56 protein-coding genes, 1 tRNA gene and 3 pseudogenes (2 of these 60 only partly in view) are annotated in these 57,671 nt (G+C 35.1%); 46 read left to right on the plus strand and 14 right to left on the minus strand.

All coding sequences use genetic code 11. The annotated features are described in order from the left end of the window. The 8 genes and pseudogenes from QM017_RS02985 to QM017_RS03020 form a co-directional block, all read left to right on the plus strand. Positions 1-1,171: the 3' portion of an amino acid permease gene (locus tag QM017_RS02985; RefSeq protein ID WP_282708814.1), read on the plus strand. The gene continues 188 nt to the left of window position 1, outside the view; 1,171 of the gene's 1,359 nt are visible here — the last part of the coding sequence; the start codon falls outside the window, past its left edge; it ends in the stop codon at positions 1,169-1,171. Between the two features lie 163 nt (positions 1,172-1,334). Beyond that, the gene (locus tag QM017_RS02990; protein ID WP_282708815.1) at positions 1,335-1,940 is read left to right on the plus strand and encodes a metallophosphoesterase family protein; all 606 of its coding nucleotides are present in this window, start codon (positions 1,335-1,337) and stop codon (positions 1,938-1,940) included. 11 nt (positions 1,941-1,951) lie between these two features. Then, positions 1,952-3,331, plus strand: a complete 1,380-nt coding sequence (locus tag QM017_RS02995; RefSeq protein WP_282708817.1) for a bifunctional metallophosphatase/5'-nucleotidase — start codon at positions 1,952-1,954, stop codon at positions 3,329-3,331. A 40-nt stretch (positions 3,332-3,371) separates the two neighbouring features. Next, positions 3,372-3,941: a YutD family protein gene (locus QM017_RS03000; protein WP_282708818.1), complete on the plus strand. Its 570-nt coding sequence runs from the start codon at positions 3,372-3,374 to the stop codon at positions 3,939-3,941. 8 nt (positions 3,942-3,949) lie between these two features. Next, entirely contained in the window at positions 3,950-4,729 is a 780-nt protein-coding gene (locus QM017_RS03005; RefSeq protein ID WP_178198332.1) for a TIGR01457 family HAD-type hydrolase, read from the plus strand. After that, entirely contained in the window at positions 4,722-5,348 is a 627-nt protein-coding gene (locus tag QM017_RS03010; protein WP_282708819.1) for a TIGR01906 family membrane protein, read from the plus strand. The genes QM017_RS03005 and QM017_RS03010 overlap by 8 nt, the downstream gene beginning before the upstream one ends. Positions 5,349-5,525: 177 nt before the next feature. Next, positions 5,526-6,137, plus strand: a pseudogene (locus QM017_RS03015) (ABC transporter ATP-binding protein). Continuing rightward, the gene (locus QM017_RS03020) at positions 6,130-6,804 is read left to right on the plus strand and encodes a hypothetical protein (RefSeq protein ID WP_282708820.1); all 675 of its coding nucleotides are present in this window, start codon (positions 6,130-6,132) and stop codon (positions 6,802-6,804) included. Before QM017_RS03015 ends, QM017_RS03020 begins: the two are co-directional and overlap by 8 nt. 353 nt (positions 6,805-7,157) lie before the next feature. On the opposite strand, the gene QM017_RS09210 is transcribed toward QM017_RS03020, so the two are convergent. Next, positions 7,158-7,697: a transposase gene (locus QM017_RS09210; RefSeq protein WP_349238461.1), complete on the minus strand. Its 540-nt coding sequence runs from the start codon at positions 7,695-7,697 to the stop codon at positions 7,158-7,160. 17 nt (positions 7,698-7,714) lie between these two features. Continuing rightward, positions 7,715-8,416, minus strand: coding sequence for a transposase (locus QM017_RS09215; protein WP_349238463.1), 702 nt, complete (start codon positions 8,414-8,416; stop codon positions 7,715-7,717). A 256-nt stretch (positions 8,417-8,672) separates the two neighbouring features. On the opposite strand from QM017_RS09215, the gene QM017_RS03030 reads away from it, so the two are divergent. From QM017_RS03030 to whiA, 15 genes are all read left to right on the plus strand, one after another. Continuing rightward, positions 8,673-9,770 carry a PDZ domain-containing protein gene (locus QM017_RS03030; protein ID WP_282708821.1) on the plus strand — a complete coding sequence of 366 codons (1,098 nt, stop codon included), beginning with the start codon at positions 8,673-8,675 and terminating at the stop codon, positions 9,768-9,770. 31 nt (positions 9,771-9,801) lie between these two features. Further along, a complete protein-coding gene (locus QM017_RS03035; protein ID WP_282708822.1) occupies positions 9,802-10,539 on the plus strand; it encodes a response regulator transcription factor in 738 nt (245 codons plus the stop codon). Further along, positions 10,529-11,887: a two-component system histidine kinase PnpS gene (locus QM017_RS03040; protein WP_178197717.1), complete on the plus strand. Its 1,359-nt coding sequence runs from the start codon at positions 10,529-10,531 to the stop codon at positions 11,885-11,887. The genes QM017_RS03035 and QM017_RS03040 overlap by 11 nt, the downstream gene beginning before the upstream one ends. A 110-nt stretch (positions 11,888-11,997) precedes the next feature. Then, entirely contained in the window at positions 11,998-12,327 is a 330-nt protein-coding gene (locus QM017_RS03045; protein WP_178197715.1) for a PspC domain-containing protein, read from the plus strand. 20 nt (positions 12,328-12,347) lie between these two features. Then, positions 12,348-12,689, plus strand: a complete 342-nt coding sequence (locus QM017_RS03050; RefSeq protein ID WP_178197713.1) for a phage holin family protein — start codon at positions 12,348-12,350, stop codon at positions 12,687-12,689. 78 nt (positions 12,690-12,767) lie between these two features. Next, positions 12,768-13,712 (plus strand): HPr(Ser) kinase/phosphatase, encoded by a 945-nt coding sequence (gene hprK / locus QM017_RS03055; protein ID WP_282708823.1) that lies wholly within the window; start codon positions 12,768-12,770, stop codon positions 13,710-13,712. 15 nt (positions 13,713-13,727) lie between these two features. After that, on the plus strand, positions 13,728-14,555 hold the full coding sequence (gene lgt / locus QM017_RS03060) for a prolipoprotein diacylglyceryl transferase (RefSeq protein WP_282708824.1): 828 nt from the start codon (positions 13,728-13,730) through the stop codon (positions 14,553-14,555). 116 nt (positions 14,556-14,671) lie between these two features. Then, entirely contained in the window at positions 14,672-15,610 is a 939-nt protein-coding gene (gene trxB / locus QM017_RS03065) for a thioredoxin-disulfide reductase (protein WP_282708825.1), read from the plus strand. 155 nt (positions 15,611-15,765) lie between these two features. After that, complete coding sequence (locus tag QM017_RS03070; RefSeq protein ID WP_282708827.1) at positions 15,766-17,490, plus strand: phospho-sugar mutase; 1,725 nt, start codon at positions 15,766-15,768, stop codon at positions 17,488-17,490. A 160-nt stretch (positions 17,491-17,650) separates the two neighbouring features. After that, the gene (uvrB, locus tag QM017_RS03075; RefSeq protein ID WP_282708828.1) at positions 17,651-19,645 is read left to right on the plus strand and encodes an excinuclease ABC subunit UvrB; all 1,995 of its coding nucleotides are present in this window, start codon (positions 17,651-17,653) and stop codon (positions 19,643-19,645) included. An 81-nt stretch (positions 19,646-19,726) separates the two neighbouring features. After that, positions 19,727-22,561, plus strand: coding sequence for an excinuclease ABC subunit UvrA (gene uvrA, locus QM017_RS03080; RefSeq protein WP_282708829.1), 2,835 nt, complete (start codon positions 19,727-19,729; stop codon positions 22,559-22,561). Between the two features lie 17 nt (positions 22,562-22,578). Then, complete coding sequence (locus QM017_RS03085) at positions 22,579-23,052, plus strand: S-ribosylhomocysteine lyase (RefSeq protein WP_178197686.1); 474 nt, start codon at positions 22,579-22,581, stop codon at positions 23,050-23,052. Positions 23,053-23,196: 144 nt separating this feature from the next. Beyond that, complete coding sequence (gene rapZ, locus QM017_RS03090; protein WP_178197684.1) at positions 23,197-24,081, plus strand: RNase adapter RapZ; 885 nt, start codon at positions 23,197-23,199, stop codon at positions 24,079-24,081. Beyond that, positions 24,078-25,094, plus strand: coding sequence for a YvcK family protein (locus QM017_RS03095; RefSeq protein WP_282708831.1), 1,017 nt, complete (start codon positions 24,078-24,080; stop codon positions 25,092-25,094). The genes rapZ and QM017_RS03095 overlap by 4 nt, the downstream gene beginning before the upstream one ends. A gap of 11 nt (positions 25,095-25,105) precedes the next feature. Beyond that, positions 25,106-26,032, plus strand: coding sequence for a DNA-binding protein WhiA (gene whiA / locus QM017_RS03100; RefSeq protein ID WP_178197680.1), 927 nt, complete (start codon positions 25,106-25,108; stop codon positions 26,030-26,032). A gap of 76 nt (positions 26,033-26,108) precedes the next feature. Here whiA and QM017_RS03105 read toward each other — a convergent pair whose 3' ends face one another. The 3 genes from QM017_RS03105 to clpP form a co-directional block, all read right to left on the minus strand. Continuing rightward, positions 26,109-27,050 carry an IS3 family transposase gene (locus tag QM017_RS03105; protein ID WP_349238493.1) on the minus strand — a complete coding sequence of 314 codons (942 nt, stop codon included), beginning with the start codon at positions 27,048-27,050 and terminating at the stop codon, positions 26,109-26,111. Next, positions 27,034-27,762, minus strand: coding sequence for a helix-turn-helix domain-containing protein (locus tag QM017_RS03110; protein ID WP_178197678.1), 729 nt, complete (start codon positions 27,760-27,762; stop codon positions 27,034-27,036). The genes QM017_RS03105 and QM017_RS03110 overlap by 17 nt, the downstream gene beginning before the upstream one ends. 100 nt (positions 27,763-27,862) lie before the next feature. Next, entirely contained in the window at positions 27,863-28,456 is a 594-nt protein-coding gene (gene clpP, locus QM017_RS03115) for an ATP-dependent Clp endopeptidase proteolytic subunit ClpP (RefSeq protein ID WP_178197676.1), read from the minus strand. Between the two features lie 141 nt (positions 28,457-28,597). Between clpP and QM017_RS03120 the strand changes: the two genes are divergently transcribed. Further along, positions 28,598-29,305, plus strand: coding sequence for a phosphoglycerate mutase family protein (locus QM017_RS03120; protein WP_282708833.1), 708 nt, complete (start codon positions 28,598-28,600; stop codon positions 29,303-29,305). 164 nt (positions 29,306-29,469) lie between these two features. Here QM017_RS03120 and QM017_RS03125 read toward each other — a convergent pair. Further along, positions 29,470-29,541 (minus strand) — tRNA-Arg (locus QM017_RS03125). A gap of 71 nt (positions 29,542-29,612) precedes the next feature. Here QM017_RS03125 and rpoN point away from each other — a divergent pair. The 10 genes from rpoN to QM017_RS03175 all read left to right on the plus strand — a co-directional run bounded on the left by rpoN (position 29,613) and on the right by QM017_RS03175 (position 41,644). Continuing rightward, the gene (rpoN, locus tag QM017_RS03130; RefSeq protein ID WP_282708834.1) at positions 29,613-30,929 is read left to right on the plus strand and encodes an RNA polymerase factor sigma-54; all 1,317 of its coding nucleotides are present in this window, start codon (positions 29,613-29,615) and stop codon (positions 30,927-30,929) included. 361 nt (positions 30,930-31,290) lie between these two features. After that, the gene (locus tag QM017_RS03135) at positions 31,291-32,319 is read left to right on the plus strand and encodes a sugar-binding domain-containing protein (RefSeq protein WP_282708836.1); all 1,029 of its coding nucleotides are present in this window, start codon (positions 31,291-31,293) and stop codon (positions 32,317-32,319) included. Between the two features lie 61 nt (positions 32,320-32,380). After that, positions 32,381-33,394, plus strand: a complete 1,014-nt coding sequence (gene gap / locus QM017_RS03140) for a type I glyceraldehyde-3-phosphate dehydrogenase (protein ID WP_178197672.1) — start codon at positions 32,381-32,383, stop codon at positions 33,392-33,394. A gap of 109 nt (positions 33,395-33,503) precedes the next feature. Further along, a complete protein-coding gene (locus QM017_RS03145) occupies positions 33,504-34,697 on the plus strand; it encodes a phosphoglycerate kinase (protein WP_178197670.1) in 1,194 nt (397 codons plus the stop codon). A 62-nt stretch (positions 34,698-34,759) separates the two neighbouring features. After that, positions 34,760-35,518, plus strand: coding sequence for a triose-phosphate isomerase (gene tpiA, locus QM017_RS03150; protein WP_178197723.1), 759 nt, complete (start codon positions 34,760-34,762; stop codon positions 35,516-35,518). 109 nt (positions 35,519-35,627) lie between these two features. Continuing rightward, positions 35,628-36,953 carry a phosphopyruvate hydratase gene (gene eno / locus QM017_RS03155; RefSeq protein ID WP_178197668.1) on the plus strand — a complete coding sequence of 442 codons (1,326 nt, stop codon included), beginning with the start codon at positions 35,628-35,630 and terminating at the stop codon, positions 36,951-36,953. A 342-nt stretch (positions 36,954-37,295) separates the two neighbouring features. Next, a complete protein-coding gene (gene secG / locus QM017_RS03160; protein ID WP_178197666.1) occupies positions 37,296-37,532 on the plus strand; it encodes a preprotein translocase subunit SecG in 237 nt (78 codons plus the stop codon). An 80-nt stretch (positions 37,533-37,612) separates the two neighbouring features. Next, positions 37,613-39,955, plus strand: coding sequence for a ribonuclease R (rnr, locus tag QM017_RS03165; protein WP_282708837.1), 2,343 nt, complete (start codon positions 37,613-37,615; stop codon positions 39,953-39,955). A gap of 23 nt (positions 39,956-39,978) precedes the next feature. Further along, on the plus strand, positions 39,979-40,446 hold the full coding sequence (gene smpB / locus QM017_RS03170) for an SsrA-binding protein SmpB (RefSeq protein ID WP_178197662.1): 468 nt from the start codon (positions 39,979-39,981) through the stop codon (positions 40,444-40,446). A gap of 172 nt (positions 40,447-40,618) precedes the next feature. Further along, positions 40,619-41,644: a 3D domain-containing protein gene (locus tag QM017_RS03175; protein ID WP_282708838.1), complete on the plus strand. Its 1,026-nt coding sequence runs from the start codon at positions 40,619-40,621 to the stop codon at positions 41,642-41,644. Positions 41,645-42,123: 479 nt separating this feature from the next. Here QM017_RS03175 and QM017_RS03180 read toward each other — a convergent pair whose 3' ends face one another. The 5 genes from QM017_RS03180 to QM017_RS03200 form a co-directional block, all read right to left on the minus strand. Next, the gene (locus tag QM017_RS03180) at positions 42,124-42,435 is read right to left on the minus strand and encodes a hypothetical protein (protein ID WP_282708839.1); all 312 of its coding nucleotides are present in this window, start codon (positions 42,433-42,435) and stop codon (positions 42,124-42,126) included. Between the two features lie 3 nt (positions 42,436-42,438). Next, on the minus strand, positions 42,439-43,044 hold the full coding sequence (locus tag QM017_RS03185; RefSeq protein ID WP_349238494.1) for a Mur ligase family protein: 606 nt from the start codon (positions 43,042-43,044) through the stop codon (positions 42,439-42,441). Further along, positions 42,930-43,616 (minus strand): Mur ligase family protein, encoded by a 687-nt coding sequence (locus QM017_RS03190; protein WP_282708840.1) that lies wholly within the window; start codon positions 43,614-43,616, stop codon positions 42,930-42,932. The genes QM017_RS03185 and QM017_RS03190 overlap by 115 nt, the downstream gene beginning before the upstream one ends. Positions 43,617-43,913: 297 nt before the next feature. Then, positions 43,914-44,435: an LURP-one-related family protein gene (locus tag QM017_RS03195; protein WP_282708841.1), complete on the minus strand. Its 522-nt coding sequence runs from the start codon at positions 44,433-44,435 to the stop codon at positions 43,914-43,916. Positions 44,436-44,469: 34 nt separating this feature from the next. Beyond that, a complete protein-coding gene (locus tag QM017_RS03200; RefSeq protein WP_178197653.1) occupies positions 44,470-45,342 on the minus strand; it encodes a Cof-type HAD-IIB family hydrolase in 873 nt (290 codons plus the stop codon). A gap of 200 nt (positions 45,343-45,542) precedes the next feature. On the opposite strand from QM017_RS03200, the gene QM017_RS03205 reads away from it, so the two are divergent. The 5 genes from QM017_RS03205 to QM017_RS03225 all read left to right on the plus strand — a co-directional run bounded on the left by QM017_RS03205 (position 45,543) and on the right by QM017_RS03225 (position 48,874). Further along, positions 45,543-46,235, plus strand: coding sequence for a uracil-DNA glycosylase (locus QM017_RS03205; RefSeq protein ID WP_178197651.1), 693 nt, complete (start codon positions 45,543-45,545; stop codon positions 46,233-46,235). A gap of 18 nt (positions 46,236-46,253) precedes the next feature. Further along, positions 46,254-47,249, plus strand: coding sequence for a phosphate acetyltransferase (gene pta, locus QM017_RS03210; protein ID WP_178197649.1), 996 nt, complete (start codon positions 46,254-46,256; stop codon positions 47,247-47,249). A 22-nt stretch (positions 47,250-47,271) separates the two neighbouring features. Beyond that, positions 47,272-47,733, plus strand: coding sequence for a tRNA (adenosine(37)-N6)-threonylcarbamoyltransferase complex ATPase subunit type 1 TsaE (gene tsaE, locus QM017_RS03215; protein ID WP_178197647.1), 462 nt, complete (start codon positions 47,272-47,274; stop codon positions 47,731-47,733). A gap of 175 nt (positions 47,734-47,908) precedes the next feature. Continuing rightward, positions 47,909-48,199 (plus strand): helix-turn-helix domain-containing protein, encoded by a 291-nt coding sequence (locus tag QM017_RS03220; RefSeq protein ID WP_282708843.1) that lies wholly within the window; start codon positions 47,909-47,911, stop codon positions 48,197-48,199. A gap of 69 nt (positions 48,200-48,268) precedes the next feature. Beyond that, positions 48,269-48,874: an IS3 family transposase gene (locus tag QM017_RS03225; RefSeq protein ID WP_282708844.1), complete on the plus strand. Its 606-nt coding sequence runs from the start codon at positions 48,269-48,271 to the stop codon at positions 48,872-48,874. Positions 48,875-49,302: 428 nt separating this feature from the next. Here QM017_RS03225 and QM017_RS03230 read toward each other — a convergent pair whose 3' ends face one another. Both QM017_RS03230 and QM017_RS03235 read right to left on the minus strand, forming a co-directional pair. Beyond that, entirely contained in the window at positions 49,303-49,836 is a 534-nt protein-coding gene (locus QM017_RS03230; RefSeq protein WP_282708845.1) for a 3'-5' exonuclease, read from the minus strand. Between the two features lie 13 nt (positions 49,837-49,849). Further along, the gene (locus QM017_RS03235; RefSeq protein WP_178198027.1) at positions 49,850-50,611 is read right to left on the minus strand and encodes an exodeoxyribonuclease III; all 762 of its coding nucleotides are present in this window, start codon (positions 50,609-50,611) and stop codon (positions 49,850-49,852) included. A gap of 141 nt (positions 50,612-50,752) precedes the next feature. Between QM017_RS03235 and murB the strand changes: the two genes are divergently transcribed. The 5 genes and pseudogenes from murB (at position 50,753) to QM017_RS03260 (ending at position 55,115) form a co-directional block, all read left to right on the plus strand. Next, the gene (murB, locus tag QM017_RS03240; RefSeq protein ID WP_178198028.1) at positions 50,753-51,646 is read left to right on the plus strand and encodes a UDP-N-acetylmuramate dehydrogenase; all 894 of its coding nucleotides are present in this window, start codon (positions 50,753-50,755) and stop codon (positions 51,644-51,646) included. A gap of 171 nt (positions 51,647-51,817) precedes the next feature. After that, positions 51,818-52,785, plus strand: a pseudogene (locus tag QM017_RS03245) (substrate-binding domain-containing protein). 98 nt (positions 52,786-52,883) lie between these two features. Continuing rightward, positions 52,884-53,792: a ribokinase gene (gene rbsK, locus QM017_RS03250; RefSeq protein ID WP_178198029.1), complete on the plus strand. Its 909-nt coding sequence runs from the start codon at positions 52,884-52,886 to the stop codon at positions 53,790-53,792. An 11-nt stretch (positions 53,793-53,803) separates the two neighbouring features. Next, a pseudogene (gene rbsD, locus QM017_RS03255) lies at positions 53,804-54,200 on the plus strand (D-ribose pyranase). Positions 54,201-54,227: 27 nt separating this feature from the next. Next, positions 54,228-55,115, plus strand: coding sequence for a GRP family sugar transporter (locus QM017_RS03260; RefSeq protein WP_178198030.1), 888 nt, complete (start codon positions 54,228-54,230; stop codon positions 55,113-55,115). Between the two features lie 118 nt (positions 55,116-55,233). On the opposite strand, the gene QM017_RS03265 is transcribed toward QM017_RS03260, so the two are convergent. Next, positions 55,234-55,893, minus strand: a complete 660-nt coding sequence (locus tag QM017_RS03265) for a DUF1361 domain-containing protein (RefSeq protein WP_282708846.1) — start codon at positions 55,891-55,893, stop codon at positions 55,234-55,236. 180 nt (positions 55,894-56,073) lie between these two features. Here QM017_RS03265 and cdaA point away from each other — a divergent pair, with 180 nt between their 5' ends. Together cdaA and QM017_RS03275 are read left to right on the plus strand one after the other, a co-directional pair. Next, positions 56,074-56,913: a diadenylate cyclase CdaA gene (gene cdaA, locus QM017_RS03270; protein WP_178198032.1), complete on the plus strand. Its 840-nt coding sequence runs from the start codon at positions 56,074-56,076 to the stop codon at positions 56,911-56,913. Continuing rightward, positions 56,910-57,671, plus strand: the 5' portion of a protein-coding gene (locus tag QM017_RS03275) for a CdaR family protein (RefSeq protein WP_178198033.1). Its footprint extends 354 nt past the window's final position; the window shows 762 of its 1,116 coding nt (coding positions 1-762); the start codon lies at positions 56,910-56,912; its stop codon lies beyond the right edge, outside the window. The genes cdaA and QM017_RS03275 overlap by 4 nt, the downstream gene beginning before the upstream one ends.

The following is a 57,671-nucleotide window of genomic DNA, read 5'->3' on the forward strand; positions in this document are numbered from 1 at the left end:
AGGCGAATTGTTGTTGTCTGATTTAGGCAAACATTCTTTTATTGAATTTATTAGCGAATATTTAGGTCATGATGTTGGTTATGTTGCTGGATGGACGTATTGGGTATGCTGGATAACGATTGCAATGGCTGATGTTACGGCAACTGGTTTGTATATTCAGTATTGGTTCCCCAATATCCCACAATGGATACCGGGTTTTGTTGCAATCGTTGTGTTGTTGTTGCTTAACTTGATTACAGTTGGTTTGTTTGGTGAAACAGAATTTTGGTTTGCCTTAATTAAAATCATTGCCATTATTGCCTTAATCGTTATTGGGATTGTTTTGGTAGTTATCGGTTATAAGACACCATTGGGTCACGCACAAGTCGCTAATTTATTTAATTATGGCGGTTTATTTCCGATGGGACTTAAAGGATTTGTCTTATCGTTTCAAATGGTGACGTTTGGTTTTATTGGAATCGAGATGATTGGTGTAACTGCTTCAGAAGCGCAAAATCCAACTAAAGTTATTCCTAAGGCAATTAACGAAATTCCACTACGTATTATCATCTTTTATGTTGGAGCGTTATTAGCCTTGATGTGCATTTATCCATGGAATGCAATTTCTGCAAATCAAAGTCCATTCGTGCAAGTTTTTGAAAATATTGGAATTGCTGCAGCTGCTGGGATCATTAATTTTGTTGTTTTGACTGCAGCTTTATCAGCTTGCAACAGTTCACTTTTTAGTACTGGGCGGATGATGTTTTCACTAAATTATAAGCAAGAAGGTAAGTTTGCTAAGAAGATGAGTACCTTGTCAAAACGCCAAGTTCCAGCTAACGGTTTGAAGTTTTCAGCTATAGTCATTGCATTAGCTGTTTTAGCTGATTTAGTGGTACCTAATACTTCATTATTCACGTTTGTTTCAAGTGTAGCAACGACATGTTTCTTATTTATTTGGGGAGCAATTATTTTAGCTCACTTACGTTATAAAAAGACACAGGCCAAACAAAATCCTGTTAGTTTTAAGATGCCACTTTATCCATTGAGTGATTATATTGTATTGATTTTCTTGGTTTTTGTGGGAATCATCATGTGTTTAGATAAGACAACGTTATTTGCCTTAATTGCGGCAATAATCTGGTTTGTGGCGTTGTATTCAATAATTTATTTACGCAAACGTGCTAGATAACTAAAAAAGTCATGGTTTTTGAAGTAACCGGTAAGGGAAGCTTCATTTACCATGGCTTTTTAGGTTGCTTTTTGTGTCATCGAGTAGAATATTTTGATTAAATGTATCTTTCAAAGCATAAGCGGTGTAAAATGAAATTGATTAAGGTAAAGGAGCAATCAGTATGCGTTTTTTTACAGCCGATACACATTTTTTTCATCAAAAGCTATTATATGATCATAATTTCGCACAACGAGATTTTTTATTGCTTGATGATATGCATGAAACGCTTTGTCAAAATTGGAATGCTGTAGTTAGCCCAACAGATACTGTTTATCATCTTGGTGATATTGCTTTAATTGCTGCTAAAAATACACAGTATCAACAAGTCTTTGAGCTTTTAGCCTGCTTAAATGGACAATTAGTATTTGTCAAAGGCAATCATGATACACGCCAACTTTTTAAATATCTTGCTAAACAAGAGCTTACATTGGCTAATCAACAACCTAAGTTTGTTTTTCATGATGTTGGAGTATTGTTAAAAACCAATCATCATCAGTTATTTATGACGCATTATCCATTAGCTTTAGGAAAGAATCACAATGCTCTTAATTTGCATGGGCATATTCATCGAGCAATTGTCAGTTGTGCGACTAATATCAATGTCGGAGTTGATAGTGGCGATGCGCAATATTTGGCAAAAAAACGCCCATTTGGCCAACCTTTTAGTGAAGCAGAAATTTTTGAAATGGCTCAAAATAAGCGTAGTGACTTTCAAAAAATGCGTTAAGGAGAAGTATTATGCAAGAACAAGTAACAATTTTACACACCAACGATATTCACTCTCATTTTGAAAATTGGCCTAAGATTAGGCGGTTTTTACAGCAACAAAAACAACAACTTATACAACAAGGCCAAACGGTATTAACCTTTGATGTGGGAGATGCTGTAGATCGGGTTCATCCGTTAAGTGAAGCTACAGATGGCAAAGCTAATGTAGAAATGCTAAATACAATTGAATATGATGGTGTAACTATTGGTAATAATGAAGGAATTGGCAATTCACATCAACAGCTTGATAACTTGTATACTAACGCAAATTTTTCAGTGATTCTAAGCAATTTTAGTGACCAAACAACAAATTTGATTCCTAAATGGTGCCAAGAATATCGAGTTATTATTACAAAACAACAAACTAAAATTGGAATAATTGCAGCCACCGCGCCTTTTGGTCCTACTTATGCGATGAATTCTTGGCATGCTTGGCAAATTGATGAGTTTATGCCTACTTTATTGGCCCGATTAACGGATAAAGTTGATGTAATCATCTTATTATCACATTTAGGAATTGATGCTGATCGCAAAATTGCGCAAGCTTATCCACAAATAGACGTTATTTTAGGAAGTCATACGCATCATTTATTGGAACATGGTGAAATTTGCGGGCAAACGCTGATTTGTGCGGCTGGTAAATGGGGACAATACGTTGGTAAGGTAACTTTACAGTTAGAAAAAAATAAGATTGTTACTAAAAAAGCAACTGTCCAGGCCACTGCAGATTTACCAAGTGCAGCTGGTGATCAAGTTGAAATTAATAACTATCAAAAGCAAGGCGAATTATTGTTGAACAAGCAAAAAATTGCTCAACTGCCTAAACCTTATCCGGCGGCATTAAATAGTGATTCACCATTGATGCAAGCGCAGTTAAAAGCTTTAGAAGAAGTTTTTGAGGTAGATACAGCGATTTTAAATAGTGGTTTGTTTTTGGATGGCTTGAAAGCTGGGATAGTCACGAAAAATGATTTGCATAAAATTTTGCCACATTCGATGCGCGCAATTAAAGTTAGATTGAATGGTTATAATTTATGGCGTTTGATTCGTGAAATGGAACGAAATCGGTCACGCTTACGCCGAAGTGTTGTTAAAGGCAATGGTTTTAGAGGTAAAATTTTTGGCGAGTTAGTGTATGATAATATCGTTTATTTAGAAAAAGAAAAACAAGTCTTGTGGCATGGAAAGCCACTTGATTTAGGCAAAGATTACGAATTAGCAATGGTTGATAATTTTATTTATGGACCATATTTTCCAACACTTGAGATTGCAGGACATTTTACGTATTTAGGAGATCGTTTTTTACGCGATATTTTAGGAGATTATTTTGCGGCGCGCTTTGGCGTATAGTATAATAAACGATGATTAGTTTGTAAAAGGAGTTGTTTTTTTGAATAGTGAGAAAAAAGAACGCCGTGAAGCCCAGTTAGCTAAAAAAGCCGAGGCTATTAAGGCTTTAGCAAGCGATGTCCAAATGACTGGACCAAACGAACTTTTAATCGATGGACACCCTTATATATTATTGGAAAACTATCGGGATGGATTCCAAATCGATAAGTTAAAGGAACGCTTTAGCCAGGTATTAACCAAGTATGATTACATTGTCGGAGACATTGGATATGATCAATTGCGTCTACATGGTTTTTATGAAGCTGGTAGCAAAAAGGGGTATCCATCACAAAGTATCGAACGCTTGCAAGATTATTTATTTGAATATTGTAATTTTGGTTGTGCGTATTTTGTTTTGAAGAATCTAGATGTGCAAATGCCAGAAGCTGCACCTAAGTTTAAAGAAGACAAAGTAATTCGTAAGTCAAACAAGCAAAGACGTAAAAAGCGGGCATATACCGAAGAAAAAATCTATGAGGTTCGTACAAAGAGGCCGCTTAAATCTAAGTCTAAAGTTACCAAAAACAAGGACACTAAAAAGCGGCATTTTACCATCAGGCAGAAAGGTTAGTTAGAGAAATGAAGAATTACAAAGGTTACATGATTGATTTAGATGGTACAATTTACAAAGGAAAAGAAAAAATACCTGCTGCTAAACGTTTCATCGAGCGTTTACAACAACATAATATTCCCTTTTTGTTTGTGACTAATAATAGCACGCAAGCACCTAGTAAAGTGGTTACTAATTTACGCGATAACTTTGATATTCATGTTAGTGAAGAAAATGTTTACACTACTGCATTAGCGACTGCAGATTATTTAGCAGATTTAGATCAGACTAAGCGTAAACTTTATGTGATTGGTGAATTGGGGTTAAAGCAAGCTTTACTTGATAAAGGATTTGTTTTTGAAGAAACTACCCCAGATTATGTTGTAGTTGGTTTAGATTATGACGTGACTTATCACAAATTTGAGTTGGCAACCTTAGCCATCAAACGTGGGGCGACTTTTATTGGAACCAATGCTGATACAAACCTCCCCAATGAACGCGGCTTAGTTCCAGGAGCAGGTTCTTTAATTGCGTTAGTCGAATGTTCAACGCAACAAAAAGCTTTTTATATTGGTAAACCAGAAGCAATCATCATGCAAAAAGCTTTACAGCGTTTAGGTTTACAAAAAGAAGAAGTTATTATGGTTGGTGATAACTATATGACTGATATTCAAGCTGGGATCAACTGTGGTATCGATACTTTGCTTGTTTATACGGGAGTTTCGACTAAAGAACAAGTTGCTACTAAAGAAATTAAGCCAACTTATGAACTTGATTCTCTAGATGAATGGAAGGTCGGCGATGCTTAGGTTAAAAATCGGCAATTATTTGCAAGGCCTAATCGTTTTTTTGACCCTGATAGCTTTTTGGATTGCGGTAACGATTAATTTTACACCGTTATATTACTGGTTTGTTATTCATGATAAATTAGCACAAGTTGCGGGAATGTCTGTGGCAAAATTGATGCAAAATTATCATGCTTTGTTAGGATATTTAAACTTTCCATGGCAAAAACAACTAGTGACGGATTTTATCATGTCTGCTAATGGAAGACAACATTTCAGTGATGTTAAGCAGTTATTTTTATTAGACTATATCATTTTACTTATTGGTCTTTTTTCAAGCAGCTGGATTATTTATCGTCTTGCACGGAATAAAAATTTATGGTGTTTGCTGAATCCTTTGCGCAATTTAGCAATCTTAATGGTCATCTTATTAGTTTTAATGCTGTGTAATTTTGAGAGCTTTTTCATCCATTTTCACGAGTTATTGTTTACTAATGATGATTGGCTCTTTGATCCATTGACTGATCCGATTATTAATGTTTTACCTAGCGCGTTTTTTATGGCGTGCTTTGGATTGTTTTTTGCTGGTTTTTTAATCAGTTTAGCGGCCTTACTTTGGCGTTTTAAAAAAGATTTACGTTAAACTCTGGAATTTTTTCCTGGGTTTTTTTAATTAGTGATGATATGATATATTAAAAAAACGCTTAAGTTAAGAGGGGGATTATGCAGTTTGTAATTGAACATCTGGCTAAAAGTTTTGAGAAGAAAAGAAGTTTTAAAAGATATCGACTTTACGTTTGAAGCGGGGAAAATTTACGCTTTGCTTGGGAGAAATGGGGCAGGCAAAACAACTTTATTTAATTGTTTAAATCGTGATATTAAAGCCGATGCGGGGTGTTTTTATTTGCAAGAGAACTAAGGCAAACGCCCAGTCAAACCTACCGATATGGGCTATATTTTATCGACACCGACCGTTCCAGAATTTTTGACGGCGCGTGAGTTTTTGAAGTTTTTTGTCGATGTCAATGAAAAATCAATCAAAGACAAGCGGAGTTTAGATGAATATTTCGAAAGTGTGGGAATCGAATCTGCGGACAGAGATCGGCTTTTAAAAGACTACTCTCATGGGATGAAAAACAAGATGCAAATGCTAGTCAATATCATTGCTAAACCCAATGTCTTGTTGTTAGACGAACCGCTGACTTCGCTTGATGTGGTGGCAGCCGAAGAGATGGAGCAGATGTTGCAAAATTTAAAACAAGATCACATCATCATTTTTTCGACGCATATCATGGATTTAGCCTTAAATTTATGTGACGAGATTGTTTTATTGCATCATGGTTGCTTGCAAGTAGTAGAAAAACAGGAGTTAGATAGTCAAGAATTCAGAGAAGAAATTATCGAATTATTGCGGGGGAAAGCCGATGTTTAAAACTTTGCGGATTTCTTTTACATTAAAAAACACTTATCGCGTAAATGCCATTTTATTTGCGTTGAAACGAATTCCACTACTAGGCAAAATCTTACCTGCTAGCCTTTATCGAGTACGAGGCTTAAAAATTGTAGCGTTTATCTTGGCTTTGTTTTGGGAAGTTGTGGTGTTGTTTGGTGGTAAACTCTTATATTTAGCTCTTTTTATTTTGAGTGTACAAGACTTTTTAACACGGGCAGCCGAGACGTCCAACCAAGTTTTTTTGCATATCTTGTTATTTCTTTCGCTAGTTGGGGCTTTGCTTAACACGGGGATTTGTGATCCAAGTAAAGACAAGTATTATGCACTAATCAGTTTACGGATGGATGCTAAACAATATACTTTGATTAATTATTTTTATGACTTGGCGAAAACATTTATTGGGTTTGTGGTCATGTTGATGTTATTTGGTAGAACGCTTAGTCCGGGGCTTTGCATCTTAGTTTTGCTTGGGTTTATTGAGTTAAAACTTTTTATGGCGGGTGATTTTTTAAAGGAATATGCCAGTCAACGTATGATTTTGACGGATAAATCATCTAAAAAAGTGTGGATGCTTAGTGCACTTTTCTTGTTTTTGGCATACAGCTTACCTTTTTTGGGTATGCGTTGCCGCATTGGTTGTCTTTAGCCTTGTTCTTAGTTTTTTTGTCACTTGGTTTATGGGGATTACAGAAAGTTTTGACTTTCGAAGATTATCGCATACTCAACCAGGAATTATTGGCTAAAATGCTGACACAGATGGATGATAGTAAAAAAGTATTGCAAAAGCAAGCACGCCAAAATTCCCCTTCATATCTCCGAAAATTGTTTCAACATCTGTTCGTCTTCTTTGGTAGATAGTTGAACCTTTTTCGCTAGAAAGGTTTTCTTTAGCTTTATGTTTTAAATATTCCCAGTTTAAGTTTATTGATTTGGTCCGTTGTTGGCCCTTTTGAGTTTTCGCTAATTGTTCTAATTTCTTTGTCGCTTGAAATTTATCAGCTACGTAGACTTTAAAATCTCGTTTAACCTCATATTATCCACACGAGAACTATATCTTTGGAACTTAAATACAACTCCATCAGGGTCTGTATAATAATCATCTTTATCGTGATATGTCCAATTGTTAATATTTTGTGGATCTCTTTTGTATTTACGATTCTGTTCTTTTTGATACGTTCCGTAAGGAATCAATGGAATCTTTTCAAACTTGTCAATAACTGCTTGATAATTGGTTTCACTGCCATAGCCTGTATCCGCAACAATGTATTTAAATAAATCCAAATTAGAAAAAAACTTCAAAAAAGGTACTAACGTTCGTGTATCCGTTGGATTAGGGAAGATATCATAGTGCAAAACAAAGCGACCACTGGTCGCAATTTGTAAATTATAAGCAGGTTTTAATTGACCATTTTGCATGTGGTCTTCTTTTAATCGCATAAAAGTAGCGACAGTATCTGTTTTCGAGAAACTATTGCGATCTTTGAAAATTTCTCTATCACGTTCATACTTCACTTTTCTAGGAAGAAAATCTTCTTTCAATTTACGTTTGATACTCTTTAATTTACGACGAACACGTTTGTTTTTTGAATCGCCTTTTTAACCTTAGGTTTGGCTTCAATTTCTTTTTCCAACTCAACTAGTTTAATATCAGTTTCTTTGATAAGTTCTTTTATTGCACCACTAGAACCTAACATATCCTTTGAAATAGCGATATCAACTTGATGTTGAATTAATTGATCATAAGTATTAGCGACTTTTTCATCGAGTGATTTTTCAAATTTAGTTACGGCGTTTTTCCAAGTGAAACTGTAACGATTAGCGTCAGTTTCTAATTTAGTACCATCAATAAATAAAGCATCATCGCTATCTAACATATCATTTTGAAATAAAAGTAGGGTAAATAGGACAAAAGCTTTTTGAATAATCTTTTTAGCGTGATCACTAGAACGAAAATTATTAATAGTTTTATAGCTAATGGGAGTATTACCACTTAACCACATCATAGGAAGGTAATACTGATTTAATTTAGCAATTTTTCTACCAGAAAAAACAGCTTCATGGTAAGCAAAAAGCGTCATTTTTAGTAGCATAGCCGGATGAAAAGCAGGCCGACCGGTATGTGAAGTCTCTTCTGAAAGAATATTAAGTGAAATTGAGTCCACGAAGTGGCTGATTAAAACTGCAATATGGTCAGATGGTAATTTTAATGAATAAGTAATATCTAATTTTAGTTCAGATGTGTTATAATTTTTGTACATGGTTAACCTCTCCTTTATTGGTTTTGTTCAACTTAATATTAGCAAGAGATTAGCCATAAAAAAGGCTCACGCCAAATTTTTTGACGTGAGCCTTTTTTCTATTGAAGCTGAGTTTTTTCTCAGCCCCTTTTAATTGAAAATGATTTTTGCAAAAAAAGATAATATTTTTTTAAGTTAACATAAAGAATTAATTCTATTTTTGTAAAACACTTGTTATACTTAATAGAGTAGGTGTTTTGTAAGGGGGTAATAAATTTTGCTTATTCAATTAATCGTTAATTTTTTATGTCAGCCACTGTGGTGGCTTGGAATTGTAATGACGGTTATTTTATATTTGTTACGTGTACGAAAAGAACGCAAGGCCTTTAGAATTGCGGTTAATAGAGATTTTTATGAAGGTCGACATTTTGTTAAAAAAGGTTTTGTATTCTTTGTTTTAGGCTCGATTATATTTTTTAGTTTAGGAGTCATGTTACCACCTAAATTATTAATTATTTATCAAATCGTAGCAATGATTGCTGTTTTATTTAGCCCTTTATTTGATGCTAGCTTAGTAGCAATACTGGGGATTGTTTTATATCAATGCATAACTTTCACAACTACAACTGTGATAAATAGTAGTTTATTTATTTTAATTGCCCTTTTTTTATGTTTTCGTTTGTTATATTTACAAAAAACTAGTAGTTCTTGGTTTACACCACGAATTAGACAAGGAAAACGGGGACGCAGAATTGCCTATTATTTGTGGCAAGAATTTACTGTTTTTCCAGTATTGTTGTTGATTCCAGGTGATCTGTTTAAGAGTGATTTAACATTGTGGCCACTTTTTTCATTTGGAGGACATGAGTTTGGCTTAATGTTAGTTCCGTTTTTGGTAGGAATTAATTGTCGTACGTTTAAGCAATCTATTATCAAAGTTGTTAGCTTACGCCGTAAACAAACTGTCATATTGTTAATTGAAAGTTTACTTTTCGTTGGCCTTAGTTATCTTAGCTGGTTTATAAGTCTTGGTGGTTTGGTTTTTTTAGCACTTACTAGTTTTTGGCAAGCATGGCAAAGGCAGCGTCTTGAACAAGATGCACAAGGATGGTATGTAGAAACGAGTGAAGGAGTCCGTGTGATTGCTGTACAAAATAATACACCAGCAGCTAAAATGAAATTAAGTGCTGGTGATATAATTTTAAGCTGTAACGATCAAAAAGTGACCAATGAAACGGAATTGTATGCAGCTATGCAAAAAAATTCAGCATATTGTCGCTTTAGAGTACGTAATTTTGCAGGAGAAATTAAGATTGCTGAAGGTGCAATTTATTCAGATGCTCCACATGAATTAGGATTGATTTTATTTCACTAATTATCTGTTGATTTAGGAAAGGAAAAGCTTGATGAAAAAAGTATTAGTAGTTGATGATGAAGTCGCGATTGTAACGTTACTCGAATATAATTTAAAAAAAGATGGTTATGAGGTTGAAGCAGTATATGATGGTTTAAGCGCATATCAAAAAGCTCTACGAAATGATTATGATTTTATTATATTAGATTGGATGTTACCAGAGATGGATGGCATGGAAGTTACTAAAAAATTACGTCAAGAAAAAGTTGAAACGCCAATTTTGATGTTGACGGCTAGAGATGATGAATATGATAAAATTATTGGTTTAGAATTAGGAGCAGATGACTATTTAACTAAGCCTTTTTCGCCTAGAGAGGTTTTAGCCCGATTAAAAGCAATTGGTCGGCGAATGAAAGTTAAAAATAATGACAGTCATAAAGAAAAGCCAAAAGTTGATGTTAAGCCTGCAACTCAAGAAGTATATCAGTTTAAAGATTTTACAATTGATTTGGAAAATTATACTGTAACGCGTCAAGAAGAGCCTATCAATTTGACTCCAAAGGAATTTGAATTGTTAGCTTATTTTGTTAAGAGAGCACATCGGGTTTTAAGTCGTGAAAAATTGTTAAATGGAGTTTGGGGATTTGATTATGTAGGACAAACACGAATGGTCGATATGCATGTTAGTCATTTACGCGAAAAAATAGAGCCAGATCCTAAAAAACCACGCAATATCGAAACAGTACGAGGATTTGGTTATCGTTTTGAAGGAGTAGTCGATGAAGATTAGTCATTTTTTGGGTCGCTGGGCACTTTGCATGGCGGCTCTTATTTTAACATGGATAATAGCTAAAATAAGTCATCAGCATTTTTCTTTTGGTTGGTTAATTGTGAATGCCGTGATTTTAGCGATTTTTAATTATGGCTTAGACATCTGGTTAGCACGCAAATTAAAAGTTGAAGTTGATTTGATGGTTCAAAAGTTAAATGATTTATCGACAGGGAAAAAAGCTAATCATATTATCTTAGATCAACGCGATCCTTACTACCAGTTAAGTAAATCAATCAATGCGGTACAAAGTATGCAACGTGACTTTTCTAAAGCTTATACCAAGCAACAGCGAGGTTATTTTAGTTTGCTTGAATACATTACAATTGGTGTAATGGTAATTGATCAAGAACGTGAAGTTTATTTGAGCAATCATACATTAAATGAACTATTAGGGAAAGAAATGGATCAAAAAGGAAGGACTTATTATACCTTATTGGGACATTTTGCTTTAGTTAAGTTAGTGGAAGATGCCTTTAGAAGTAAAAAGGATCAACGCAAACAACTGACTTTAAATTTAGATGGACAAGATAAAACAATTGATGCGCAAGTGATTTATGTTCCAATTAGTGAACAACAGTTTTTTGTGATGCTTTTGTTATATGATATTACTGAAAATAAACGAATTGAGCAGATGCAAATTGATTTTGTAAGTAACGTTAGTCATGAATTAAAAACGCCCGTTACAGCAATCACTGGTTTTAGTGAGACTTTACTGCAAGGTGCACTGGAAGATAAACAAGCAACTGAGCAATTTGTAAAGATTATTCATGATGAAAGTCTGCGATTAACTGATTTGATTAATGATATTTTATCGTTATCACGTATCGATGCAAAACATGCTTTACAACTAGAACCAATAAAATTAGCTAAGTTGGTTGGTAATACCTTGCAATCATTTACAGTCTTAATTAATAAACAACAAATTAAAGTGATCAATCAAATTCCAGAACAGTTAGAAGTGATTTGTGATAAAAATAAGTTACGTCATATTATCAACAACTTAATTCAAAACGCTATTCGTTATAATAAATTTGGTGGACAAATAATTATTAGCGCACAGCAATTAGAAAATGAATGGAGTTTAAGCATTCAAGATACGGGTGGTGGAATTAGAAAAGATGAACAGGACCGTATTTTTGAGCGTTTTTATCGGGTTGATTCATCGCGCAGTAAAGTGTCAGGTGGAACGGGACTAGGATTAGCAATTGTTAAAGAATGCGTTGAAAGCCTTTCTGGTACTATTAGTTTAGAAAGTCGTTTTAATCAAGGTTCAACATTTATAGTTCATTTGCCTTATTTTTCCTAAGCATAAACTTTGAATTTTTTCTTAAAATTTTAAGCTAAATGGGATCAATGATTGCGTGATGACTGAATAATTTGTAGAATTTGAGTAGTAATTAATTAGGAGGCAAAATATTGAAAAAAAAGTTAACACGTTCAAATAATCGTTTGATTGCGGGAGTTTGTGGTGGAATTGCACAATACCTAGGGGTTTCGGCTAAGGCCGTTCGTGTGGCTTATTTGGTGTTTTTCTTAATCTGTTCTTTTTTTGGGTTAAGTAGTACAATCCCTATTGTTTTGTATGTTGTCTTGATGGTTGCCTTGCCACCGGCTCCAGGTCCTTCTTATTATGATCTTTTTAGTTTATTTGGCAATTCTAAATCGTATACTCAAAAACAACACACAAGCGATCACAAGCGTAAAGTTATTACGGATGTCAAGGAAAAAGATATTTCAGATAAGTAAAAAGAAGTGAGGAAAAAGAATTGAATTTTATTCAAAGAGCGTTGCTTAATGCGGTTATTTTTATCGCAGCAGCTGGCTTGTTTCCAGCTAATTTTCATGTTGCTAATGTCTGGGTAGCACTGATGGCAGCTGTAATTTTAGGAATTTTAAATATGGTGATTAAGCCTATTTTAGTTGTTTTATCTTTACCAATTACTATTTTGACACTGGGCTTTTTTTATTTGTGTATTAATGCGTTTATCTTAATGTTGACTTCAATTTTTGTAAGTGGATTTTATTTTGCAAATTTTGGATCTGCTTTTTTAATTGCTTTGATTTTAAGTGGGGTCAATTTAATCATCACAAATCACTTTGCACGATAAAGCGATAGGCTAAAAGTCTTTAACATGATAAAATAGAAGATGAAGTATCGGGCTAAAAGCCACAAAGGAGTGAAACGCGTGAACAAGGTCAGTGTTCAAGAATTAGTCGATTCATGCGATTTAATTGTTTATTCAGGTGCTAAGTATTTAAATGAAAAATTTATTACTACAAGTGATATCTCACGTCCAGGTCTAGAATTGACGGGATATTTTGATTATTATCCTGCAGAACGTTTGCAACTATTTGGAATGACAGAGATTTCTTATGCGCATAAGATGGATGAAAAACAAAAAGTAGAAATTATGGCTAAGTTATGTCAAAGTGATTTGACGCCATGCTTTTTAATTTCACGTTATTTATCGGTACCGACAGAATTAGAAGAGGCTGCTAATGCACATAATATTCCAATTTTGCGTTCTAAATTGCCAACTACTAGATTATTAGCACGAGTGACCGATTATTTAGAAGCAAAATTAGCCGAAAGAAAATCGTTACATGGTGTTTTGGTTGATATTTATGGTTTAGGTGTTTTGATTACTGGTGATTCCGGAGTTGGTAAATCAGAAACTGCTTTGGATTTGATTAAACGTGGGCATCGTTTGATTGCTGATGATCGCGTTGAAGTTTATCAAAAAGATGAACAGACTTTGCGTGGAGAAGCACCGCGTATTTTACAACATTTACTTGAAATTCGTGGGGTTGGTATCATTGATGTAATGAATCTTTTTGGCGCAGGTGCAGTCCGCTCGGATACTGATATTTCTTTGATTGTGCATCTAGAAAACTGGAGTCCAGACAAGCAATTTGATCGTCTAGGTAGTGGTGAACAAAAGGTTCAAATTTTTGATGTTGAAGTACCGCGTATCACGATACCAGTTAAAGTTGGACGTAACATGGCAATCATTATTGAAGCTGCTGCGATGAATTATCGTGCAAAGACAATGGGATATGATGCAACTAAAACTTTTGAAAACAATTTAAATCAATTGATTAAAGAAAACTCAGTTAATGAAAGCAAATAATTTGAGGTGAAGAGAGTGACAAGTTTTTTAGGCGCTTTAAATCCAATTGCCTTTGATCTAGGTGGTATTCAAGTTCATTGGTATGGTATTATCATCTCATTAGCAGTGATGATTGCCGTGGTCTTAGCCGTAAGAGAAGGTAAAAGAAGAAATTTAGACGAGGATTATTTTTATGAATATCTCCTTTTGGCCTTACCCTTTGCCCTTATTAGTGCAAGAGCTTACTATGTGATTTTTGAATGGTCATACTATGCACAACATCCAAGTGAAATTTATCGCATTTGGGATGGAGGAATTGCAATTTATGGCGGATTAATAGGAGCTTTAATTGTTTTAGTTATTTATTGTCGTTGTAAAAAGATTTCGCCATGGTTGTTTTTAGATGTCATTGCACCAACTGTTATTTTGGCTCAAGGAATTGGTCGTTGGGGAAATTTCATGAATCAAGAAGCCCACGGTGAAAGTACGACACGAAAGTTTTTAGAAAATTTACACTTGCCAAACTTTATTATCGAACAAATGCAAATTAAAGGCGTTTATTATCAACCAACATTTTTATATGAATCATTGTGGGATATTGCAGGATTTATTTTGTTGATTGTTTTACGTCAAAAGAAAAACTTGTTCAAAAGAGGCGAAGTTTTCTTTAGTTACGTAATCTGGTATTCCTTTGGACGTTTCTTTATCGAAGGAATGCGTACAGATAGTTTGATGCTTGGTTTTTTACGTGTCTCTCAATGGTTATCGGCAATTTTGTTTATCGGTGCAATTATTTTTTGGTATGCTAGACGTTACTTTGAACCGCTAGAACCTTGGTATTTAGACGGAAATGATAACCATTAAAATGAAAGCACCAAAAATTTGGTGCTTTTTTTGTTGGAAAGGTAAACAAAAAAGTGGATTTCTTACTTAAAGTAAGTTATACTTAGGAACAAAGCTTAAGAAAGAAGGAAAGTAAAATGGTAAAAAAATATGATGTAATCGTGATTGGCGCAGGTCCTGGGGGAATGACGGCTGCTTTGTATGCTTCTAGAGCTAATCTTTCAGTCTTAATGCTTGATCGTGGAATTTATGGAGGCCAAATGAACAACACAGCCGAAGTTGAAAATTATCCAGGTTTTCGTTCGATTTTAGGGCCTGATTTAGCACAACAAATGTATGATAGTGCTACGCAATTTGGTGCGCAATATGCTTATGGAAACGTAGAAAGTGTGACTGTTTTAGATGATCAAAGCAAATTGATTAAAACTGACAGTGATGAATTCCAAACAGATGTCTTAATCATCGCAACAGGTTCACAATACCGTAAATTAGGTGTAGTTGGTGAAGAAGAATACAGTGGACGTGGGGTATCTTATTGTGCTGTATGTGATGGAGCTTTCTTTAAAGATAAACCGGTTGTTGTTGTTGGCGGTGGTGACTCTGCAATTGAAGAAGGAACATATTTGGCGCAACTTGTTTCAAAAGTAAATGTAGTTCATCGTCGTGACAAATTACGTGCACAAAAGATTTTGCAAGATCGTGCTTTTGCTAATGAAAAGGTGAATTTTATTTGGGATAGTGAAGTTACTGAAATTGTTGGCGATGGTCAAAAAGTAACAGGAGTTAAGTTGCACAATAAAAAGACTGGTGAAGACTCTGAATTGGCAACAGATGGTATTTTTATTTATGTTGGCTCTGAACCAATGAGTGCACCATTTAAAAATCTCCCAATCATGGATGAAAAGGGTTGGATTTTAACAGACGAAAAGATGCAAACAAGTATTCCTGGCATTTTTGCCATTGGAGATGTTCGTAAAAAAGAACTTCGTCAAATTACGACAGCAGTTGGTGATGGTGGAATTGCAGGGCAAGAATCATTTAATTATTTAGAAATGTTAAAAGATAAGCAACGCTAAACAAATTAAAAAAGATATGAGATATCATGGGTATTTCATATCTTTTTATTTTGGTAATCTTAGTAGGATATCTTTTATTTGTTGAAAAAACTGCCAGTTATTTGAATTTTATAGTATACTAGTAAGCGTAAAAATAATTTTACAGGAGTGATTAGATGAGTTGGCAAGAAACTTATGCCATTTGGCAAAACTATCCTGAATTGACAGAAGATTTAAAACAAGAATTAAACCAATTAGCAAATGATAATGCTGCTTTAGAGGATGCATTTTATGCACCGTTAGAGTTTGGGACTGCGGGTATGCGTGGTGTTTTAGGTGTCGGCATTAATCGGATGAATATTTATACTGTTCGTCAAGCTACTGAAGGTTTAGCACGTTTCATGGATACTTTAGATGAAGCAACTAAAAAACGCGGGGTGGCAATTAGCTATGACTCGCGGCACTTTTCACAAGAATTTGCATTTGAAGCAGCTAAAGTTTTAGGCGCACATCAAATTCCAAGTTATGTTTTTGAAAGCCTACGTCCAACCCCTGAATTATCATTTACTGTACGTCATTTAAATGCTTATGCGGGTATCATGATTACAGCTAGCCATAATCCAAAACAATACAATGGTTACAAGATTTATGGTGAAGATGGGGCTCAAATGCCACCTAAAGAATCTGATTTAATTACACAATATATTCGTCAAGTTGATGATTTGTTTGGTGTCGAAGTAGGACAAAAGGAAGCCTTAATTGAAGCAGGACTATTAAAGATTATCGGTAGTGAAGTTGATCAAGTTTATTTGGAACATTTAAAGCAAGTAACGATTAACCGCGAATTAGTGCAAGAAGAAGGCAAAACATTAAAATTAGTTTACAGTCCATTGCATGGAACCGGCGCAATGCTAGGAGAAAAAGCTTTACGACAAGCTGGTTTTGAAAACTTTACGATGGTAAAAGAACAAGCTTTACCAGACGGTGATTTTCCAACGGTTGAAAAGCCAAATCCAGAAGATGGAGCTGCTTTTGACTTAGCAATTGCTTTGGGTAAAAAAGAAGGGGCTGACTTATTGATTGCTTCTGACCCAGATGCTGATCGTTTAGGTGCAGCTGTTCGTCAACCTAATGGTGAATATCAATTGTTAACTGGTAATCAAATTGCAGCTATTATGTTGCATTATATTTTGACAGCTCATAAGCAAGCTGGTACACTACCTAAAAATGCAGCAGCTGTTAAATCCATTGTTTCTAGTGAATTTGCGGCTAAGATTGCTGAAAGTTTCGATGTGGAAATGATTAATGTTTTGACAGGATTTAAGTTTATTGCAGAACAAATCAAACATTTTGAAGCTACCGCTGAACATACCTTTATGTTTGGCTTTGAAGAAAGTTATGGCTATCTAGTACGTTCATTTGTACGTGATAAAGATGCTATTCAAGCCTTGGTAATGTTAGCTGAAGTAGCGGCTTATTACAAAAAACAAGGTAAAAACTTGTATGATGGTTTACAAGAATTATTTGAAGAATATGGTTACTTTGCAGAAAAGACGATTTCTTTAACATTTGATGGCATTCAAGGTGCAAAACAAATTCAAGATTTAATGAGTAAATTTAGAACAAGTGCACCAACTGATTTTGCAGGCTACAAAGTTGAAGTTATGGAAGACTTTGCTAGTTCACAAAAACATTTAGCTGATGGCACAATTATGACTATGAGCTTACCTAAGTCAAATGTTTTGAAGTATTATTTGGCTGATGGAACATGGATTGCTGTGCGTCCATCTGGGACAGAACCTAAAATCAAGTTTTATATTGGGACTGTAGCAACTTCTGATGAACAAGCAACTGAAAAATGTCATGCTTTTGAAGCTGCAATTCAAGCTTTTATTAAATAGTTCTAAATAAAAGAGTCAACAATAAAAATTAAAGCTAGTTTGCCTTCTTTACTGGATAAGTCTAGTGAAGAAGGCATTTTTTATTAAGTTTTTAAGATGCGAAAACATGTTCGATATGATAAAATGAGATGAACAAAATAATGCAGATGAGGTGAAAAAAGTGATTGAACGTCAAGCTGATCGAAAGTTCAAATTAAAGTGTGCTTATCAACCAACAGGTGACCAACCCCAAGCAATTCAAAAATTGAGTGAAAATGTCTTAGAAGGGAAAAAAGCGCAGATTTTATTAGGTGCTACGGGAACAGGAAAGACATTTACCATTTCAAATGTGATTCAAAAGGTTAATAAACCAACTTTGGTTTTGGCGCATAATAAAACTTTGGCTGGACAATTGTATAGTGAGTTTAAAGAATTTTTTCCCGAAAATGCCGTAGAATATTTTGTGTCTTATTATGATTATTATCAACCAGAAGCCTATGTACCATCGAGTGATACTTATATTGAAAAAGATTCTAGTATCAACGATGAAATTGATAAATTGCGTCATTCGGCAACTAGTTCATTATTAGAACGCAATGATGTTATCGTGGTTGCTTCTGTTTCGTCTATTTTTGGTTTGGGTGATCCAAATGAGTATCGAGAACACACGATTTCTTTGCGCTCAGGCCAAGAAATAGAGCGAGATGAGTTATTAAAACAATTAATCGAGATTCAATATGAACGTAACGATATTGACTTTCAACGGGGGCGCTTTAGAGTAAGAGGCGATGTGGTAGAACTCTTTCCTGCAGCCCACGATGAAAAAGCCTTACGTATTGAGTTTTTTGGTGATGAAATTGAACGAATTCGTGAAGTTGATCCATTAACAGGAGAAATTTTGGCTGAACGTGCACATGTTGCGATTTTTCCGGCTACACATTTCATGACAAATGAGGAACGACTCGGACAAGCGATAACAAAAATCGAAGAAGAATTAAAACAACGCTGCGCAGAACTGACAGCACAAGGTAAGTTACTAGAGGCTCAACGTCTTGAACAAAGAACAACTTATGATATTGAAATGTTAAAAGAGATGGGATATTGTTCGGGAATTGAAAATTATTCACGACATATGGATGGAAGAATGCAAGGTCAAGCTCCATATACCCTATTAGATTTCTTTCCTGAAGATTTCTTGATTGTAGTTGATGAATCACACGTTACGATGCCACAAGTACGTGGAATGTATAATGGCGACAGATCACGTAAACAGATGCTTGTTGATTATGGTTTTAGGTTACCAAGTGCACTAGATAACCGACCTTTGACCTTAGCGGAATTTGAAGACCATGTACATCAGATTATCTATATGTCTGCAACCCCAGGCCCTTATGAGCAAGAACAAACTAATGACGTTATTCAACAAATTATTCGGCCAACAGGATTGCTAGATCCAAAGATTGATGTACGCCCAACTGCTGGACAAATGGATGATTTGGTAGCAGAGATTAATCAACGTGTCGCAAGAGATGAACGCGTCTTTATCACAACTTTAACTAAGAAGATGGCTGAAGATTTGACCGATTACTTTAAAGAGTTACGTATCAAGGTGAAGTATTTACATTCAGATATTAAAACATTGGAACGTACACAAATCATTCGTGAGCTACGTCTAGGAAATTTTGATGTTTTAGTTGGAATCAATCTGTTGCGTGAAGGTATTGATGTGCCTGAAGTTTCTTTAGTGGCAATTCTTGATGCTGATAAAGAAGGATTCTTGCGTAATGAACGTTCTCTTATTCAAACGATTGGACGGGCAGCGCGAAATGAAAATGGCCATGTTATCATGTATGCTGATACACAGACAGCTTCGATGAAAGCGGCTATTGATGAAACCAAACGTCGTCGCCAAATTCAAGAAGCTTATAACAAAGAACATGGAATTGTGCCTAAGACAGTCAAAAAAGATATACGTGCAAATATTTCATTAACAAGTGAGCAAAATGCAAGTGATACAGCAACACAAGTTGATTTTAGTAAATTAAAACGAAGTGAACAAAAAGAATTATTAGCACGTTTAGAAGCACAGATGAAACAAGCAGCCAAGCAGTTAGATTTTGAAACAGCGGCTACTTTGCGTGATACGGTCTTTGAATTAAAAGCGATGATTGAATAAAGACAATTTAGTAATTTTTATGAAAGGAAAAGCTATATTTAATTGTGGAAAATAACTGCATAATGTATAGCAGATATAAAAGTGAGACAAAATAAGATTGTTATTCGTGGTGCAAGAGAACATAACTTGAAAAATATCGATGTTGAAATTCCTAAAGAAAAACTTGTTGTTATCACTGGACTTTCGGGCTCGGGAAAAAGCTCACTGGCCTTTGATACACTTTATGCTGAAGGACAAAGGCGTTATGTTGAAAGTTTATCGGCTTATGCACGCCAATTTTTAGGACAAATGGATAAGCCTGATGTTGATGCTATTGATGGTTTATCACCAGCAATTTCTATTGACCAAAAGACGACTTCAAAAAATCCCCGTTCGACAGTTGGAACTGTTACGGAAATCAATGATTATTTGCGGTTATTATGGGCACGAGTTGGGAAGCCATTTTGTCCAAGGGATGGTCATGAAATTACGAGTCAATCTCCTGAACAGATGGTGACAAAAGTTTTGGAATTACCTGAACGCACCAAGTTGCAAATCTTAGCACCTGTTGTTAGACAAAAAAAGGGACAACATAAAAAAGAATTAGCTAGGATTAGGCAAGAAGGTTTTGTGCGAGTACTTGTCGATGGTCAGATGAGAGAAGTCGAAGAAGAAATCGAACTGGAAAAAAATCAAAAACATGATATTTATGTGGTTGTTGATAGAATTGTAGTTAAAGAAGGCATTCGCTCACGCTTGTTTGACTCATTTGAAGCAGCTTTGCGTTTGGCTGGAGGCTATGCTTATGTCGATGTTATTGGGCAAGAAATGTTGCAATTTTCTGAAAACTTTGCTTGCCCATATTGTGGCTTTACCATTGGAGAATTAGAACCGCGTCTTTTTTCTTTCAATGCACCATTTGGAGCATGTGAGGAATGTGATGGTTTGGGAATGAAACTAGAAGTTGATGTTGATTTGGTTATTCCTGATCGTAAAAAAACATTAAACGAGGGTGCTTTAGAGCCATGGAATCCGATTAGCTCTAAGTACTATCCCACATTACTGGCTCAAGCGTGTGCTGAATTTGGAATAGATATGGATACGCCTTTTGAAAAACTCAGTGCTAAACAACAAGATATCTTATTATATGGAGCAGGAAATAAAAAGTTTCATTTTAGATTTGAAAGTGATTTTGGTGGTTTACGTGATTTAGACATGGAATTTGAAGGTGTCATCAATAATATTGAGCGCCGCTATCGTGAAACAACGAGTGATTTTACACGTGATGTGATGCGTAAATATATGACAAGTCTGACTTGTCAAACATGTCATGGTTACCGATTAAATGAACAAGCATTGGCCGTAAAAGTAGGAGGTTTGCATATTGGACAAGCTTCTGATTTAGCCATTAAAGATGCTTTAAAATTCTTTGAAGAGTTGGAGTTTTCACCACAAAATGAACAAATTGCACGTCCAATTCTAAAAGAAATCTGTGCACGTTTGAGCTTTTTGACTAATGTTGGTTTGTCTTATTTAACCTTGAGTCGAGCTGCGCGTACACTATCTGGAGGAGAAGCGCAGCGTATTAGATTGGCTACTCAGATTGGCTCTAATTTGTCTGGTGTGATGTATATATTAGATGAACCATCGATAGGATTGCATCAACGCGATAATGATCGCCTATTAGATTCACTAAAGAAAATGCGGGATTTAGGTAATACGTTGATTGTGGTCGAACATGACGAAGACACGATGCGAGCTGCTGATTACTTGATTGATATTGGCCCTGGAGCTGGTGAAAATGGTGGACAAATCATTGCTGCTGGAACGCCTAAACAAGTTCAACGTAATAAAAATTCGTTAACTGGGCAATATTTAGCAGGTAAAAAATATATTGCAATTCCTAAAGAAAGAAGAACAGGCAACGGAGAATTTGTTGAAATTACAGGGGCTACTGCCAACAATTTGAAAAATATCGATGTTCGCTTCCCATTAGGTGAATTTATTGCAGTTACCGGTGTGTCTGGATCTGGCAAATCGACGCTAGTTAACATGATTTTGAAGCGTGCTTTAGCTCAAAAATTACAGCATAATTCAGAAAAGCCAGAAAAATTTGGGCAGCTATTAGGGTATGAGGCCTTAGAAAAAGTTATCGATATTGATCAAGCCCCAATTGGTCGAACACCTAGAAGTAATCCAGCAACTTATACTGGAGTTTTAGATGATATTCGGACGTTATTTGCCCAGACAAATCAAGCTAAGATGCGTGGTTATGGTAAAGGACGTTTTAGTTTTAATGTTAAAGGTGGGCGTTGCGAAGCATGTAAAGGTGATGGAATTTTGAAAATTGAAATGAATTTCTTACCTGATGTATATGTTCCTTGTGAAGTTTGCCATGGGACACGCTTTAATTCCGAAACACTTGAAGTCGAATATAAGGGTAAAAATATTGCTCAAATCCTAGAGATGACCGTTTCCGAAGCGCTTGAGTTTTTCAGTGCTATACCTAAGATTAAAAATAAGCTACAAACGATTAAAGATGTTGGCTTGGGGTACGTTAGTTTAGGACAACCAGCAACGACACTTTCAGGTGGAGAAGCGCAACGAATGAAGTTAGCTTCTGAGTTACACAAAAAATCAAATGGCAAGACTTTTTATATTTTGGATGAACCGACAACTGGTTTACATGCCCAAGATATCAAACGTCTATTGGCAGTTTTACAACGTTTAGTTGATAAAGGGAACACGGTTTTAGTGATTGAACATAATTTAGATGTGATTAAGACTGCAGATTATATTATCGACATGGGACCTGAAGGCGGCGATCAAGGTGGACAAGTAATTGCGACTGGAAGTCCTGAACAAATTGTGGCTTGTGAACAAAGCTATACAGGGAAGTATCTTAAACCATTGTTAGATAATGGACATTATCAATAATCAAAGGAGCATAAAAAATGGCAGAAGTTGAAAGTTTTACGTTAGATCATACGGCGGTAAAAGCACCGTATGTTAGATTGATTAGTGTGGAGCATGGACCAAAAGGTGATGCAATTTCAAATTTTGATTTGCGTTTTGTTCAACCAAATCAAAACGCGATTCCTACAGCAGGTTTGCATACGATTGAACATATGTTGGCTGGTTATTTGCGTGATCATTTGGATGGAGTAATTGATTGCTCACCGTTTGGTTGCCGTACTGGTTTTCATTTGATTGTTTGGGGAACACCTGATACAGCTAAAGTTACACAGGCATTAAAACTATCGTTAGAAGAAATTTTGAATGCAACTTGGCAAGATGTTCAAGGAACAGATATTAAAAGTTGTGGCAATTATCGAGATCATTCATTGTTTAGTGCGCAAGAATGGTGTCGTGAAATTTTAGCACAAGGTATCTCAATTGATCCATTTGAACGTAAGATATTAGATTAATTTTTTGTCTCCTAAACGAAAATAAAGTTTAGGAGACTTTTTGTTAAGGGGAATTTTAAGTAAAATATCTTTGCCACCACGTAAGCAGCTTGATTAATGTGATATAATCTTTAAAAGAGAGAATTTGTGCGGGAGGGTTTTTTTATGTCAGATTCATTTGAACTAGTAATAGTTACTGGTATGAGTGGTGCCGGTAAAACAGTCGCAATGCAAAGTTTTGAAGATTTAGGTTATTTTTGTGTCGATAATATGCCACCAACGCTATTGCCTAAATTTTGGGAATTAGTTCAAAATTCGGATAAGATTCATAAAGTTGCGTTGGTTATTGATTTGCGTTCGCGCGCTTTTTATGATGAAATTATCGAAATGTTACGTGAATTGGAGGATGCTAACTTTATTGCAAGTCGTATCTTATTTTTAGATGCAGCAGATGAAGAACTAGTGGCACGCTATAAAGAAACCAGACGTGCGCATCCATTAGCGATGGATGGACGTTTGTTGGATGGAATCCATAAAGAGCGAGAATTATTAGCCGATATTAAGGCGCAAGCACAGATTGTGATCGATACGAGTAAGATTTCACCACGTCAATTACGTGAAAAGATTTTCCATAGTTTTGAACAAAAACAAACAGCTCCTTTTCATGTTGAAACGATGTCGTTTGGATTTAAATATGGTGTTCCAATTGATGCAGATATCGTAATGGATGTGCGTTTCTTGCCTAATCCATATTATGTTAAGGAATTACGTGAGCAAACAGGTTTGGACAAGGGTGTCTATGATTATGTTATGAATTCCAAGGATACCGAGCAATTTTTCCAAGAATTTATTCATCTTCTCCAATTTGTAATGCCTGGCTATGTTAAAGAAGGAAAATCAAATGTAGTGATTGCAATTGGATGTACTGGAGGGCAACATCGTTCTGTGGCCTTAGCTAAACGTATTGGAGATGCATTAGCTAAAGACTACCCAGTTCATATTTCACATCGAGATATGAATAAAAGAAAGGAAACGGTGAACCGCTCATGATGATGAAATCAAAGAGAAGTCGCTCAAAAATTGTTGTGATTGGTGGCGGAACCGGTTTATCTGTTATTTTAAAGGGATTACGTAAACGTAACGCTGATATAACTGCTATTGTAACAGTTGCAGATGATGGAGGTTCTTCAGGAATCATTCGGGATTATATTAACGTTGTTCCACCTGGTGATATTCGAAATGTTTTAGTAGCTTTGTCGGATATGCCAGAGATTTACAAGCAAATTTTCCAATATCGCTTTAATTCTAACGATCAATTTTTTTCTGGACATGCGATTGGAAATTTGATTATTGCAGCTTTGTCAGAAATGAATGAGCGTGGGATTTTTAATGCTGTTCAACAGTTAGCACAATTGATGCATGTTGATGGTCATGTATATCCGGTAGCTAATGTTCCATTGGTATTAAATGCCTTATTTAGTGATGGAACGCAAATTTCAGGTGAAGCAGAGATTACAGCGGCGCAAAAAACAATTAAAAAAGTTTGGGTAACAGCTAGTGATCAGCAAAAACCAGCTGCAATGCAAGAAGTTATCGACGCAATTATGCAAGCTGACCAAATTGTATTGGGACCAGGGAGTTTGTTTACAAGCATCTTGCCTAATTTAATGATTGAAAATGTAGGTCAAGCAGTTTTAAAGACTAAAGCAGAAATTGTTTATATTTGCAATATTATGACACAAAAAGGTGAAACAGAGCGTTTTAGCGATGCAGAGCATGTACGTGTTTTAAATGAGCACATGGGTGTTAATTTTATCGACACTGTTTTAGTCAATACAGAACCAGTACCTGATGATTATATGGATCGTCAAAAATATGATGAATACTTGTATCAGGTAAAACATGATTTTACCGGATTGCGTGATCAAGGCTGCCGTGTAATTTCGGATAATTTTTTATTATTGCATGATCAAGGTGTCTTTCATAATGGTGATCAAGTTGTCGATGAATTGATGAGATTGTTAGGACGCCCAAATTCATGGCTATGTGAATATAACAATTAGGAGGGAAAGCTTTGTCGTATGCCAGTGAGGTAAAAAAAGAGCTAACAATGCTTGAAGTTCATTTTGGAAATGCTAAGGCAGAATTGATGGCTTTAATTCGGATGAATGGTTCATTAAGTATTGTTAATCATCAGTTTGTTTTGAGTGTGCAAACAGAAAATCCAGCAACTGCGCGGCGAATCTATACATTACTCAAGCAATTTTATGATATTGAAAGTGAACTTTTAGTACGGCGTAAGATGAAGCTTAAAAAGAATAATCTTTATATTGTACGCCTAAAGAGTGGTAGTGATTATGTTTTAAAGGATTTAGATATTTTGGATAGTTTTCAAATTAAAGAAACAGTTCCTTTAGCTTTTTTAGATGATGATGCTAAAGTGCGTTCTTATTTGCGTGGAGCATTTTTAGCGACTGGATCTGTCAATAATCCAGAAACGAGTCGGTATCATTTAGAAATTTATTCGTTATATGAAGATCATAATAATACGATTTGTGAAATGATGAATCGTTACGGTTTAAATGCCAGAAAAACGGAGCGCCGCAGTGGATATATTACGTATTTAAAAGAAGCTGAAAAAATTGCAGATTTCTTATCGCTGATAGGTGCTACTAATTCGATGTTACGCTTTGAAGATATTCGGATTGTGCGTGACATGCGTAACTCGGTTAATCGAATTGTTAACTGTGAAACAGCCAATATGAATAAGGTGGCAGATGCAGCTAATAAACAAATTGAAAATATTCAATTTATTGAGCAAACGGTTGGATTGAGTTCATTGCCACAAAAACTTCAAGATGTAGCCCGTGCACGGCTAGCTCATCCAGAGATAAGTTTGAAAGAATTAGGTGAAGTTGTAGCTGACGGTCCAATTTCAAAGTCAGGGATAAATCATCGGTTACGTAAACTAAATGAATTTGCCGAACAATTAAGACAATAAAAAAGTTTCTCCCTACTTGATCTGTTCCCTGTCAAGTGGACACACTAAATAAGTAAAATTTATTACCCAATTGGCATCATGCTGATTGGGTTTTGTTTTTGAGTGACTCCTTATATTTTGCGATTCTTGGGTTAAATGCGATTGGATAATGTTTTGGTTTTTCGTTATTGATAGCTTCTATTCTTACTTCCATTGGTATTTTTGAATCGAATCTCGTTTGATAACGTTGATGATTATAGAAATCAATGTATTTGCTAATTGCTTTCACCAAACTCTCTTTATTACGGATATCATACATCTTATACATTTCTGTTTTGATGATTCCCCACAGACCTTCTGTTGGACCATTATCCAAACAACACGTTACTCTAGACATGGACTGCGTCATGCCTTGTTCCTTCAGTTTGCGCCGGAATTCCGAGCTTGTGTATTGAAAGCCTCGGTCTGAATGAAACAGTGGGTGAGTATCTGGATTTAGCTTAATTACTTGATTGAAGATGTCTAACACAAGTGTATTATCATTTCGATTACTAATAGACCATGCGATAATAGAACGATCATACAGATCGAAAAATGCACTAAGATATAGTTTTTCTTGCGAATGTGGGACTTTTAACTCCGTTACATCGGTTGTCCATTTTTCATTTGGTCCAGATGCTTCAAATTCTCGGTGAAGTATATTTTCAGCTTTTTGATTCAGCTTGTTTGAAACCGTACAGCAGGTTCTTTTTTCTCTGATTGCAGAATGAATCCCAAGAATCCCCATTATTCTACGAATACGTTTCGTATTATAGTGCTTATTATATTTACGATTGATGAAGATACACATTTTGCGATAACCTAAAATCCCACCGTATTTCTGATGATATTCCATGATGATTCCTGCTAGTTTCATATCTTCTTGTTCATTGGCTGTAATAGAGCGATTCAGCCATTTATAATAGGCAGAACGTTTAACACCTAATTGTTTGCACATCCAGTTGATACTATATTTCTTTGCTTCATGAAGTTCTTTGATAGCTAAGTATTTTGCTTCGTTTTTCGTTTTGGAGAATACCGCCTTCTTTCGATTTCCTGAATTTTTTTAAGAGCTCATTTTCCATTTCCTTAAGCTGACGCTCAAGAAGTTTTACCTTACGTTGCAGTTTCTCTGTTTCACTTAGCTGTTTTTCAGTCTTGTGCTGTCCGCGACGATCAATAAGACCTTTCTCTCCAGCTGATAGATATTTTCTAACCCATTGATATATCTGCGTATATGAAACATCAAATAGTTCAGCTGTCTCCTTATAATTCTTGTTGTGTTCCAAACAGTAATTTACGATTTTAATGCGTTCTTCTTTTGCTGTCTTTCTGCTGCGATCTTTCATATAAACCTTCAGCTTAGAATCGTAATCCTTAAGTTCTTCAAAGTTATTATACTTCTTAATCCAGCTTCTGACAGTACTGTATGAAAGAATTTTATATTTGATGGCAATATCTACGAAAGAACATTCTCCTACAAAATATGCTTGAACTACCTGTTGTTTGAATTTTTTAGTATATTTTGCATTATGTGTTTTATGGTTGAAACATGTAGGATCAAATGACTGATACATCTTTATCCATGTACTTATTGTCTTCCTATCGATATTAAAATCATTGACAAGCTCTCTTACACTTTTCTCTCTGTTTAAATATTGTTCACAAATATATACTTTTTCTTTTGTTGATAACTTTGGCTTTCTTCCCATAGAAAAATCCCACCTCCATAGATACACGTTTGTTTATTTCGTGTGTCTACTTTAGTGGGATCATATCAACTCATAAGATGTGTAGGAAGGAACTTTTTTATTATTTAATTTTTTTCTTATTAGTCATGATACTATCAATCAAACCATAGGCAACAGCTTCATCTGCTGTCATGAAGTTATCGCGTTCGGTATCTTTATCGATTGTTTCGATTGATTGACCAGAGCAATCGGATAAGATTTGATTGATTAACTTGCGTGTTTTTAAGATATGTTCTGCCGCAATTTGAATTTCAGTCGATTGACCTTGAACACCACCAAGAGGTTGGTGAATCATGATTTCAGAGTGTGGTAAAGCAAAACGTTTACCTTTAGCACCAGCTGTTGAAAGAACAGAAGCCATTGATGCTGCCATACCCATAACGATTGTTTGAACATCTGCATTAACAAAGTTCATTGTATCTAGAATTGCTAAACCTGCAGAAACTGAACCGCCTGGAGAGTTGATGTACATGTAGATATCTTTTTCAGAATCTTGTGCATCTAAAAAGAGCAATTGAGCGATAATAGCATTTGCCATGTCATCGTTGATTTCACCAGATACCATAATGATACGATCTTTTAATAAACGTGAGTAAATATCATAAGCACGTTCACCTTGTGATGATTGTTCGATAACTGTTGGGACTAAATTCATAATAAAGTTACCTCCAATAAATATAATCGGGAATATTTGAATATTCACTGTATTGTTAGTTTAACTCATAGGTCAAAAAAGGTCAAACGATTTACAAGCTCAAATAAAATTAACTATCTAAATATCAAGTGATGATGTAAAATGAAGAAGAAAGATTTTAAACGCTTACTTAAATGGATTGGAGAAAAAATAATGACTATCAATGTTTATTTAGTTAGACATGGACAAACAATGTTTAATGTTTTTAACAGAATGCAAGGCTGGGCCGATTCACCTTTGACAACTAAGGGAAAAGAAGACGCCAAAAAGGCTGGTAAAGTTTTAGAAGATATTCATTTCGATGGTGCGTATAGTTCGGATACGATGCGTGCATATCAAACTTGTCAAAGTATTTTAGACTTTAATCAAGCGTCTGGTGTCAAAGTTCCCCAAGCTAGCAGTTATTTTAGGGAACAAAATTATGGCTTTTTTGAAGGATATGATGTTGTTCAAACTTGGCGAATGGTTGGCTATGCGAAAGGATTAACGACGTTTAAAGAGCTTAGTGCTACATATTCTTTGGATGAAATAAAGGATTTGATGTTTCAAGCAGATCCATTTAAAGTCTGTGAAGATTGTCAAAATTATTGGCAACGAATAGACGCTGGCTGGGATTTAATTCGCCAAAATCATTATGAAGGCCAAAATATTTTAGTCGTCGCTCATTCAAATTCAATTGCCAGTTTGGTACAAAAATATGCACCAGAATATAAACCAGCACAAAACTATCCTTCAAATGGAGCGATAACACAATTGCAAGTCACCCCCGAAACAATCATAGTTACTAAGTATAATCAGTTAAGTATATAGATCAAAGCGGGATTGACTTGCTTTTTTATATACAAAAAAAGAATAGCAATGGGCCATTCTTTACAAGTTATATTTATTATGTTGATTTTTTTAGTAGTTTCTAATGATTTTTTTAAGCCAGAAACCTTGATTTTGAAATATCTATAGCTTACGATAAATTTGAATGCGCCAACAGGGAGTCGAACCCTGATTTCAAGAACCGGAATCTTGCGTGCGATCCATTACACTATCGGCGCGTATGTCTAACATGATACAATATTTTATAGATAAAAACAAGTAGTTGAAAGTAAAAAAGTGAGGTGAGATGATGGGACTAAACCAAGGATTTGAACAACAGCAACAGCAAAAACAATTACAAAAATTAGCGTTGACACAACAGATGCGTCAATCTATTCAAATGTTAAAGTACAATGCTGAAGATTTGCAAAAATTTTTGATTCAAAAGGAATTAGAAAATCCCTTCATCATTGTAAAAAAACAAAAAATTACCACGGAATTTACGGTTCAAGAGCAAAAAGATGACTGGACACAATACGCTACTAAGGGCAAGCAACCCTCGTTATTTGAATATTTATTAGAACAAGTTCATTTAACGATGCGCGCAACACCGTTGAGAAGTTGGTTATTGTTTTTGATAGCACGGTTGGATTCTAATGGGTATTTAAAAGCAAATTTGGAGCAGATAAAAGAAAGATATGAAGTTTCAGAAACGATGTTATTGGATGCTTTGACCTTATTGCAGCAATTAGATCCTCCAGGAGTAGGTGCTAGAAATCTGCAAGAATGCTTGATGCTGCAAGCTGATTTAGATTATAATGCGCCTGATTATACTTATGAAATATTGCGTGATGATTTTGATGATTTCATAGAAAAAAACTGGAGTAAAATTGCTAAAAAATATCAAATAGCTTTACCAGAAGTTCAAAAAATCTTTGATTATGTGAGGACTTTAAGTCCAGTTCCAGGTGCAGCATATAATCAAGATGAAATTGGCTATATTTATCCAGACATAATAATAAACGTTGATCAAAAAAACAATATACATTTTGAGTTAACAAAAGAAGCGCAACCAGAAATAAGTTTTCGTCAAGAGTATTACGACAGTTTGACTGGAGTATTTGATGAACAAGTAATGCAGTATTTAAAAGAAAAGAAAAAAGAATATCAACAACTTTCCAAAGATTTATTGCAACGTTCTTCGACATTAAAACGAGTTACAGAGCAAATCATTATACATCAAAGCGAATTTTTCATAAATTCCAAGCATCCATTAAAACCTTTTTTATTACGAGATGTTGCTCAATCTTTGCAATTACATGAATCAACGATTAGTCGTGCGGTTAATGGTAAATATCTTAAGACTTCATTTGGAACGTTTGAGTTGAAACACTTTTTTAGTCAAGCTGTAAATCATCATGGTATAGGTGAAGATGTGACAGCAAGTGCGATTCAGACTAGGATTTTAGCCTTGATCGCTGATGAAAATAAACAAAAGCCGTTATCGGATCAAAAAATAGTTGAACTTTTAGCGCAAGAGGGACTTAATTTGTCCCGCAGGACTGTTGCAAAGTATCGGGACGTATTAGGAATACCATCTTCTAGCAAACGAAAGAGATTCGAATAAGATTTAACAAATTAGATAGGACGTTTTTTGAAATGTGTATCGTTCTATAATTAAACGCTTTCTTTATTGTATCAACTGCAAATTGCTAAGTGTTTGATGGCTTTGGTTATAGTTGAGTAAAATATTATTCGGGAAATTTTGTTAATTATCGAAATTAATACAAAATATTCAGAATGGATTTTAAAAGTTTAGGTCAGATATACTTGCAATGTCGCGGTATTGTTGCTATAATTTTCTTTGTAAATGAGGTATGAGAACAGTTTTTAATTGAAGTTGTTGTTATACTTTTTTCTTTAACTAAGCTGGGTCGCTAATTGACACTGTTGGACTTGACGTGTCCCGCAAGAAAGGTGACAGTCGGATGCATCAAGAAATTGAATGGATCGAAGCTGTGGCTCCTGATTTATTAGATACCATGAGTCATCGTTTAATGATTTTAAAAAATATCGCTTGGTCGCAACCTGTTGGACGTCGTTCACTTGCAACGAAGCTGAAATTAAGCGAGCGGGTTTTGCGCACAGAGACTGATTTTTTAAAGAAACAAGGGCTAATCAGTGTAAATAAGTCAGGAATGAGTTTGACTTATAAGGGCCAAGAAACAATTCAAGGTTTGTCTACCTTTATGGATGAGTTGTTGGGGATTCAACAGCTTGAACGTAGACTTGCTAGCCAGTTAGGCATTAAGCGTTGCTTGATTGTTCCTGGTGATAGTGATAGTTCAGTTAAGGTCATCGATGCTATGGGAAAATTACTTGATGATACGTTAAAGATGTTATTACCCAAAGGCAAAAATATCATTGCTGCGATGGGCGGAACGACGATGGCACGTGTTGCCAATTGTTTGACACCTGATATCGCACACGAGCGTGAATTATTATTTGTCCCTGCTAGGGGTGGAATTAGTGAACGTATTGATATTCAAGCCAATAATGTTTGTGCTCAGATGGCATTAAGAACCGGTGGGAAACATCGTACCTTATATGTGCCAGAGCAAGTAAGCGAAGATACGTATTATCCGTTGCTACAAGAGCCGGTCGTTCAAGAAGTCGTTACTTTGATTGCTCAAAGTAATGTGGCCTTACACAGTGTTGGTGAGGCAATTAGAATGGCTAAAAGACGTGCTATGAAACCTGAAGTGATTGAAATGTTACAACAAAAGCACGCGGTAGCTGAGGCGTTTGGTTATTTCTTTGATGAACAAGGAAATGTCGTCTATAAGATTCCACGGATAGGATTACAACTTGAAGATCTCGCTTCAATGGACTGTGTATTAGCAGTTGCCGGAGGTTCATCAAAAGCTAAGGCAATTGTTGCATACATGAAACACGCACCCAAACAGACCTGTTTGATTACAGATCAAGGTGCTGCTAAGATGATTTTAAAAGGGTAGTGTTTAGTCAGACATTACTTTTTAAAATAAATTTTTATTTCCTAAAGGAGGAAATTTTAGTATGACTACTAAAGTAGGTATTAATGGTTTTGGCCGTATCGGTCGTTTAGCATTCCGTCGTATTGCTCAAACATCTAAGGATTTGGAAGTTGTTGCTATTAACGACTTAACATCTCCAGCAATGTTGGCACACTTATTAAAATATGATACAGCTCATGGTCAATTTGACGCTGAAATTTCTGCTACAGAAAATGCTCTTGTTGTTAACGGCAAGACAATTCCTGTTTACGCAGAAGCAGACGCACGCAACATTCCTTGGGTTAAAAACGACGGTGTTGATTTAGTTCTTGAATCAACAGGTTTCTACACATCCGAAGAAAAAGCATCTGCACATATCGAAGCAGGCGCAAAGAAAGTTTTAATCTCTGCTCCAGCTGGCAAGATCAAGACAATCGTTTACGGTGTTAACGATAACGAAATTACACCAGAAGACAAGATTGTTTCTGCAGCTTCATGTACAACAAACTGCTTGGCACCACTTGCAAAAGCTGTTAACGATGCATTCGGTATTAAAGCTGGTACAATGACAACAATCCATGCTTACACAGCTACACAAAAATTACAAGATGGTCCAGATCGTGGTGGCAACGTACGTAACGCTCGTGCAGCTGCTCAAAACACAATTCCTCATTCAACAGGTGCTGCTAAAGCTATCGGTTTAGTTGTTCCTGAATTGAACGGTAAATTAGATGGTCATGCTCAACGTGTTCCTGTTATCACAGGTTCTTTAACAGAATTAGTTGCAACATTAGACAAAGAAGTTACAGCTGAAGAAGTTAACGAAGCAGTTAAGAAAGTTACAGAAAACAACCCATCATTTGGTTACAATGCAGATGGTATTGTTTCTGCTGATATCATCGGTACAACATTTGGTTCAATCTTTGACCCAACTCAAACACAAGTTGTTGGTAAAGGTGAAGGCCAAGTTGTTAAGACTGTTGCATGGTACGATAACGAAGCTGGCTTTACAGCTCAAATGATCCGTACATTAGAAAAATTTGCTAGCATGCTTTAATATTTAGCTTTTGCTAAATATCCCGACTGCTTAGCAGGTTATTAAGGCGGGGGGAGGCAAAACTTCCTTCGCCTTTTATTTTTAATAAAAATAATGGAGGTTTATGCACATGGCTAAACTTATCGTTTCTGATTTAAAAGACCTTAAAGGTAAAAAAGTTTTAATTCGTGTTGACTTTAATGTTCCTATTAAAGACGGTGTGATTGGTGATGACAACCGTATGGTAGCTGCTTTACCAACTATCAATTACGTACTTGAACAAGGTGGTAAAGCAATCTTATTCTCACATCTTGGCCGTATCAAGACAGAAGAAGACAAGAAGTCTTTGAGCTTACGTCCAGTTGCTGAACATTTAGCAGAATTGTTAAACAAGCCAGTAACATTTGTACCAGCTACACGTGGTGCACAATTAGAAGAAGCTATCGCAAAAATGGAAGATGGCGATGTTTTAGTTGTTGAAAATACACGTTTTGAAGATTTAGATGGTAAAAAAGAATCCAAAAATGATCCTGAATTAGGTAAATACTGGGCTTCTTTAGGCGATGTTTACATTAACGATGCATTTGGTACAGCACACCGTGCACACGCATCTAACGTAGGTATCGCAAGCAACATGCAACAAGCAGCAGCTGGTTTCTTATTAGAAAAAGAAATCAAATTCTTAGGTGAAGCTGTTGACAACCCAGCACATCCATTCGTTGCTATTTTAGGTGGTGCAAAGGTTTCCGATAAGATTGGTGTTATTACACATCTTTTAGATAAAGCTGACAAGATTATTGTTGGTGGTGGGATGACTTACACATTCTACGCTGCTAAAGGTATTAAGATTGGTAACTCTTTAGTTGAAACTGATAAGATTGAATTAGCTAAGGAATTACTTGAAAAAGCTGGCGATAAGTTAGTATTACCTGTTGATAACGTTTGTGCAAAAGAATTTAGTAACGATGTACCTAATAAAGTATTTGAAGGTGACATTGCCGATGGCTACATGGCTCTTGATATCGGACCAAAATCTGTTGCTTTATTCAAAGAAACTTTAGCAGACGCTAAGACTGTTGTTTGGAACGGACCTATGGGCGTATTTGAAATGAGCAACTACGCTAAAGGTACACTTGAAATCGGTGAATTCTTAGGTACATTAAGCGATGCTACAACAATCGTTGGTGGTGGCGATTCAACAGCTGCTGTTAAGAAACTTGGTGTTTCTGACAAGTTGACTCATATCTCAACAGGTGGTGGCGCATCTCTTGAATATCTTGAAGGTAAAGAATTACCAGGAATTGCTGCTGTTTCCGATAAATAATAGCTTTTAAAAAGACTATTCACGGGGAGGTTAATGCCTCCCTAATGTGTGAAAGGATGATTATTGTGCGTAAACCAATTATTGCAGGTAACTGGAAGATGAACATGAATCCAGTTCAAACAGTTGAATTTGTAAACGCAGTTAAGGATAACTTACCTTGTGGTTGCAAGGTTGAATCAGTAATCGCTGCACCCGCAGTTGATTTGGCTGCTTTAATCGAAGCTGCTAAGGGTTCAAACTTAAAAGTTGCTGCTGAAAACTGCTACTTTGAAGATGAAGGTGCCTTCACTGGTGAAACTTCACCTAAAGTTTTAAAAGAAATGGGTGTTGATTACGTAGTTATCGGTCACTCCGAACGTCGTGATTACTTCCATGAAACAGATGAAGACATCAACAAGAAAGCACATGCTATCTTTAAAAATGGCATGACACCAATTCTTTGCTGTGGTGAATCTTTAGAAACACGTGAAGCTGGCAAAGAAAAAGAATGGGTAGAAGCTCAAATCGTTGCTGGCCTTAAAGATTTAAGCGCCCAACAAGTTTCTCAATTAGTGATTGCTTATGAACCAATCTGGGCAATCGGTACAGGTAAGACAGCTACTGCAGACCAAGCACAAGAAATCTGTGCAGTTGTTCGTCAAACAGTTGCTAAGTTATATGATCAAACAGTTGCTGATGCTGTTCGTATTCAATACGGTGGCTCAGTGAAACCAGAAAATGTTAAGGAATTAATGGCAAAAGAAGATATCGACGGTGGTTTAGTCGGCGGTGCTTCCTTGATTCCTGAATCATACTTACAATTAGTTAACTATCAAGACTAATTTTTCTGAAAATTAGTTGTTTTTATTGAAAGTCCGCGGTAAAAACTGTTAAAATATTACCGAGGACATATTTCTCAAAAGTCAATCAAACTCAAAGGAGAGTAATAAAATGTCTGCAATTACAGAAATTTATGCTCGCGAAGTCTTAGACTCACGCGGTAACCCAACAGTTGAAGCTGAAGTTTACACAGAAGCTGGTGCATTCGGTCGTGGAATCGTTCCTTCTGGTGCTTCTACTGGTGAACACGAAGCTGTTGAATTACGTGACGGTGACAAGTCCCGTTACATGGGCAAAGGTGTTACAAAAGCTGTTGCTAACGTAAACAACATCATTGCTAAAGAAATTATCGGTTATGAAGTAACTGATCAAGTTGCTATCGATAAAGCTATGATCGCTTTAGATGGCACACCAAACAAAGGTAAATTAGGTGCTAACGCTATCTTAGCTGTTTCTATCGCTGTTGCTCGTGCAGCTGCTGATGAATTAGAAGTACCTTTGTACAACTACTTGGGTGGTTTCAACGCACACGTATTACCAACACCAATGATGAACGTTATCAACGGTGGTGCTCACTCTGATAACAAAGTTGACTTCCAAGAATTCATGATCATGCCTGTTGGTGCATCTTCTATCAAAGAAGCTATCCGTATGGGTTCTGAAACATTCCATAACTTACAAAAATTATTGGCAGCAGATGGTAAAGCAACTTCTGTTGGTGATGAAGGTGGTTTTGCTCCTGACTTTGCTAACAACGAAGAACCATTACAATACTTGATGAAAGCTATCGAAGCTGCTGGTTACAAACCAGGTAAAGACGTTGCAATCGCAGTTGACGTTGCTTCTTCAGAATTATGGGATGCAGAAACTAAGAAATACAAGTTACGTTGGTCAACAGGTGAAGAATTCACATCTACAGAATTCATCAAGTATCTTGAAAGCTTGGTTGACAAATATCCTATCATTTCTATCGAAGATCCTATCGATGAAAACAACTGGGATGACTGGAAAGAAATCACAGCTGAACTTGGTAAGAAAGTTCAATTAGTTGGTGATGACTTCTTCGTAACAAACACACAATACCTTAAGAAAGGTATCTCTGTAGGTGCAGCTAACTCCATCTTAATCAAAGTTAACCAAATCGGTACTTTGACAGAAACAATGGAAGCTATCGAAATGGCTAAAGAAGCTGGCTACACAGCTATCGTTTCTCACCGTTCTGGTGAAACAGAAGATACAACAATTTCTGATTTGGTTGTTGCTACAAACGCAGGCCAAATCAAGACTGGTTCTATGAGCCGTACAGATCGTATCGCTAAGTACAACCAATTAATGCGTATCGAAGATCAATTGACAGAAACAGTTGCAGAATACAAGGGTATCAACTCATTCTACAACTTAAGCGAAGTTGCTCGTCAAGACATCGTTAACAAATAATCATAATGATTAGTAAAAAAGACAAGTTTCATTTAAGAAGCTTGTCTTTTTTGCTTTTTATGGCTCTTTTTGCTGGATTTTCAAGTATTTTGTCTTTAATATTAAAAAGTTTTTTGATAGAGTCAATCTTTCTTTCAAAATTATTTGCTTTCATTCTAACAGATATTTTTATTTGTCTGTTTTTTGCAAAAAAATTATTTTTCCATTTAGTTAAAAGTTCTTGCGAAGGGTTAAGGATGTCTTTTTTGCTGAATTTAATGAAATCTGCTTGGAAAAATGGCTTTAAGTATGTTATATTAGAGTAGATGTAGATTACCTAAACGGGTGAGGAGGATACTTTAATTGTATAATATACTCTTAACACTGCTTATTATTGTGGCGGTTTTAATTATCATTGCGGTGATGATGCAACCAGCTAAGACAGATAATGCATCGACAGCTTTATCTGGTGGTGCAGCCGAACTTTTCAGTAAACAAAAGCCACGTGGTTTTGAAGCCTTCATGCAAAAAGTTACAACGGTCTTAGGAATTATTTTCTTTGTATTAGCATTGGCTTTGGTATATATTTCATCACATTAGCTTAAAAGACCCCCTGCATTTAAGTTCTCAGGGGGTTTTTTCTTGCTAATTTAAGATTTAACGAATAGAAGAGGATATAGATGAGTAAAAAAGAATTAGCTATTAAGATTTTAGGCTATTTTGAAGAAGAACCGAATGCAAAATATTCGGTACAACAGCTAGTAGACAAGCTAGCAATGACAGGACCAGGACAATTTAAATTTGTTGTACAAGCGCTAGCTCAATTAGAACATGAACAAAAGATTAAACTAGATGATAATGATTTATTTTCGTTGATCCAAGTGCAACAGTTGCCACGCTTTACTGGAGTGTTTCATGCTAGTGATCGTGGGTTTGGTTTTGTGACAGTTGATCCTGAAAGTCCGGACTTTTTTATCAATCCAACGCAAACAAATGGCGCATTAAACGGCGATGAAGTTGAAGTTGAAATGACCAATCCCGGCAATCCCACACAAGGTAAGAGTCCAGAAGGACGTATTGTTAATGTGTTAGAGCGTGCGTTAAAACAAGTTGTTGGTGAATTTAAGTACTTAGAAGAAGGTAATAAATTTGCTAATGTTATTGGGACGATTCACCTTAAGGATAAAAAGCTTTCGGCGTATCGTTTTTTAGTGGAAGATAAGGGATTACATCCAGTTGAAGGTGAAGTTGTTTTAGCAGATATTACTGCGTATCCAGATGTTGCTTTACCAGGAATCTTAAAGGGTGTGGTAACTAAAGTAATTGGCAATGTCAACGATCCGGGAATGGATATTTTACAGATTGTTTACAAACATGATATTCCAACTGAATTTCCAACAGAAGTTATGCAAGAAGTTGAATTAATTCCAGACCATGTAACAGATAATGATCGTCAAGGTCGTGTTGATTTAACCGAGCAAAAATTAGTAACAATTGATAGCATTGAATCTAAGGATTTAGATGATGCGGTTAATGTTTGGAAATTGGCCAATGGAAACTATCATTTAGGTGTGCATATTGCCGATGTTTCCCATTATGTGCGTCCAGGGACTGCATTAGATGCCGAGGCATTTGAGCGGGGGACTTCTGTTTATTTAACCGATCGCGTAATTCCGATGTTGCCACATAAGCTATCAAATGGGATTTGCTCTTTGAATCCACAAGTAGAGCGGTGTGCGATGACATGCGAAATGGAAATTACTCCTGAAGGTGAAGTTGTTAAACATAAGATTTTTCCAAGTATCATTAAATCAACTCAACGCATGACATATGTTGATATTAACAAGATATTAGAAGCACATGATGAAAAGACACGTGCGCGTTATGAAGAATTAGTGCCAATGTTTGAAGATATGGCACAATTGCATAAGATTTTATTAAAGATGCGTAAACGCCGTGGTGCAATTGAATTTGAAGATACGGAAGCCAAAATTATCGTTGATGAACAAGGACATCCAATCGATATTCAATTGCGGGAACGCGGGACGAGTGAACGAATGGTTGAATCGTTTATGTTGATTGCTAATGAAACAGTGGCACAACATTACAACAAGCTAAATGTACCATTTGTTTATCGTATCCATGAAACGCCTAAGCCAGAAAAAATCACAGCATTCTTTGAAACGTTGGCTTGCTTTGGAATCGAAGTTACGGGTAAAAAGAGTGAAATTAATGCTAAAATGTTACAAGGCATTTTGAAAAAAGTAGCCGGAAAACCAGAAGAAGCGATGATTTCGACTTTGATGTTACGTTCGATGCAACAAGCTAAATACTCTCCACAGCCATTAGGGCATTTTGGCTTAGCAGCTAGTGATTATACGCATTTTACATCTCCAATTCGGCGTTATCCAGATTTGATGGTTCATCGATTAATTCGTTTTTACGATGAAAATGGTATCTCACAACAAGCACAAGATAAGTACCGTTCTAAGTTAGAAGAAATTACAACGCATAGTTCGCAAATGGAACGACGAGCAATCGATGCTGAAAGAGATACCGATGCAATGAAGAAAGCCGAATTTATGGCTAATCATGTGGGTGAAGAATTTGATGCAGTGGTCAGTTCAGTTACTAAGTTTGGAATGTTTGTCTCTTTGCCAAATACGGTTGAAGGTTTAATTCATATTAGTGAAATTAAAGGCGACTATTTTGAATTTGTAGAAAAACACCTAGCATTGGTTGGACGTAAGACAAAACGAACATATCGAATTGGTCAAGAGATTCGCGTCAAATTGACTAATGTAAATGTTGATCAAAAAGAGATTGATTTTAGTTTACTTCATCCTGAAAATGCGCCTACAAGTAATTTGTTAGATGGAGTCAAATTACCAGAAATCAGACGTAATAAGCGTGATAATAAAGGTCGTGATGGCCAAAAGAAACGCAATGGTCATGGACACAATAATAATCAAAAAAAGCCGTTTTATAAGCAACGCAATAAGCAACAAAAGCGACGTAAATAAGACTTTAAGGAGGGGAAAAAGCCATGGCTAAAAGTAAGTCTAATGATCGCCCTTTAGCACAAAATAAGAAAGCTAGTCATGATTATCATATTTTAGAAACAATCGAGGCTGGAATGGTCTTGACTGGAACAGAAATTAAATCGATTCGGGCTAGTCGGATTAATTTAAAAGATGGTTTTGCACAGATTAAAAATAATCAAGCATGGTTGATGAATGTGCATATTTCACCATACGATCAAGGAAATCAGTTTAATCATGATCCGTTGCGTAATCGGAAGTTACTTTTGCATAAAAAAGAAATTCAGCAATTGGCAGCTAAAGTGGCTAATAAAGGAATTACGCTAGTACCATTGAAAGTTTACATTAAGCATGGCTTTGCTAAAGTTTTAATTGGTGTTGCACAAGGAAAACATGATTATGATAAGCGTGAAACGATTAAACGACGTGATCAAGAACGCGAAATTCGGCGTACCCTTAAGAATTATGGCTAAAAGCATCTCAATTAGAGATGCTTTTTTTAGATATAAGGCTAATTTTATAAAAAATTAAAATATTACAAATGAGTAACAAGTGCTAGTTTCGATATCTGATTGTAATCTAAGTGTAAATAAAGCAACTTGCATTTAAGTTATAATTTTAATTAGATAAAGGAGTTAGACGTTTATGAAAAAAATTAAAATAATTTTATTAATAGGGATACTAGTGCTAACAACTTCTGTACCAAGCATTAGCGCAGCAAGTGTAGAAGAATTGCAACAACAACAAGCACAAGTTAAAGCTCAACTAAATGCCAACTCAGATAAACTAGCACAAACTATGAATAAGGTAAATACTATCTATCAACAATTAAATGATTTGCAAGCGCAAAAACAAGAGACGACAGTTAAGATTCAAACAGCTACTAAGCAATTACAACAAGCTAAAAAAGAAAAACAACAACGAACCCGTGATGCTAAGCAGCGTTTACGTGAACTTCAGTTGCGTCAAGGTACAAATACAACATTGAGCTTTTTAGAAAAAGCACAAAATTTAACACAGTGGTTGAGTAGTGTAATTGTGTTGCAACGACTTCAAAATGTTTATAACGATAGTATGCAAGCAGTTAAGCAAAGTGTTGATCAATTAAATGAGACCCAAAATAAGCTAGCAAATTATCAAGCTGATTTGCAACGACAAAGTGATGATTTGCAACAACAACAAGCTCAATTAAATAAGCAAGTTGAACAGTTAAAGTCTGTTATGGCACAAAGTCAAAGTAAATTAAAGGATTTAGCCAATCAAGAACAACAAGCAAAAGCTATTGAAGAAGCTCAAGCTAAACAAGCTCAAGAAGCCGCTGCTAAGCAACAAGCTCAAGCTCAACAGCAAGTAACAAATGATACTGCTAATGTTGATTTGAATGGAGCAAAAACCTTAACGATGCAAGCTACGGGGTATTCAACTGAAGAATTAGGAGCTAGTGTTTATAGTGCAACAGGGATTAATTTACGTCAAAATTCAAGTTGTGTTGCGGTTGATCCAAGTGTGATTCCACTAGGTAGTATTGTTTGGGTATCTGGTTATGGTGTATCAATTGCAGGTGATACTGGTGGAGCAATTAAAGGCAATATTATCGATTTACATTTTGCAACGGTTGCGCAGGCTATTAATTGGGGTAGACGCACAGTGACTGTTAAAGTTTTAAGTTAAAAAGATAATATTTATTTTTCATAGATTATCTACCAAAGTCCTTAATCTTACGGTATATTTAGGGATTTAAATCATCATTACTGATTTAGTGAGGTATAAATCAGCATTGAAATATGAAAAATTGAATACAAAAGTAGGTGATGAAACGCCAATATTGACGTTTCTTGTCTATTTCTAGCCGTTCAGAAATGGACGGTTTTTTTATATCATAAATTTATTAATTTTGTAGTACTTGCTACACAGTTTATATTAGAAATAAAAATATTATTTCAAGGAGTATTGCAAATAAAAAGGAAACAATCAATTATGGAGTTGTGTTTTGAATAGTAAGCATGAAGCATAACTACTAAGAATGACATAATATGGTCTACATTTTGTAGCAGATAAAGCATTACAATATGTCATCGATCTGTATATTTCATTAGAAATGGTAAAATATATAGTGCTTTTTAGCTTAAGTTTTATTTAGATTAGATTTATTATGTAGTATAAAAATGTAACTTTTTGGCAAGCTGTAACACTGTATCACGATCACTAAAAGGTGTTTTTTTACCTTGGCAGTCGTTATATTCTTCATTTCCTTTACCGGCAATCAAAATAATATCGTGAGGTGTAGATATTTTTAAAGCATGCTCAATAGCTTGAGAGCGATCTAAAATTTCAAGGTAGTGATTAGTTAATGGTACCAATGTTGATTTGATATCAGCTAAAATTTCCATAAGCTTTTCAAAACGTGAATTATCTTCGGTTAAAATAGTTAAATCAGCATATTTTTCAGCCGCACGTCCCATTCCCTAGCGTCGCTTTTTAGAACGATTGCTACCACAGCCAAAAATAACGATTAAACGATGTGGTTTTAGTTGTTTAAGTGTTGATAAAACTTTTTCTAAAGAAGCTTCATTATGAGCATAATCAACGAAAATAGTATGCTGTGGTGTTTTTAAGACTAATTCAAGCTGACCAGCAATTTTTAAATTTTGTAGTGAAGTTAATGGTAAAGGAAGCTGTAAATATTGAAATAAACTAAGAGTAGCTAAGATATTACTAATATTATAAGTTCCAATCAATGGTACTTTAACACAAGAAGCTAGCAATTTTCCGTTAGAAAATAAATCAAAAGAGGTTGTGCTAAAATGTTTATGCTGCACCAATTTAAGATTTTGTGCGGTTGATTTAGTAAAGTTAGTAATCCCATAAGTAAAATAACAAGTTGACTTATTAATAAAAGCAGTAGCGTAGGCGTCATCGGCATTAATGATTCCAACTTTACTTTGAGAAAATAGACTTAGTTTACATTGTAGGTATTCATTAAAGTCGTGATGTTCATTTTGACCGATATGATCAATTGAAATATTAGTAAATAGCGCATAATCAAAAAAATTCCAGCAGTGCGTTTTAATTTTTGAGCTTGACTTGAAACTTCAATGACAACATATTTAATGTTAGCTTGTAGCATTTGTACTAAATATTTGTGTAAATCATAGCTTTCAGGAGTGGTATTTTGAGTTGGAATCTTGAAATTATTATAAAAAATACCATCAGTCCTAATTAGTCCTGTTGGCTGTTGATTATGTTCAAGTAATTGTTTAATAATCCAAGCCGTACTACTTTTTTCTTTGGTTCCTGTGATAGCAATACAAGTTAATTTTTGACAAGAATAGTTGAAATGAAAAGCTGACAACTTTGCTAAAACTAATCGTGTATTGGTAACTTTAACTACAGTTACAGTTGAAGGAATACTTGTTAGGTCAATTGTAGATTGAATTATTAGAATCTGGCATCCACGTGCTAGGACATCGGGGATAAATGTGTGAGCATCGAAATTAGCTCCTTTTAAACAAATGAAAATGTCGTTGCAATTAACTTTTTTTGAATTAATCGCAAAATCATTGACCGGTTTATTCAAACTTTTTTTGAAGTAAGGTATAATCGATGGCTTTTTAAATATTGTTTTAATGTTTTCATTAAACACTCAGCATTTCTTAAAAAATTAATTATAAAAAAGTGTAGTATTTTTATTTGAATGTGATTATTTTATTAAACTTTATGTGTTTTTTTATGAAAGGGGATGATTAAGGCATATGTGTTATCCCAAATAAACAATTGATTTGTGCCAAATTAGCTTTAAAGTAAATTTATTAAATGATTTTATCCAAGCAAATAATTGTTCTACTTAAAATTGTTTATTTTAAAGGGGACTTTTATTTTTTGGCACAAAAATAGGACTGATGAAAATTTTATCAGTCCTAAAAAATATTAGAGTTACTTTTTAGCTCCAAGCAGAAAGGTGTTGCCCAGATAACTTTTTTTGTTTTTGTTTGATGTTTTTTTGTGCCCAATGATCTAAAATGGCTGCAAGACATAAGCCTATTGGCTCATCGTTTATTTCTTTAAACCAAAATTCTAGGTATTTTCCCTTGGTTAATTTGACTTCAGAAATAGTCATTAAGCATGTTTTTGCATGATATATTTTGTAGTTAAAGGTAAAAATATTGCCTAAAATTAACCAATTAAGTCCCTTGACAAATAATATTTCACGTCCGATACCATAATAACGACGCAAGGAGCCGACATGTTGGTTTCCTTGATATAAATCAAAACGTGGGAAGATACCGAAATTTTTTTGCTTAATTTGTGCTAAAATCTCTCCATGGATAGAGAAAACTGTCAAAACATCTTGTTGTTTACCCCGATCACCGGTTATTAAATAGGCAATTTGACCATGTTCATCTTTTATTGTAATTGATCTTTGAGTTATTAGTGCATTGCGCCGTGAATATAGTGTCCGCAACTTCCTTCACCTCTATTGCTTACTTGTATGGACATTAGAAGTTACCTTTAGCTAATTGCTCTTCAATGGCTTTACCAACACCATCGGCAGTATTTAGATCGGCAATATATTTAGCAATTTTTTTAACTTCTTGAGTCCCATTTCCCATTGCATAACTGATACCAGCTACTTTTAGCATCGAGACATCATTGTTATTGTCGCCAATCGCCATTACGTTATCAAGTGGAACGTTTAGTCGGTCTGCATATGCTTGTAAGGCAATGCCTTTTTGTGCGTTAATATGGTTAATTTCGATATTTCCGGGACCAGAAGAAGTTACGACAATAGAAGGGTTTTTTAAAAGTTCTTCTCTAATTGGATTTAAAACTTCGGGGCCTTGTTGGCTGAATGCAACAATTTTAAAAATATCGACTTTAGGATCATCGGTTAAGTCAAAGTAATCATCCACATAATTGATATTCATTAATTCCATACGTGCCGATGCTAAGGCAACAGCTAATTTGTATGGAGTTTCAGGACTGATACTTGCTAATAATTCGGCAAAATTTTCAATTCGTTTAGCTTTATCATCGGAGCAAACGCCCTTGGAACAAATAACTTCAAAGTAGAGGCCTTTTTTCTTAAGATTTAAAATAATCTTTTTGGCTAATTGATCAGAAAGTGGAGCTGAACTTAAAACATTTCCATTTTCGTCTAAAACCAATGCGCCATTCATTGTAATCATCGGACAATTAAATCCGGCAGCTTCAATAAGTGGTTTAATTTCACGATAGGCTCTACCAGAAGAAACGATAAAATGAACGCCTTTAGCTTGTGCATGTTTAACAGCATCGGCGTTAAATTTAGAGATGACCATCTCATCATTGAGCATTGTGCCATCCATATCAGAAGCAATAATTTGGACCATGGTGGTACCTCACTTTTTTTAAGTTTCTTATATGGATAATTTTATCATGAAATTAAGTTTTTGTGCTAATCCAAGATAAAAATGAATTATTAATATATAGATATGTTAAAATATTAAGTGGATTTGGCTGAAGAAAATAAAAGATAAAAATATTCTCCAAATTAATTAACTTGTGTTAAAATAATATTCGAGGTGTTTAAATGAAAGCGTTTATTAATAATGATTGGCAGGATGTTTTGGCACCTGAATTTCAAAAAACGTATTATGCACAATTGCATAACTTTTTAAAAGAAGAGTATCAAACACAAACGATTCATCCAGACATGTATCATATCTATGAAGCATTTGAGTGGACGCCTTTTTCAAAAGTTAAGGTGGTCATATTAGGACAAGATCCATATCATGGTTTAAATCAAGCTCATGGATTGAGCTTTTCAGTTTTGCCAGGTGTTAAGATTCCACCTTCATTGCGTAATATTTATTTGGAATTACAGTCTGATTTAGGAATTACTCCTGTTAATCATGGTTATCTTGAAAAATGGGCGAAACAGGGTGTTTTATTATTAAATTCTGTTTTGACTGTACGTGATGGAATGGCTTATTCTCATCGTGGAAAGGGATGGGAACAGTTGACTGATGCTGCGATTGTGGCACTTTCCAAGCGACCAACACCAGTAATTTTTATTTTATGGGGAAAAGCCGCTCAAGATAAGATAAAATTGATCGATCAAAGTCGCAATGTCATTATCATGTCGCCACATCCAAGTCCACTTTCGGCTAGCCGAGGCTTTTTTGGTTCTAAGCCATTTTCTAAAACCAATGAAGCTTTAATCGCCATGGGACAGACACCTATTGACTGGCAATTACCAAGTGAGGTAAGTGCAATAAATTAGTTATTTGGAGGCTTATTCATGGATTTATTTACAAATTTAAAAGAAAAAATTAGAAATAAAAATATGCGAATTGTTTTTCCAGAAGGTGAAGAACCACGCGTTTTAAGTGCTACATTACGTTTAGCTCAAGAAGGAATCTTACGTCCAATTGTCCTAGGAAACGAATATGAAATTGAACGAACAGCACATGATTTAGGTAGAGATATTCCTAGCACAATCAGAGTAATTGATCCTGAAACTTATTTTGTTGATGAATATGAAGAAATGGTACGAACCTTTTTAGAAAGACGTCAAGGTAAAAGTACTGAGAGTCAAGCACGTAAACTTTTGAAAGATGTTAATTATTTTGGAACAATGCTTGTTTATATGCATAAAGCAGATGGTTTAGTTTCTGGCGCAGTTCATTCAACTGGTGACACAGTGCGTCCTGCATTACAAATTATCAAAACAAAGCCAGGTATCAGCCGTACAAGTGGTGCTTTTGTCATGACAAGAACTAATAAATTTGGCACAGAAACATATCTATTCTCTGATTGTGCAATTAATATTGATCCACCAGCAGATGTTTTAGCAGAGATTGCAGTTGAAAGTGCTAAGACAGCCAAATTATTTGATATTGAACCACGTTTGGCAATGATGAGTTTTTCAACTAAAGGCTCAGCTAAGGCTCCACAAGTTGATAAAGTTATTGAAGCTACTAAATTAGCGAAAAAATTAGCTCCAGAATTGCAAATCGATGGTGAATTGCAATTTGATGCAGCTTTTGTGCCAAAAGTAGCTGCTCAAAAGGCACCAAGTTCTAAGGTTGCAGGTAAGGCTACGGTCTTTATTTTCCCAGAATTACAATCTGGTAATATTGGTTATAAGATTGCACAACGTTTTGGTGGCTTTGAAGCAATTGGACCTGTTTTACAAGGATTAAATAGTCCAGTATCTGATTTGTCACGTGGATGCAGTGAACAAGACGTTTATAATGTGGCAATCATGACAGCAGCACAAGCTACACAAGCATAAATAAAGAGAATAGGGAATTGAAATGTTAAAAATTATGGTTAATTCTGAACAAGAAACACAAGAACTAGCAATGCGGTTAGCAAATTTGCTTAATCCAGGAGATGTGCTCTTATTAGATGGACAGTTAGGTGCAGGCAAAACAACTTTTACCAAAGGGCTAGCTAAGGGACTAGGAATTACGCGCAACGTTAAAAGCCCAACCTTTACGTTGATTCGTGAATATCAACAAGGACGCTTGCCACTTTATCATATGGATGTTTATCGCCTTGAAGAAAGTAGTGGATCTGATTTAGGATTAGATGAATATCTAAACGGACAAGGTGTTTGTGTGATTGAATGGTCGCAATTTATTGCAGATGAATTACCTGCTCAAAATTTAGTTATTCATTTTCAAAAAGATGATGATAACTTTGATAAACGTACCTTACTTTTTGAAGCTAACGGCGCGCGCTATGAACAATTATTAACGGATTTAACAAATTAATAAAAAAACCTTCTTTACATTTGATACGTACCCTCTTTACTGGACATCCAGTAAGGAGGGTTATTTTTATGCGCTACTCGCAAGAATATAAAATAAAATGTATCGAATTATACTGAGAAGGTAAATGGCCTGAAACACCAGATGGAATTAAAACATGGTGAGAAAATGGACTCGAATGCAAGAAGCACATGATTTTGATATCTTAAAACACAAGAATTTCAATAAAAATTGGACTCCTGAAGAAAAATTCGAATTAGTTTCTCAAGTGATTGCTAGAAAAGCTATTCAAGCAGGTATTAATGGTGGTTTATTGTATCAATGGGTTCGAAAATATAAGATTTATGGTTATAATGGTCTTGGAAATAAAAAGAAAGGTCGAAAATTCAGGAGCCCAACTATGAAAAAAGAGATATGCAAAAACCAAGAAAACTTAAAAAAAGCGAATATGAAGAGCTCATTCGGTTAAGAGCCGAAAATGAATATATTAAGACCAAAATTGCAGTGATAAAAAAAGGATCGCCTTGAGGCACGAAAAGTGGGCTGCGCAACTCAAGGCCAAAAAGCAGCGCTCATCAAAGAACTCCGGAAAGAAGGATATCAATTAAAGTATCTTTTAAAAGCCATGCGAATGGCTAGATCTACCTATTATTTTGAGATAAATAAAGTTGATGTTGTAAAAGTTAGAAACAAGGGATTGATGGCTAAGATTCAAGAAATATTTGAACGCAACAAAAGTAGATATGGCGTGCGTAGAGTTCACAAAGAACTAGTGAATTGTGGATATAATGTAAATCATAAACGAGTTCAACGTCTTATGCATAATATGAACTTGTTAGGAAAAACACCAAAACGTAGTTATCATTCTTATAAAGGTAAAGTCGGAAAAAGCACAGATAATATCATAGATAGAGATTTCAGCACACCTGCACCATTACAAAAATGGGCTACAGATGTATCGCAGTTTAGTTTTTTATGGGGAAAGTGTTATATTTCTCCAATTATAGATATGAATACAAATGAGATTATTTCCTATGATTTGTCGTTAAATCCAAACTTAGAACAAATTAAACGAATGCTTGATATGGCCTTTAAAAAATTCTTATCTGTAGAAGGACTAATATTGCATTCTGATCAAGGATAGCAGTATCAGCACGCGTATTTCAGAAATACCTTAAAAGAACACGGGATTATTCAATCGATGTCACGGAAAGGCAACTGTTATGATAATTGTGTCATGGAGACTTTCTTTGGAAGACTTAAAAATGAGGTCTTTTATGGATGTGAAAAAGATCACAGCTCATTTAATTATTAGTAAATATATCGATTACTATAACAATCAAAGGATTCAAGCCAAAACAAAATGGATGCCTCCTGTAAAATACAAGGAAGCATCCCTAGGATAATTTATTAAATTTTAACGTGTCCAGAAAACTGGGTACACATCAATTTTGACTGGTAAAGAGGGTTTTATTTTTTATGAAAAATTTTAATGGCAGACATATTAAACAATAAGCTAGTTAAATGAAATCTAAAAAAATAGTACCTCAAACGAAGCACTATATCAAAATATTAATAAGATTTAATGAACTTGTTCAAGTCATCAATTCCAAATTTTTGAACTTGATAAAGTAAGATTTTAGCACAAGCTAAGCTATCATCTAGAGCATTATGATGATGTTCAAGTGAGATTTGTAATTGCTGACAAACAGTATTTAATTTATGATTTGGCAAGTCACTAAAATAATGTCGACAAGTTTTGACTGTATCCAAAGCTAAGAAATTGGGAGGGGTAATTTGATAATATTCCAAAGTCTTTTTCAAAACACTGCAATCAAAAGGTGCATTATGCGCTACGATAAGCTTGTCTGGGCCAAAAAATGGCGCAATATGTGGCCATAATTCGGGAAATTTAGGTGCTTGTGCAACCATTTGTGGAGTGATTCCATGGATTTTAATATTATATGGTGAAAATTCAGTTTCAGGTTTAATCAATGAGTATAATTCATCGACAATTTGATTGTTTTGAACAACTGTTAAGGCTAAGGAACAAGCACTATGGCGTTTAGGGCTTGCTGTTTCAAAGTCTAAAGCAACAAAATTCATTTTTTGATTCTCCTTAGTTAAAATCATCAGTTAATAATGCAACAGGACAATGATCAGAGCCTAAGATATCACTTAAAATTAAGCTATCTTGCACTTGTGGTAGCAGGCTTTTAGAAACGACAAAATAATCGATACGCCATCCGGCATTATTTTTGCGTGCATTGAAACGGTAGCTCCACCAAGAATATTTTCCTGTTTTTGTGGGATAAAGATGACGGAATGTATCGCTAAATCCATTAGCTAAAAGAGTAGTAAATCGTTGGCGTTCTTCATCGCTAAAACCGGCATTTTTATGATTGGTTTTAGGATTTTTTAAATCAATTTCTTGATGAGCAACGTTTAAATCACCGCATAAAATAACGGGTTTTTTAGCATCGAGTTTTTTTAAATAATCTAAAAAGTCATTTTCCCATTCTAACCGATAATTTAGACGTTTGAGCTCAGTTTGCGAATTTGGTGTATAACAAGTTACGAGATAAAAAGTTGAATATTCAAGCGTGATCAAGCGACCTTCTTGATCGTGTTTATCTATTCCCATCCCATAAGTAACCGCTAAAGGCACTTTTTTAGTAAAGACAGCAGTACCCGAGTAGCCTTTTTTTTGTGCATAATTCCAGTATTGATAATATCCAGGTAAGTCGAGTTCAACTTGATTTGCTTGGAGTTTAGTTTCTTGTAAGCAAAAGAAGTCTGCGTCGAGTTGGTTAAAGATTGTCAAAAAATCTTTTTTTAGGATAGCGCGTAATCCATTAACGTTCCAGGAAATAAATTTCACATTAGTTACCTCCGTTTATTTTTGGTTACTTCCAGTTTAACAAGCTTTTTAAATAAATTCTACTAAAGAAATATGTCTAAAATAGTCATATTTTTTAAAAGGTGATATACTATTTCATGATTGTAAGTGAAAGGACACATTATGATGATAGAAATAAGTCAATTAGATAAGGTTAAGCTTTTAAAAGATGAACCACTGAGAAAATATACTTATACAAAAACGGGAGGGAACGCTGATTTTTTGGCGTTTCCTAAGTCGATTGCTGAAGTCAGTCTTTTAGTTACATGGGCTAAAAAAAATAATTTGCCTTTAACGGTTTTAGGTAATGCTAGCAATCTAATCGTTAAAGACGGTGGTGTCGCTGGATTAGTTATCATGATGACGGATTTAAAGCAAATAAGTTTTACAAAAAATCTTGTAAATGTTCAAGCCGGTGCCTCATTGATAGAAACAACAATTCAAGTTGCTAAGCATGGATTGACTGGTTTAGAATTTGCTGCCGGAATTCCTGGAAGCATCGGAGGAGCTGTCTTTATGAATGCCGGAGCTTATGGTGGTGAAATTAAAGATGTTTTAAAAGAGGTTACTGTTTTGACACCTGAAGCAAAGATTAAAACTTATACGGCACAACAATTAAATATGAGCTATCGCCATAGTCGTTTACAAGTTGAACAAGATATTGTTTTAGAAGCACAATTTGTTTTATCCTTTGGTGATCAAAAGGCTATTTTTGCAAAAATGGATGAATTAAATTACTTACGTGCAAGTAAACAACCTTTAGAATATCCATCGTGTGGTAGTGTTTTTAAGCGCCCCGTTGGTCATTTTACTGGAAAATTAGTACATGATGCTAATTTACAAGGTTATCGTTGTGGTGATGCTCAAGTATCTTTGAAACATGCAGGTTTTATTGTTAATTTAAATCAAGCAACTGCAAAAGACTATCTCCAAGTTATTGAACATGTAAAACAAGTTGTCTGGGATAAGTTTGAAGTAAAATTAGAAACAGAAGTTCGCATTATTGGGCGTGATTAAGGGAAAGTGTTATTAAAAGATAAAGAGGTTTTCTTTGTTTTTTGATAACACTTTTATTAAACTATGCTCTAATAAAAAAGGTGTGTTATAATTGATAAATGTTGCTACTTATATACACTAAAAGCTAATTTTTTTAGAAAGGAGAGCTGAAATGACAAGAAAAAGGTAACGATTAAAGATGTTGTTAACTATTCAGGAGTTTCGATTACGACAGTTTCGCAAATCTTAAATGGTAAAAGAGATTACTTTAGCGAAAAAACAATTGAAAAATTTTTGGCTGCAAAAGAAAGCTTGGCATATCAACCCGATTATGTTGCTCAAAGAATGATCATGAAGAAAAGTAAAACGATCGGAGTAGTTGTTCTTGATATTAGCAATCCTTTTTTGCGAAGTTGCTTCAAGGGGTTGAAGAGGTTTGTTATCAAGAAAATTATATTTTAATGTTGTGTAATGTTACACATGATACACCGCGTGAGTATGAATATTTAACAGAACTAATTAGACGTAGTGTGGATGAAATTATCATTGCCAGTTCAACGATTTCTAATCAAACAATAAATGAAACTTTAAGGGCGCAAAAAATCCCTTATATTGTGATAGATCAAAAAAAGGCTACAGGCTATAGTGATGCTATTTTATGTGATGATTATCAAGGTGGTATGTTGGTAGCCAAATACTTACAACAAGCAACGCACCAAAAAGTAGCAATTATTACGGCAAAAGATGCACCAATTAATATTCAAAAACGAGTTGCTGGCTTCAAAAGTGTATATAAGCAAGATGTTGTATTAATAAAAACCCAACTTTCTAAAAAAGGAGGGCAAACTGCAATACAAGAGGTCTTAAGACAAGATGTAACTGCGCTTTTTGCTGTTAATGATGAGCTGTCTTTTGGGTTATACCGTGGTTTAGCTCAAGCCGGTAAAAAAATTCCAGTTGATTATAGCATTGTTGGTTATGATAACGTTGAAATGTGTGAATATGTATTTCCTCCACTAACAACGATTGCACAACTAATTTTTCAACTAGACCAAATGACAGCGCAACTTTTATTAGCACGAATCAAGCAACCTGATAAAGCTTGGGAAGAAAAATTATTGCCAGTTAGTTTGGTTAAACGGGCTTCGGTAAAAAAATGAAATAGCTTTCAATGTATAGTATATTTTGATTATCCCAACAACTAAAACGTTTTAGTAAAACGATTTAGTTAAAAACATTAGTTTAGGAGACGAGACAAATGAATATAGTAACAGTAATTGGAAGTATTAATCTTGATACGACTTTGCGCGTGCAAAAAATGCCTAAACCAGGTGAAACTATTCATGCGATTGAACATTTTACAGCAGGTGGTGGCAAAGGTGCAAATCAAGCCGTAGCTGCTAAACGCCTTGGAGCTAAGACTTATTTTATTGGAGCAGTGGGAAATGATGCTGCCGGTCAAATGATGACGGATTTAATGAGTCAAGATGAGATTGATTTGACCGCAGTCAAGGTATTACCTAAAACATCAACTGGTCAGGCATTTATCACGGTTGATGCTGCTGGGGAAAATAGTATTACTATTTTTGCAGGAGCCAATCAAGCATTTACTAGTGATGATGTATTAGAATTTCAAGCAATCATTGCGCATAGTGATTTTATTATTGCACAATTGGAAAGTTCGCTTGATGCGACGATTACAACCTTTAAATTAGCTAAACAAGCAGGTGTTAAGACGATTTTAAATCCAGCTCCAGCGCTGACTGATGTTCCAAAAGAGTTGTTACAAGTTACTGATATGATTATTCCTAATGAAACAGAAACTGAAATTTTGACAGGGATTAGAATTACTAATCAAGAAAGTATGCAACAAGCAGTAGCAAAGTTGCATGCCCTAGGAATTCAAGCTGTTATTATCACGATGGGAAGTAAAGGTGCTTTTTATGATGTTGCTGGTCAAAGTGGGATTGTGCCTGCATTAAAAGTTAAAGCAGTGGATACAACAGCAGCTGGTGATACTTTTATCGGAGCATTAAGTACAGTATTGAATAAAGATTTCAGTAATCTAAGTCAAGCAATCGCTTATAGCAATCGCGCTTCTGCATTAACTGTTCAACGTTTTGGAGCACAACCTTCGATTCCATATGAACATGAGTTAAATGATTAGGAGATGGTGAAATGAAAAAGACAAAAGTGATTAATTCAGATATTTCACGCGTAATTGCTCAAATGGGACACTTTGATAAATTAGGTATTGGTGATGCTGAAATGCCAGTTCCATTAACAACTGAAAAAAATTGATTTAGCACTAACCAAAGGTATTCCAAGCTTTATGAATATTTTAAATAATGTTTTAGAAGAGTTAGAAGTACAAAGGATTTATTTGGCACAAGAGATTAAAACACATAATCCACAGATGTTAGCGGCAATTCAAGAACGTTTGCCTGAAACACCGACTACTTTTATTGAGCATGAAGAGATGAAAAAAGAGTTGCATAATTGTCATGCGTTCATTCGAACAGGTGAAATGACACCATATGCAAATATTTTATTAGAGAGTAATGTCGTTTTTTAAAAACGTAAATTTCTAGGAGGATAAGAGATGAGATTAGAAGCATTATTAATTGGGTTAGGACCGTTGTTAGGTTGGGGGTTATTTCCAACAATTGCCTCTAAAATAGGCGGGCGACCTGTTAATCAAATTACTGGGGCCAGTTTAGGAACATTGATTTTTGCAGCTGTTTATTCAGTGCTAAATGGCCTAACTTTTCCAACTGGTAAGGATTTGATTTTTTCTATTTTATCTGGAGTCGGTTGGGCTGTTGCACAGATTATTACTTTTAAATGCTTTACAATGATTGGCGCTTCTAGAGCTATGCCTGTAACAACAGCATTTCAATTACTAGGGGCTTCTTTATGGGGTGTTTTTTTCTTAGGCAATTGGCCAGCAATGACGGCTAAACTTTTAGGAGCTTTTGCGCTGATTTTAATTATGATTGGCGCTAAAATGACGGTTTGGTCAGAACAAAAAACGGCTGAAGATACAGGAATGATGAAAAAAGCGGTAATTTGGTTGGCTGTTGGAGAAATTGGTTATTGGGCTTATTCAGCAGCGCCACAAGCAACAACAATTGATGGCATGCATGCTTTTTTACCACAAGCAATTGGAATGGTTTTGGTTGCGTTTGTGTATTCATTAATTCTAACATTCAAAGATAAACAAAGTTTTGCGTTTGCTCAAGTTGTTTCTTATAAACAGATTTTTTCAGGCTTTTTCTTTGCTTTTGCGGCATTAACTTATTTAATTTCTGCACAACCTGATATGAATGGTTTAGCGACTGGCTTTATCTTGTCACAAACTTCGGTTGTATTAGCCACATTAACAGGGATTTGGTTTTTAGGAGAAAAGAAAACATCTAAGGAAATGATAGTTACAGTTGTTGGATTAATTTTGATTTTGATTGCAGCTACTATTACAGTATTGATTTAAAAACAGAACTGGTAGAATTTTCTATCAGTTCTATTTTTATAGAAACGATGTAAATAAAAAACCTCTTTGCTAGATGACAAAGAGGAAAGGTATCAATAAAGTTGTCTTTAGTACGAATTCAAGCTTTGGAGTTGCTGTAACGATAAAGTGTTAAACAAAACCAAATTAGTGTTTGAATCAAGGTCATGAAGATAACGAAAATAAACATTTTTTCATTCCAAATTGTTGAAATCTCATTTAGCGTCCATTTAGGATCAATAAATAAATAAGCTGTATGCAAACGTTCGAAACGTCCGATATATATGCCAATTGACGCAATTAGATTAAAAATCAAGATGAGTAAAGGCTTAAAGAAAAAATTTTCAAGTTTGCAGCGCTTCAAACAGGTTGTAGTAACGTAATCTAAGCTCCACATTCCTAAAAGGCTACAGCCCAAAGCGGCAATAACTAGATTAGTAAACTGTAGCCATAATTTTAAATCAAATAGCATAAGACCTGTCCTAGAATCATATGGATTAAAGCGCGCTAAATGAAATAAATCAGTTAATACATAAGGCGCATTAGGATAAAATAACAACCATAAAATTAATATTCCACTAAAAATAGCTGAATGCTGTTTGACTTTAAGATGCATGGCTAATTCAATTGGTATATATCCTAAAAATGTATTTAATAAGAGAAAACTATAAGCTTGATTTTGAGAATAAACGGTCAAATAAATGTAAAGTAAGTATAATAAAAAACTGCCTCTAACAAGCCAGCAATATTTTTTTTGCATAAGATTCACCCATAATTTAAGTTACTTTAATTGTAACAGTCTAATTCATTTTTAACATAGAATTTATTGAACTTCAAATAAATTTAATATTTAAAATAATTCTAGTTAAAAATAATACTGAGAAAGGTGATCTATCCATGCTATAATATAAAAGAAACCTTGGTAAAGGAGGAAGATGCTTTGGATTTTGACTTGGGTAGTTTACTTACCTGGCGTCATTTTGTTGATTTGCTAGATATTTTAGTTGTTTGGTTTGTAATCTATAAGTTGATGATGTTGTTGCGTGGAACAAAAGCAGTCCAACTTTTTAAAGGAATTATCATCATTGTTGTGATTAAGTTACTTAGTTGGTATATTGGTTTAGAGACTGTTTCATGGATAATGGACCAAATTATTAATTGGGGTATTATTGCGATTATCATCATTTTCCAACCTGAAATTCGCCGTGGTTTAGAGCACCTAGGACGTGGTTCGATTTGGGTATACAATCGCAAGCAAAATGAAGCCGAAGAAAAATTGATTGAAGCTTTAGATCAAGCTATTCAATATATGTCAAAGCGACGTATTGGTGCGTTAATTACATTGCAGATGAAAACTGGTTTAGAGGACTATATTGAGACTGGAATTCGTCTTGATGCAGATGTTACAGGAGCTTTATTGATTAATATTTTTATTCCAAATACTCCATTACATGATGGCGCTGTAATTATCCAAGATAATAAGATTGCGGTCGCAGCAGCATATTTACCCTTGTCTGAGAGTAATTTAATTCCTAAAGAATTGGGGACAAGACATCGAGCTGCTGTTGGAATTAGTGAAGTTACTGATGCCTTAACTATTGTTGTTTCAGAAGAAACAGGTGGAGTGACAATCACTAAAAATAATGAATTGTTACGTGATTTAACCCAACAAGACTACTTGAAACTTTTAAAAAATGAATTGATTCCTAAAACGGAGTCTAAAAATCAAGGAATTTTACGCGTGATAGATGGATTGTTTAAAGGAGGGAAAAAGCATTGAAAAAATTTCAAGACCTTCTTAGTGCTAAAGTTATTTATGCGTTGATTTCGTTGGTTTTTACTTTAATGCTTTTTACTTATGTTAGTACCGAAGTAGGGATGAGTACTAATGGACAATCACCAGATGTTAAACGAACGGCTTTAATGTCAAATGAATCTGTTACAGTTGAACTGCCTTTAAAAGTTAATATCGATGATGATAAATATTTTGTTGTAGGCTGCCCAGAAACTGTTAAAGTTAAACTTACTGGTCCAAGAGCATTGGTGACAGCAGCTGAAAATACGCGAAACTTCGATGTATATGTTAATTTAGCTGAATTAAAACTTGGAACACATACAGTTGCTTTAAAAACTTCAGGTTTAAATAAAGAAATTACTGCTGCAATTGAACCTGAAAAAATCAAAGTCAAGATTAGCAAAAAAGCTATAGCAACTTTACCAGTACAAGTTCGTTTTGATCCGGGTCAAATTGCCAAAAGTTATGCTGCTGGTAATGCAAGTGCTAGCAGACAAGTTGTTACGGTTATTGGCTCTAAAGCTGACATAGCAAAAATTGAAAGTGTAGTAGCCGATGTAGAACTAGCTAGTGGAACTAAAACAACCGTTACAAAAAGCGTATTATTGCAAGCAATCGATAAAAATGGCAAAGTTTTAGATACAGTAATAAGTCCTGAAACAGTACGTGTAACTGTTCCGATTTATCAAGCTACAACATCTAAGCGAGTAAATATCAATTTAGTTTCTAGTGGAACTGGATTG

Source organism: Ligilactobacillus sp. Marseille-Q7487, assembly GCF_949152225.1.
GTDB lineage: Bacteria > Bacillota > Bacilli > Lactobacillales > Lactobacillaceae > Ligilactobacillus.

Bases quoted from the DNA above. Each gene is read 5' to 3' on its own strand.
- QM017_RS03120 (WP_282708833.1), top strand. From the start codon at position 28,598: ATGAAGAAGAAAGATTTTAAACGCTTACTTAAATGGATTGGAGAAAAA.
- tsaE (WP_178197647.1), top strand. From the start codon at position 47,272: ATGTTAAAAATTATGGTTAATTCTGAACAAGAAACACAAGAACTAGCA.
- QM017_RS03175 (WP_282708838.1), top strand. From the start codon at position 40,619: ATGAAAAAAATTAAAATAATTTTATTAATAGGGATACTAGTGCTAACA.
- QM017_RS03005 (WP_178198332.1), top strand. From the start codon at position 3,950: ATGAAGAATTACAAAGGTTACATGATTGATTTAGATGGTACAATTTAC.
- QM017_RS03040 (WP_178197717.1), top strand. From the start codon at position 10,529: ATGAAGATTAGTCATTTTTTGGGTCGCTGGGCACTTTGCATGGCGGCT.
- QM017_RS03220 (WP_282708843.1), top strand. From the start codon at position 47,909: ATGCAAGAAGCACATGATTTTGATATCTTAAAACACAAGAATTTCAAT.
- clpP (WP_178197676.1), bottom strand. From the start codon at position 28,456: ATGAATTTAGTCCCAACAGTTATCGAACAATCATCACAAGGTGAACGT.
- QM017_RS03020 (WP_282708820.1), top strand. From the start codon at position 6,130: ATGTTTAAAACTTTGCGGATTTCTTTTACATTAAAAAACACTTATCGC.
- QM017_RS03010 (WP_282708819.1), top strand. From the start codon at position 4,722: ATGCTTAGGTTAAAAATCGGCAATTATTTGCAAGGCCTAATCGTTTTT.
- QM017_RS03180 (WP_282708839.1), bottom strand. From the start codon at position 42,435: ATGGGACGTGCGGCTGAAAAATATGCTGATTTAACTATTTTAACCGAA.
- QM017_RS03260 (WP_178198030.1), top strand. From the start codon at position 54,228: ATGAGATTAGAAGCATTATTAATTGGGTTAGGACCGTTGTTAGGTTGG.
- QM017_RS03200 (WP_178197653.1), bottom strand. From the start codon at position 45,342: ATGGTCCAAATTATTGCTTCTGATATGGATGGCACAATGCTCAATGAT.
- murB (WP_178198028.1), top strand. From the start codon at position 50,753: ATGATGATAGAAATAAGTCAATTAGATAAGGTTAAGCTTTTAAAAGAT.
- rnr (WP_282708837.1), top strand. From the start codon at position 37,613: ATGAGTAAAAAAGAATTAGCTATTAAGATTTTAGGCTATTTTGAAGAA.
- eno (WP_178197668.1), top strand. From the start codon at position 35,628: ATGTCTGCAATTACAGAAATTTATGCTCGCGAAGTCTTAGACTCACGC.
- pta (WP_178197649.1), top strand. From the start codon at position 46,254: ATGGATTTATTTACAAATTTAAAAGAAAAAATTAGAAATAAAAATATG.
- smpB (WP_178197662.1), top strand. From the start codon at position 39,979: ATGGCTAAAAGTAAGTCTAATGATCGCCCTTTAGCACAAAATAAGAAA.
- QM017_RS02990 (WP_282708815.1), top strand. From the start codon at position 1,335: ATGCGTTTTTTTACAGCCGATACACATTTTTTTCATCAAAAGCTATTA.
- gap (WP_178197672.1), top strand. From the start codon at position 32,381: ATGACTACTAAAGTAGGTATTAATGGTTTTGGCCGTATCGGTCGTTTA.
- QM017_RS03205 (WP_178197651.1), top strand. From the start codon at position 45,543: ATGAAAGCGTTTATTAATAATGATTGGCAGGATGTTTTGGCACCTGAA.
- QM017_RS03230 (WP_282708845.1), bottom strand. From the start codon at position 49,836: ATGAATTTTGTTGCTTTAGACTTTGAAACAGCAAGCCCTAAACGCCAT.
- QM017_RS03135 (WP_282708836.1), top strand. From the start codon at position 31,291: ATGCATCAAGAAATTGAATGGATCGAAGCTGTGGCTCCTGATTTATTA.
- QM017_RS03265 (WP_282708846.1), bottom strand. From the start codon at position 55,893: ATGCAAAAAAAATATTGCTGGCTTGTTAGAGGCAGTTTTTTATTATAC.
- QM017_RS03035 (WP_282708822.1), top strand. From the start codon at position 9,802: ATGAAAAAAGTATTAGTAGTTGATGATGAAGTCGCGATTGTAACGTTA.
- QM017_RS09215 (WP_349238463.1), bottom strand. From the start codon at position 8,416: ATGTACAAAAATTATAACACATCTGAACTAAAATTAGATATTACTTAT.
- QM017_RS03070 (WP_282708827.1), top strand. From the start codon at position 15,766: ATGAGTTGGCAAGAAACTTATGCCATTTGGCAAAACTATCCTGAATTG.
- QM017_RS03145 (WP_178197670.1), top strand. From the start codon at position 33,504: ATGGCTAAACTTATCGTTTCTGATTTAAAAGACCTTAAAGGTAAAAAA.
- QM017_RS02995 (WP_282708817.1), top strand. From the start codon at position 1,952: ATGCAAGAACAAGTAACAATTTTACACACCAACGATATTCACTCTCAT.
- QM017_RS03085 (WP_178197686.1), top strand. From the start codon at position 22,579: ATGGCAGAAGTTGAAAGTTTTACGTTAGATCATACGGCGGTAAAAGCA.
- QM017_RS03110 (WP_178197678.1), bottom strand. From the start codon at position 27,762: ATGGGAAGAAAGCCAAAGTTATCAACAAAAGAAAAAGTATATATTTGT.
- rpoN (WP_282708834.1), top strand. From the start codon at position 29,613: ATGGGACTAAACCAAGGATTTGAACAACAGCAACAGCAAAAACAATTA.
- trxB (WP_282708825.1), top strand. From the start codon at position 14,672: ATGGTAAAAAAATATGATGTAATCGTGATTGGCGCAGGTCCTGGGGGA.
- QM017_RS03095 (WP_282708831.1), top strand. From the start codon at position 24,078: ATGATGATGAAATCAAAGAGAAGTCGCTCAAAAATTGTTGTGATTGGT.
- rbsK (WP_178198029.1), top strand. From the start codon at position 52,884: ATGAATATAGTAACAGTAATTGGAAGTATTAATCTTGATACGACTTTG.
- rapZ (WP_178197684.1), top strand. From the start codon at position 23,197: ATGTCAGATTCATTTGAACTAGTAATAGTTACTGGTATGAGTGGTGCC.